Annotated in this window: 39 protein-coding genes (1 of these 39 running past the window's edge); 21 read left to right on the forward strand and 18 right to left on the reverse strand. The window is 72.6% G+C overall.

From position 1 onward, the window contains the following. The first annotated feature begins 227 nt into the window (after positions 1-227). The 3 genes from EV190_RS05780 (at position 228) to EV190_RS05790 (ending at position 3,652) form a co-directional block, all read left to right on the forward strand. Entirely contained in the window at positions 228-1,550 is a 1,323-nt protein-coding gene (locus EV190_RS05780) for an aminotransferase-like domain-containing protein (protein WP_133740390.1), read from the forward strand. Positions 1,551-1,607: 57 nt separating this feature from the next. Next, a complete protein-coding gene (locus EV190_RS05785) occupies positions 1,608-2,558 on the forward strand; it encodes a D-alanine--D-alanine ligase family protein (RefSeq protein ID WP_133740391.1) in 951 nt (316 codons plus the stop codon). Positions 2,559-3,049: 491 nt separating this feature from the next. Beyond that, the gene (locus EV190_RS05790) at positions 3,050-3,652 is read left to right on the forward strand and encodes a sugar O-acetyltransferase (RefSeq protein WP_133740392.1); all 603 of its coding nucleotides are present in this window, start codon (positions 3,050-3,052) and stop codon (positions 3,650-3,652) included. A gap of 316 nt (positions 3,653-3,968) precedes the next feature. Here the strand turns inward: EV190_RS05790 and EV190_RS05795 are convergent, their stop codons facing one another. The 5 genes from EV190_RS05795 to EV190_RS05815 form a co-directional block, all read right to left on the reverse strand. Continuing rightward, positions 3,969-4,451: a GNAT family N-acetyltransferase gene (locus tag EV190_RS05795; RefSeq protein WP_133740393.1), complete on the reverse strand. Its 483-nt coding sequence runs from the start codon at positions 4,449-4,451 to the stop codon at positions 3,969-3,971. Positions 4,452-4,678: 227 nt separating this feature from the next. Beyond that, positions 4,679-6,361, reverse strand: a complete 1,683-nt coding sequence (locus tag EV190_RS23945; RefSeq protein WP_243742378.1) for a sigma-70 family RNA polymerase sigma factor — start codon at positions 6,359-6,361, stop codon at positions 4,679-4,681. Positions 6,362-6,834: 473 nt separating this feature from the next. Then, positions 6,835-8,493, reverse strand: coding sequence for an N-6 DNA methylase (locus EV190_RS05805; protein WP_133740394.1), 1,659 nt, complete (start codon positions 8,491-8,493; stop codon positions 6,835-6,837). 158 nt (positions 8,494-8,651) lie between these two features. Continuing rightward, entirely contained in the window at positions 8,652-8,852 is a 201-nt protein-coding gene (locus tag EV190_RS05810) for a DUF397 domain-containing protein (RefSeq protein ID WP_133740395.1), read from the reverse strand. Positions 8,853-8,863: 11 nt separating this feature from the next. Further along, positions 8,864-9,709 (reverse strand): helix-turn-helix domain-containing protein, encoded by an 846-nt coding sequence (locus tag EV190_RS05815; protein WP_133740396.1) that lies wholly within the window; start codon positions 9,707-9,709, stop codon positions 8,864-8,866. 285 nt (positions 9,710-9,994) lie between these two features. Between EV190_RS05815 and EV190_RS05820 the strand changes: the two genes are divergently transcribed. The 3 genes from EV190_RS05820 (at position 9,995) to EV190_RS05830 (ending at position 11,465) form a co-directional block, all read left to right on the forward strand. After that, a complete protein-coding gene (locus tag EV190_RS05820; RefSeq protein WP_133740397.1) occupies positions 9,995-10,456 on the forward strand; it encodes an ATP-binding protein in 462 nt (153 codons plus the stop codon). A 47-nt stretch (positions 10,457-10,503) separates the two neighbouring features. Beyond that, positions 10,504-10,839 carry a hypothetical protein gene (locus EV190_RS05825; protein ID WP_133740398.1) on the forward strand — a complete coding sequence of 112 codons (336 nt, stop codon included), beginning with the start codon at positions 10,504-10,506 and terminating at the stop codon, positions 10,837-10,839. 128 nt (positions 10,840-10,967) lie between these two features. Beyond that, positions 10,968-11,465 (forward strand): DUF2975 domain-containing protein, encoded by a 498-nt coding sequence (locus EV190_RS05830; protein WP_133740399.1) that lies wholly within the window; start codon positions 10,968-10,970, stop codon positions 11,463-11,465. Positions 11,466-11,523: 58 nt separating this feature from the next. Here the strand turns inward: EV190_RS05830 and EV190_RS05835 are convergent, their stop codons facing one another. After that, positions 11,524-12,447, reverse strand: coding sequence for a CPBP family intramembrane glutamic endopeptidase (locus tag EV190_RS05835; RefSeq protein WP_133740400.1), 924 nt, complete (start codon positions 12,445-12,447; stop codon positions 11,524-11,526). 472 nt (positions 12,448-12,919) lie between these two features. Between EV190_RS05835 and EV190_RS05840 the strand changes: the two genes are divergently transcribed. Beyond that, the gene (locus tag EV190_RS05840) at positions 12,920-13,909 is read left to right on the forward strand and encodes a glycoside hydrolase family 11 protein (protein ID WP_133740401.1); all 990 of its coding nucleotides are present in this window, start codon (positions 12,920-12,922) and stop codon (positions 13,907-13,909) included. 151 nt (positions 13,910-14,060) lie between these two features. After that, positions 14,061-15,476: a glutamate--tRNA ligase gene (gene gltX / locus EV190_RS05845; RefSeq protein WP_133740402.1), complete on the forward strand. Its 1,416-nt coding sequence runs from the start codon at positions 14,061-14,063 to the stop codon at positions 15,474-15,476. Between the two features lie 1,258 nt (positions 15,477-16,734). Here the strand turns inward: gltX and EV190_RS05850 are convergent. Both EV190_RS05850 and EV190_RS05855 read right to left on the reverse strand, forming a co-directional pair. Next, a complete protein-coding gene (locus EV190_RS05850; protein WP_133740403.1) occupies positions 16,735-17,652 on the reverse strand; it encodes a sulfatase-like hydrolase/transferase in 918 nt (305 codons plus the stop codon). A 4-nt stretch (positions 17,653-17,656) separates the two neighbouring features. After that, a complete protein-coding gene (locus tag EV190_RS05855) occupies positions 17,657-18,907 on the reverse strand; it encodes a methionine adenosyltransferase (protein WP_133740404.1) in 1,251 nt (416 codons plus the stop codon). Between the two features lie 330 nt (positions 18,908-19,237). Between EV190_RS05855 and EV190_RS05860 the strand changes: the two genes are divergently transcribed. Both EV190_RS05860 and EV190_RS05865 read left to right on the forward strand, forming a co-directional pair. After that, positions 19,238-20,146 carry an AAA family ATPase gene (locus EV190_RS05860; RefSeq protein ID WP_243742379.1) on the forward strand — a complete coding sequence of 303 codons (909 nt, stop codon included), beginning with the start codon at positions 19,238-19,240 and terminating at the stop codon, positions 20,144-20,146. A 14-nt stretch (positions 20,147-20,160) separates the two neighbouring features. After that, entirely contained in the window at positions 20,161-20,700 is a 540-nt protein-coding gene (locus EV190_RS05865) for a phosphotransferase-like protein (protein WP_208113061.1), read from the forward strand. A gap of 63 nt (positions 20,701-20,763) precedes the next feature. Here EV190_RS05865 and EV190_RS05870 read toward each other — a convergent pair whose 3' ends face one another. Together EV190_RS05870 and EV190_RS05875 are read right to left on the reverse strand one after the other, a co-directional pair. After that, positions 20,764-21,723 carry an NAD(P)-dependent oxidoreductase gene (locus tag EV190_RS05870; RefSeq protein WP_341770521.1) on the reverse strand — a complete coding sequence of 320 codons (960 nt, stop codon included), beginning with the start codon at positions 21,721-21,723 and terminating at the stop codon, positions 20,764-20,766. Further along, positions 21,629-22,279 (reverse strand): HAD family hydrolase, encoded by a 651-nt coding sequence (locus EV190_RS05875; RefSeq protein ID WP_133740408.1) that lies wholly within the window; start codon positions 22,277-22,279, stop codon positions 21,629-21,631. Before EV190_RS05875 ends, EV190_RS05870 begins: the two co-directional genes overlap by 95 nt. A 337-nt stretch (positions 22,280-22,616) precedes the next feature. Here EV190_RS05875 and EV190_RS05880 point away from each other — a divergent pair, with 337 nt between their 5' ends. From EV190_RS05880 to EV190_RS05890, 3 genes are all read left to right on the forward strand, one after another. Then, the gene (locus EV190_RS05880; RefSeq protein ID WP_166655389.1) at positions 22,617-24,437 is read left to right on the forward strand and encodes an ATP-dependent nuclease; all 1,821 of its coding nucleotides are present in this window, start codon (positions 22,617-22,619) and stop codon (positions 24,435-24,437) included. A 54-nt stretch (positions 24,438-24,491) separates the two neighbouring features. Continuing rightward, positions 24,492-26,189 carry a UvrD-helicase domain-containing protein gene (locus EV190_RS05885; protein WP_133740410.1) on the forward strand — a complete coding sequence of 566 codons (1,698 nt, stop codon included), beginning with the start codon at positions 24,492-24,494 and terminating at the stop codon, positions 26,187-26,189. A 213-nt stretch (positions 26,190-26,402) separates the two neighbouring features. Next, complete coding sequence (locus EV190_RS05890; RefSeq protein WP_166655390.1) at positions 26,403-27,467, forward strand: DUF2330 domain-containing protein; 1,065 nt, start codon at positions 26,403-26,405, stop codon at positions 27,465-27,467. A gap of 142 nt (positions 27,468-27,609) precedes the next feature. Here EV190_RS05890 and EV190_RS05895 read toward each other — a convergent pair whose 3' ends face one another. The 4 genes from EV190_RS05895 to EV190_RS05910 are packed head-to-tail and all read right to left on the reverse strand — an operon-like array spanning position 27,610 to position 32,736. Further along, complete coding sequence (locus tag EV190_RS05895; RefSeq protein ID WP_133740412.1) at positions 27,610-30,012, reverse strand: molybdopterin cofactor-binding domain-containing protein; 2,403 nt, start codon at positions 30,010-30,012, stop codon at positions 27,610-27,612. Continuing rightward, entirely contained in the window at positions 30,009-31,367 is a 1,359-nt protein-coding gene (locus tag EV190_RS05900; RefSeq protein ID WP_133740413.1) for an 8-oxoguanine deaminase, read from the reverse strand. Before EV190_RS05900 ends, EV190_RS05895 begins: the two co-directional genes overlap by 4 nt. After that, the gene (locus EV190_RS05905; RefSeq protein WP_133740414.1) at positions 31,364-31,876 is read right to left on the reverse strand and encodes a (2Fe-2S)-binding protein; all 513 of its coding nucleotides are present in this window, start codon (positions 31,874-31,876) and stop codon (positions 31,364-31,366) included. Before EV190_RS05905 ends, EV190_RS05900 begins: the two co-directional genes overlap by 4 nt. Continuing rightward, positions 31,867-32,736, reverse strand: coding sequence for an FAD binding domain-containing protein (locus tag EV190_RS05910; protein WP_133740415.1), 870 nt, complete (start codon positions 32,734-32,736; stop codon positions 31,867-31,869). Before EV190_RS05910 ends, EV190_RS05905 begins: the two co-directional genes overlap by 10 nt. A 369-nt stretch (positions 32,737-33,105) precedes the next feature. On the opposite strand from EV190_RS05910, the gene EV190_RS05915 reads away from it, so the two are divergent. The 3 genes from EV190_RS05915 (at position 33,106) to EV190_RS05925 (ending at position 45,113) form a co-directional block, all read left to right on the forward strand. Next, a complete protein-coding gene (locus tag EV190_RS05915) occupies positions 33,106-37,536 on the forward strand; it encodes a DUF6493 family protein (RefSeq protein ID WP_133740416.1) in 4,431 nt (1,476 codons plus the stop codon). Positions 37,537-37,660: 124 nt separating this feature from the next. Continuing rightward, on the forward strand, positions 37,661-40,510 hold the full coding sequence (locus EV190_RS05920) for a DUF6493 family protein (protein ID WP_133740417.1): 2,850 nt from the start codon (positions 37,661-37,663) through the stop codon (positions 40,508-40,510). A gap of 136 nt (positions 40,511-40,646) precedes the next feature. Continuing rightward, entirely contained in the window at positions 40,647-45,113 is a 4,467-nt protein-coding gene (locus EV190_RS05925) for a DUF6493 family protein (protein ID WP_133740418.1), read from the forward strand. Between the two features lie 48 nt (positions 45,114-45,161). Here EV190_RS05925 and EV190_RS05930 read toward each other — a convergent pair whose 3' ends face one another. The 3 genes from EV190_RS05930 to aroQ all read right to left on the reverse strand — a co-directional run bounded on the left by EV190_RS05930 (position 45,162) and on the right by aroQ (position 47,787). Beyond that, positions 45,162-46,013, reverse strand: coding sequence for an SDR family oxidoreductase (locus tag EV190_RS05930; RefSeq protein ID WP_133740419.1), 852 nt, complete (start codon positions 46,011-46,013; stop codon positions 45,162-45,164). A gap of 94 nt (positions 46,014-46,107) precedes the next feature. After that, positions 46,108-47,217, reverse strand: a complete 1,110-nt coding sequence (gene pstS / locus EV190_RS05935; protein ID WP_394345494.1) for a phosphate ABC transporter substrate-binding protein PstS — start codon at positions 47,215-47,217, stop codon at positions 46,108-46,110. A 105-nt stretch (positions 47,218-47,322) separates the two neighbouring features. Next, entirely contained in the window at positions 47,323-47,787 is a 465-nt protein-coding gene (gene aroQ, locus EV190_RS05940) for a type II 3-dehydroquinate dehydratase (RefSeq protein ID WP_133740420.1), read from the reverse strand. A gap of 258 nt (positions 47,788-48,045) precedes the next feature. Here aroQ and glgX point away from each other — a divergent pair, with 258 nt between their 5' ends. The 4 genes from glgX (at position 48,046) to treZ (ending at position 55,619) form a co-directional block, all read left to right on the forward strand. Beyond that, positions 48,046-50,214, forward strand: a complete 2,169-nt coding sequence (glgX, locus tag EV190_RS05945) for a glycogen debranching protein GlgX (protein ID WP_133740421.1) — start codon at positions 48,046-48,048, stop codon at positions 50,212-50,214. Between the two features lie 57 nt (positions 50,215-50,271). Beyond that, entirely contained in the window at positions 50,272-52,605 is a 2,334-nt protein-coding gene (treY, locus tag EV190_RS05950) for a malto-oligosyltrehalose synthase (RefSeq protein ID WP_133740422.1), read from the forward strand. 316 nt (positions 52,606-52,921) lie between these two features. Continuing rightward, positions 52,922-53,815, forward strand: coding sequence for a putative RNA methyltransferase (locus EV190_RS05955; RefSeq protein WP_133740423.1), 894 nt, complete (start codon positions 52,922-52,924; stop codon positions 53,813-53,815). 55 nt (positions 53,816-53,870) lie between these two features. Then, positions 53,871-55,619 (forward strand): malto-oligosyltrehalose trehalohydrolase, encoded by a 1,749-nt coding sequence (treZ, locus tag EV190_RS05960; protein WP_243742380.1) that lies wholly within the window; start codon positions 53,871-53,873, stop codon positions 55,617-55,619. 33 nt (positions 55,620-55,652) lie between these two features. Here the strand turns inward: treZ and EV190_RS05965 are convergent, their stop codons facing one another. Beyond that, positions 55,653-57,044 carry a GH1 family beta-glucosidase gene (locus tag EV190_RS05965; protein ID WP_133740424.1) on the reverse strand — a complete coding sequence of 464 codons (1,392 nt, stop codon included), beginning with the start codon at positions 57,042-57,044 and terminating at the stop codon, positions 55,653-55,655. Positions 57,045-57,293: 249 nt separating this feature from the next. On the opposite strand from EV190_RS05965, the gene EV190_RS05970 reads away from it, so the two are divergent. Next, positions 57,294-57,671, forward strand: the 5' portion of a protein-coding gene (locus tag EV190_RS05970; RefSeq protein ID WP_243742381.1) for a glycoside hydrolase family 9 protein. It continues 2,535 nt past the right edge of the window; 378 of the gene's 2,913 nt are visible here — the first part of the coding sequence; the start codon lies at positions 57,294-57,296; its stop codon lies off the right edge, out of view.

Here is a 57,671-nt window from a genome sequence, read left to right on the forward strand (position 1 = left end):
GGGCGGGTTTGAGAAGGGCCGGATCCGGCCACTGTGAACGTAACACCAGGTGAGTGCGTACACTTGCCGATAATCACCGGGTCGTCGGACACGACGGGGACAGGCGCAGCGCCGCGCCGCCGGTCAGCCGAGGAGCACCCGCTCTCCGGATCTCCGCGCTGCTGGGCCCTCCTCTCCGTCGCCGACTCGCCCGGGTCATATGCGTCCTTCACAAGCGGAGGTGGATCGTGTCCGTTGATCCCCGAGAGTCCCAGCCCAACCCGCAGGGTTCGCGCATCGACCCCTACGTCGGCTCCTACGCCGCACGAGCCCAGGGGATGGTGGCCTCGGAGGTCCGCGCACTGTTCGCCGTCGCCTCCCGCCCGGAGGTCGTCTCCCTCGCCGGGGGGATGCCCAACATCAGCGCGCTGCCGCTGGAGGCCCTGGGCGAGATCACCAGGCGGGTCGTCGTCGAGCAGGGCCGCGCGGCGCTGCAGTACGGCTCCGCCCAGGGCGACCCCGTGCTGCGCCAGCAGATCTGCGAGGTCATGGGCCTGGAGGGCATCGACGCCAACCCCGACGACGTGATCGTCACCGTCGGCTCCCAGCAGGCCCTGGACCTGGTCACCCGCATCTTCGTCGACCCCGGCGACGTCGTCCTGACCGAGGGCCCCACCTACGTCACCGCCATCAACACCTTCGCCGCCCACCAGGCCCGGATCGAGCACGTCCTGATGGACGACGACGGCGTGGTCCCCGAGGCGCTCGAGGAGCGGCTCGTCCGGCTGGAGAAGGAGGGCGCGCGGGTCAAGTTCTTCTACACCGTGCCGACCTTCAACAACCCGGCCGGGGTGACCCTGACCGCCGGGCGCCGCGAACGCGTCCTGGAGATCTGCGACCGGTTCAACCTGCTGGTCCTGGAGGACAACCCGTACGGCCTGCTGCGCTACGAGGGCGAACCGGTCCGGGCGCTGCGCGCGGACTCGCCCCGCAACGTCATCTACCTCGGCTCCTTCTCCAAGATCCTGTCTCCGGGTTTCCGGATCGGCTACGCGCTGGCGCCCCCGGCGGTGCGCGACAAGCTGGTGCTGGCCGCGGAGTCGGCGATGCTCAGCCACTCCAGCTTCAACCAGGCGGTGGTCGGCCGGTACCTGGCCGACCAGCCCTGGAAGGAGCAGGTCAAGGACTTCAACGAGATGTACCGGGCGCGCCGCGACGCCCTGCTGTCCAGCCTGGAGTCGCTGATGCCCGAGGGCAGTTCGTGGACGCGCCCCCAGGGCGGCTTCTTCGTCTGGGCCACGCTGCCCGAGGGCCTGGACTCCAAGGCCATGCTGCCCCGGGCGGTCAACGAGCGCGTGGCGTACGTGCCCGGCACCGGCTTCTACTCCGGCGGCGACGGGCGGCGCAACATGCGGCTCTCGTTCTGTTATCCCACCCCCGAGCAGATCCGCGAGGGGGTGCGTCGTCTGGTCGGTGTCCTGGAGAGCGAGATCGCGCTGCGTGATACGTTCGGCAGCGCGTCCGCCCCGCCGCGCCCGGGCGACGCCGCCCCAGCCCCGGATCTGCCGTGACGAGAAAGACCGTAGGGTGTCGTGACCGCAGCAGCAGGACAGAAAGAGGGCAGGACCGTGGCCGACCTTAACCGGGTGCTCGTGCTGGCCGGAGGGTTGACGCCCGAGCACGAGGTGTCGGTGCGCTCGGGTCGGCGCGTCGCCGACGCGCTGCGCCGCCTCGGGGTGGAGGTGCAGATCGGCGACGCCGGGTCGGGGCTCGTCAACACCCTGACCACGGACCCGCCGCAGGTGGTGTTCCCGGTCCTGCACGGCACCTCGGGCGAGGACGGCGCGATTCGCGAGGTCCTGGAGCTGTCCGGAATCCCGTACGTGGGCGCCCGCCCCGAGGCGTGCCGGATCGCCTACGCCAAGCCCATCGCCAAGACCCTGCTCGCGCGGGAGGGCGTCGCGGTCCCGCGCGGACTGGCCCTGCCCAAGGCGCTCTTCCACGACCTGGGGGCGCCGGCGGTGCTGGAGCGGATCGTGGCGGCCCTGGGCCTGCCGCTGTTCGTCAAGCCCGACCAGGGCGGGTCCGCGTTCGGCGCGAGCGCCGTGGCCACCGCGTCCGAGCTCCCCGCGGCACTGGTCAGCTGCTTCGCCTACAGCGACACCGCGCTGATCGAGGAGCAGGTCTCGGGCACCGAGATCGCGGTGGGCGTGCTCGACATGGGCGACGGCCCGGTGGCGCTGCCCGCCGTGGAGATCGTCCCGGACGGCGGCGTCTACGACTACACCGCCCGGTACACCGCGGGCCGCACCGAGTTCTTCAGTCCGGCCCGCCTGACCCCCGAGGCGGCGAAGGCCGCCGCGGAGGCGGCCGTCACCGCGCACCGGGCCCTGGGTCTGCGGGACGTCTCGCGCACCGACCTCATCGTGGACGACTCCGGCCGCGTGCACTTCCTGGAGGTCAACGTCTCCCCGGGCATGACCGAGACCTCCACCCTGCCCCTGGCCGTGGAGGCCGCCGGCATGGACTTCGCGATCGTCTGCCGCGAACTGGCCCACCGGGCACTGCTGCGCGGTTAGGGAACCTCCGGCGCGGGGGTGTTTCGCGCACCGGTGCTTCGGGTGGGTCGTTCGGCTCCACGCCACGCGGAACGCGAGGTGACGGCGGGCGGCGATGGCGGGTGAGGGGCGAGGTCGCGCCCACGATGTCCGTTTCGCGTGGTTTCTGTCCGGTGGTCTTGCTGTTCCCCCCGGAATCCTTGATTTCGGGGGGAAACAGCAAGATCATCAACAGGGGCCCCGGGGAGGACCGCGAACCGGGGCTCTCAACGCGGCCCCAGCCTCCGCTCGTCGTCCTCTGCCGGGGAACCGGCCAGCTGGGGGTGATCGCCGGGGGTACGCGCAGCGGGCCGCCGAACCGGAGTCGGCCGGTTGACCCGGTGCGGTGACGTTGACGTTTCCTCCTTCAGGTCCCGCATCGGCGGCGATGCGTACATATAGGCTTCCGAGTGCCCTGGCGGCCAGGAGCGTCGAGCCTGTGCCCGAGGAATTGAATGAAGGGACCGCCTCCTGTGGCTGATGCGCATGACGAGGAAGTGCGCGCCCGGATCGCCCGCGGGCTCGTCTACACCGAGTCGGAAACGGCTTTTCTTGCCTTCGGGCGCCGGACGGAGCAGATCTTCGAGTACAACCACACACCCCCGCGCGAGGCGGAGAGGCGTCGGTCGCTGCTCGCCGAGATCCTCGGCTCGGTCGGTGAACGCGTGGTGCTGCTGCCGCCGTTCCACGCGGCGTTCGGCAGCAACACCCACATCGGCGACGACTTCTTCGGGAACGTGAACCTGACGTGCGTCGACGACGTGGCCATCCGGATAGGCGACGGCGTCATGATCGCCCCCAGTGTGACGCTGACGACGACGGGGCACCCGGTGCATCCCTCGCGGCGAGCCGACTTCGGGCGGTTCTCCGAACCGATCGTGATCGAGGACAAAGTGTGGATCGGCAGCAATGTGGTGGTCCTGCCCGGTGTCCGTATCGGATACGGATCGGTCATCGGTGCCGGCAGCGTCGTCAGCCGTAGCATCCCCCCGATGACCATCGCACTCGGAACCCCCTGCCGCGTGGTCCGCGACATCACGGATGAGGACCTCACCACCCGCCTCGCCGGACAGTAGGGAGGCTCCGGCGCGGGGGTGATTCGCGCACCGGTGGTTTTGTTGACGGTCGTGGGCTTTCTGCCCGTTTCGGGGCCGGGAAGGGCAGAAAGCCCAAGACCGTCAACGAACCCCTCACGCAACGGACATCATGGGCGCGGCCCCGACCGGCACCCGCCGTCGCCGGCCGCCGTAACCCCGTGCTCCGCGTGGCGTGAGGCCGAAAAGCCTCCGAAGCACCGGCACGCCGAACCACCCCCGCGCCGGAACCCCCATAGACGGCCTCATCCGGTTCAGCGGGCGGGACGGCCCGCACCGGCTCCGGCGAGGCCCCGGCTCAGAGCCGCCGGTAGTAGACGGCGACCGGGAGCGGGGTGCACCCGAGGCTCTCGTACAGGGCCCTGGCGGGCGCGTGGAAGGGGTCTCCTCCGGTGCCGATCTCGACCGCCTCGGCCCCGAGGGCACGCATCTCCTCGAAGGCGTGCTCGCACAGGGCGGAGCCCACGTGGTGCCGGCGGTGCCCGGCCGAGACGGCGAGGATCGTGATGACGCCGTTGCGGCGGGCCGGGTCGACGCTCCACGCCACGTAGCCCGCGATGCGGCCTTCCGCCTCGGCGACGGCGACGTACGCGTGCCGCTCGGGCGCGTGGAGCCCGGCGACCTGCCTGCGGTAGTCGCCGCGCCAGTCGCCGTGCTGGTTGGCGAAGACGACCTCGCCGACCAGGGGCCGGAAGACGTCCTCGTAGAACGGGCGGAAGGTCTCGATGGTCAGTTCGGTGAGCGGCGCCAGGTCGTGCCGGACGAACGCGCGGATGAGCATGGGAGTGCGCCTTTCGGGCTGAGGGCCTGGTCCCCCGGGCAGGGGGAAGGGCGTGGGCCGGCCCGCTCCCGGCCGACGGGATCGGCGGTGAGCAGGGCCCTCAGCGGCGGGTGCGCCAGGCGGCGAAGCACTCCATAGTCCGCATCATAGCCTCCGGGGCGCGTCCCGGAGGCGCCGGTCGCGGCCGCTCGCCGACGGAGGCCGCGCCCCGGACGCGGGCCCTGTTCTCACCGGGGCCTCCGCCCGTTCCCGCCGGACGGGTCCCCCCGCCGGTTCCCGGAGTTCCCCGCGCTCCCGGAGTTCCCCGCGCTCCCGGGGGGCCCCGCGTTCCCGGGGGACCCCGGATCCCCGGCGTTTCCGGAGTTCCCGGCCGCCGGGCCGCGCGAAGGGTTCCGGGCCGGACCGGGGGCGGCTCCCCCGGAGGAGGCGTTCGACGAGGCGGGGGGCGCGGCGTTCCCCCCGTTGCCCGCGGACGCTCCGGCGGGGCGGGCGGCCGGGCCGCCGGAGCCGCCGCCGGAGGCGGCCCCGGAGGCGGCCCCGGAGGCGGCCCCGGAGGCGCCCGGGGAGTCCGCCCCGGAGCCCTCCGCCCCCTCCGGGTCGGTCCACTCGCACTCGGTGTCGCGGAGGCCCCCCGGGCCCCGGCCCTCCGGGAAGACCGGGACCACGGGCAGCCGCCACCACGTCGAGGCCGGCGTCCCCCTGGTCTCGGAGGGGCCGTCCTCGGGGGGAGCCCCGACGGCCAGGCACCGCCTCCGCGCGGCCTGGGCGGGCACCTGGGCCTCCGGCGGCCCGAAGGCCGGGTCGGGCGTGAGCGGGGAAGAACCCTGCCGCTCCCCGAACCGGACGGAGGACGACACCGGGGTGAGCGGGGCCGAAGCAGGGGAGGCGCCCGGAGTGGACCGGGGGTCTCCGGGGCCGCCCTGGCCCTGGACGGCGGCCGAATCCGCCGCGGCCGGCGGAATGCGCGGGTCGAGCGAGGGGACCATCGGGACGCCGACCAGCGCCAGCGCCACGGAGGCGGCGGCCATGGCGACGGTGCCGCCCCCCTCCGTCGCGGCCTGCTGCGGGCGCTCGGCCAGGGACCCCCAGAGGCCCCGGAGCGGCCCGCCGCCGGAGAGCGCGGCGAGGTAGTCCGCCGCGGCCGGGCCGATGAGGAGCGGGGCGACGACCCCGCGCAGGCCGACGTTGACCTCCGCGAGCTCGGCCCGGACGGCGCGGCAGTCCGCGCAGTCGCCCAGGTGCCGCTCCACTCTCGTCCTGTCGCGTTTGGCCAGCCCGCCGCGCACGTACGCGCCGAGGCCCTCCAGCGTCGGCCGGCAGGACTCGGTGAACGAGCCCTCGGCGAGGTGCGTCTGGAGATACGCCTGGCGCAGCCCCTCCCTGGCCCGGTAGGCGAGGGCCGCGACGCTGTTGGGGCTCATCCCCAGCACCTCCGCGACCGCCGCGGGCTTCTCCCCCTCGATCTCGGTGTGCCAGAGGACCGCCTGCCAGCGCTGGGGCAGGGAGAGGAACGCGCGGGCGACGAAGGAGCGCTCCAGGCCTTCCACGGCGGGATCGACGAAGGGCGTGTCCCGGTCGAGGCTCTCCATGTCGTCGGTGGTGACCTGCCGCCGCTCGGCGCGGCACCGGTCGTGGCAGGCGTTGCGCACCGACGCCAGCAGGTAGGCGCGGAAGCCGTGCCGGGGACCGCCGCCCTTCCGCACGGCCTCAAGGATCCCGGCGAACGCCTCGGAGACGACGTCGTCCACCTCGGCCTCGCCCCGGACCAGTTGGCGGGCCAGTCCCCGGGCCGCGGCGGCGTGCCGTTCGTAGAGGAGGGCGTAGGCGTCGCCGTCGCCTCTGCGGACAGCCGAGACCAACCGGTCGTCACCGGGCGGGGCCTCAGCGTCATCGCGCCGCGCGTCAGTCATTGCCAGTGCCTTCCGACGAGGGGTCACCGCTGTCGGCCGGTGCCGTGAGCGGGGGAGGGTGACCGGGCCCGCCGCCCCCTCGGAGAGGTCGCCCGAGGGGGCGGCGGACACCTTCCAGAAAAATACTCGTATTCGGCGTCATGAACACCGCTTATCCCAGTGTTCAGGGGTGAGGGCGGTGACGCGGACCCGTTTCCGTGGGAGGAGGGGCCGCGTCGCCGACGTCCGGGCCGACCGGGGACTCCGTTGAGGGGCGGGGGAACCGGTCCGGCCCGGAACACCGACCGCGCCGCTCACCGGCTTCCCGGCCAGGAGAGAGGGAGGCAGAGGGCCGGTCGGCGCGCGGGGAACGCGGGGGTGTTCCCCGCGCGGCCGGGGGCGCGTCCACGGAGAGGGGGGTGGACGCGCCCCCGGCACACGCCTTTCCTCCCTCAACGCTCCCTGGGTGGCGTATCCGCAGGTCGAGGGGTCTCTCAGCGCTCCCCGGGTGGTTCCGACGGGTCGGCCGGGGCCAGGGCGCCGGTGGTGAGGCCGTCCCTGGCCAGGCCGGCCGCGCGGGCGGCCAGTTCGGACAGCCGCCTGGCCTGCTGCTCGAAGTCGTCCAGGGCGCGGAACGCGGCCCCGTAGCGGCGCTGCGCGTCGATGTCCATCTGCGGGACGCGCGCGGACCGGGCGTCGGCCTGGAAGGTGCCGCTGGCGCTGGTGGAGCGGCGGGTGTTGGCCGCGCCGCGCAGGAAGCCGTTGAGGTAGTCGGTGTCCAGGAGGTCGCTCGCCGACCGCAGCGCGGCCCCGTCCACCTCGACCAGTCCGCCGTCGATCAGGTCGGCGACCCGGGCCTGGGCGCCGCCGAGGTCCCGGGGGGCGCCGTCGAGCGGGGGCAGGCCCCGGGCCAGCGCGTCGAGAACGTCGCGCAGGTCGGCGCGCGCGGCCGCGTAGTCGGCCGGGTGGTCCGGGGGCGCCGGGGCGACGTGGTGGGGCGGGGCGAGGTCCACCTGGTCGTCGAGGAGGTCGATCAGCGGAACGTCGGCCCGCTGGTGCTCCCCCGGTTCCAGGGGGCCGTCGGGGTCGGCCGAGGACAGGTCCGTCATCCGCACGGAGGAGACCGCCTCCGACGGCGCGGCGGGCCGCCGCAGCAGCCACAGGTGCACCGGCTGGGTGTGGGTGGACGCCATCCCGGCGGGCAGGGCGACGACCTCGGTCAGGAGGCCGCGCCGCACCAGGTCGGCGCGGATCCGGCGGCCGGTGCGGCGGTAGGCGGCCGACGTGGACATGACGACGGCGGCGCGGCCGCCGGGCGCGGTGTGGGCGTAGGCGTGCTGGAGCCAGGCGAGTTCGCTCTCGGCCCTGGGCGGCAGCGCCAGCTCCCAGCGGGGGTCCAGCAGGAGCTCCTCGCGGCCCCAGTCGGTGGTGGGGGTGGGAGGGTCGCACACCACCAGTTCGGCCTGGTGGCCCGGCCACCGGTCGGCGCGCAGCGAGTCGCCGGCGCGGACCTCCACCTCGGCGGAGCACTCCATCGCGGCCCTGAGCCGGGTGAGCCTGGCCGCGTCCGGGTCGATCTCCTGGCCGGTCCGCCGCGCGTCGGGGCTCCCCGCCGCGAGCAGGAGGGAGCCGACGCCGCAGGCGGGGTCGAACACCGTGGCGGCGTCCGCCCCGGTGAAGCGGGCGACGGCCCGGGCCAGGCGGGGCGTCGACGAGGTCTCGGCGTCGGCGCGCTGGGGGGAGGCCAGCAGGCGGGCGAGGAGGGCGGCCACGACCCGCGCGGGCGAGGTCTCCTCGGCGAGCCGCAGGGCGGCCCGGACCGACGGGGCGGCGGGTTCCGCCGGGCCTTCGCCGCGCAGCGCCTCGGCCACGTCGGCGACGCCCCGGACCATGGTCTCGGGGTGCTCGCCGCGCAGCGCCTGCCACAGCCGGACCTCGCCGGACTCCTCCACGCCCTTGTGCTGGGAGTCGAGCCAGGCACGGACCTCCGACAGCGCGAAGAGGGGGCTGGCCTTCGTCCCGGCGGCGGGGGAGGGGAAGTCGTCGTGGCGCCTGCGCCAGTTGGACACGGCGGCCCGGGTGACTCCCGCGAGCCGGGCGATGTCGGCGGCGGTGACGTGCTGCTCGTCGCTGTTCCGAGCGGTGTTCTGCATGCATGCACAGTACACGGTCGGCTGTAAACCCAAGGGGTGGAGTCTGTGCGCGTTGTCAACGGCGTCAGGTCCCAATCGGACCGGACCGGCGATGACCGTGACGCCAGCGTTCCAAGATCGCGGTTCTCAGGACGCTGGTGTCACGATCATCGTCGTTGCTACAGACGTCCCGACTTCACCTCGGTGAGGAAAGACACCCACGCCTGGGTGGGGAATCCGAGCTGTCCCAGCTCCCGGTTCTGGGTGTCGCGTATCGTCGCGCCCATCTCCCAGTCCGCCACCTCCACACACGCGGTCTGATCGGCGCTGTAGCTGGACTTTCTCCAGTTCGCCGCGTTCGTTGTGGTCTGTGGCGTCATCGCTTGTCCTTCTAGAACTCTTTGCGGATACCGGACAGCAGGTTCCGCAGCATGTCACCGCCGATCCCCACAAGCCGGAGCTGGTTGAAGATCGCTTCGTGGTTGGCCAGATCCTGAGGGCTGTCCAGGAAGAGGTTACTCCGGTATCCCTCCATGTATACGGTCGAAAGTCCGGATTTGGGCAGTTTCAAGATCATGAAGGTCGGTATCAGCATCCCGATATGAGCCCCTGCGATATACGGAATCACCTGGAGCGTGACCTTTGGGTGTGTGGACAGCTCTTGAAGGTGAGTGATCTGGTCACGCATCACCTCAGCGCCGCCGACCTGCTGGCGGGTTGCTGTCTCGCCCATGATCACCCACAGATCCGGGCCGTCTTCCGAAAACGCCTGATTGATGCGTTCGCGCCGGACTTCCATCTGGCGCTCAAGGTCATCGGAAGCAATAGTGCTGTTGACCCCTGTGATGATGGCGCGGGCGTAGCGTTCCGTCTGGAGTAAGCCCGTCACCATGGTGCTGGCGTACGCCTCGATCTCTGTCGCGCTCGCTTCGAGGCCGATGAAGGTGCCGTAGCGCTGTTCTAAGTCGTAGGACTGCCACCAGCCACGTTTGCCCGCTTGGCGGCGAAGTTGGAGCAGCGCTTCGGCCTCCTGTGCGGGGAGTCCGTAGTGTTTGGCCAGCTGTCGCAGTTCCTTCTCTCGGGGAACGCGCTGTGCGGCCTCCCAGCGGCTCACTGTCGAGACGGTCACTTCAAGGATCTTGGCTACATCGGTGACGGTGAGGGGGGCTCGTTGTTCCCGTAGCTTCTGGAGCTCGCGTGCAAGCTGCCATTGGGCAACGGTAGGGGAGGTTGACATGGGCTTATCCCAACAAATTAGAGTTGCCAGTTAGGCTTGCCAAGTAGATGACGCATAGTCATACTCTAACTATGGCTGGAGTGTGTCGCCGCCATATCCCAACGAAAACGGCCCTGACCAGTGAGGACACACCGATCAGGGCCTTAGTCCCCGACCTGAGAGACCAGGTGGAGACTCGATGAGTAAGGCTACCCCCCGCCGTGCCCCGGGCACGGAACCCCGTCCGCGTAGGGCTTCCCGCGTCCGGCTGTACGTTCTGGCGCTCGTCCGCGCGGCGGTGACCTCGTGACCACGTTCGCCACCGCGTTCGTGGGGGCCCCCGAGCAGGTCGGTGCCGCCCGGCGCTGGCTGTCCGGGGTCCTGGGCCACACCCCCGAGACGCACGTTCCCGACGACGTGCGGGACGCCGCCGCGCTGCTGGTGTCCGAATGCGCCGCCAACGCCATCCAGCACACCCACAGCGGCCGGCCCGGCCGGTCGTTCTCCCTCTCCGTGCGCGTGGACCCCGGCAGGGTCCGGGTCGAGGCGCGGAACCGCCGCCCCTACGACGCCCTCTCCGCGCCCCGGGCCCGCCGGGCCGCCCCCGACGAGGAGAACGGGCGGGGCCTGGCCCTGGTGCGCGCGTTCGCCGCCGAGTGGGGGCCGCTGGCGCTGGAGCACGGCGTCTTCTTCACCCTCACCTGGCAGCCCGACCCCGGCCCGGACCCCGGCGGCACGCCCCCGGCAGCCCCGGCCCAGGCCGCCTGACCTCCGCCGGTCCCGCTCCGCTCCCCGTTCCGTGAAGGAGTTCCGCCATGACCGTGTCCGAGCCCGAATCCGCTGCGATCCCCGAGGGGGTCACCGTGTCCGTCTCCCTGGTGCAGGTGCTCAAAGGCGGTGAGCCCGACGACCACGGGCTGAGCCTCGCGGGGCGCCGCTCGCCGCTGCGGCCCGCGATCACGGGGGCCTGCGCCTGCGCCACCGCCGTCCTCCCGTACGACCTGTGGGAGGCCCTGGAGCGCCACGACCTGTACTCGCCCGACACCGACGTCTGGGTCCGCGTCATCGACCCCGACGCCCCCGACCCGCTCCCCGAGGGCGCGGTCCTGCTGGAGACCCGCACCGTCGTCTACGGCACCGACGGCCCCTGACCCCGCCCCGGCGGTGGCCGTGGCGTCGGTGTTCCAGAGCCGTGGTTCTTGGAGCGTCGGCATCACGGTCACGGCGAGAACCGCGCACACCTATTGATTATCGATCGAAAACCATTGATAATCGATAGATGGATCGATACTTCATCTTCTCCCTCCGCGTCGCCGCCGTCATGGTGATCCTCGTGGGCTTCTTCGGCCAGTTCGTGGTCATCCCCGTGACGGCGGCCGACGAGGTCGTCCGGTTCCCGCCGTACGAGCCGTACGCCGCCCCCTACGTGGCGGTGGCGATCGCCGGCGTCGCCTGCGTCCAGGTCGCCCTCGTCGCGGTGTGGATGCTGCTCCCCATGTTCCGCCGCGACGCGGCCTTCAGCTCCCGGGCCTTCCTCTGGGTGGACGTCATCATCGGCTCCACGGTCGTGGCGACGCTGCTCGCGGCCGGGGCCACGGCACACCTCGCCGTGGCCGACATCCCCTTCCGCAACGGCGCCATGGAGGCGGTCGGCACGCTGGGCACCGCGTTCGTGACCACCTGCGTGGGGGTGTCGTTCGCGATGCTGCTCGTGCTCATGCGCGGCCTCCTGCGCAAGGCGACGGACCTGCAGACAGAGATGTCCGAGGTGGTCTGACGGCGATCGTCGTCCTCCTGCGCCGGGCGCCCGACGACGACCGTTGACGATCTCGACGTCAGTGCCCCGTGACGTCCGTTTCGGGGGCGTCGGCGTCGAGATCATCGCAGGGGCCCGCGCGGCCGGTGGGCGTCCGTGGTGGCCGCTGGCGCCGTCGGGCGAACAGCTGCGGGTACGCGGGGGCGAGCATCGAGACGAGGACCGCGCCGACGGCGAACGGCGCGGTGCCGAGGGCGAGCAGCGCGAGCGGCGGGGGACCGGCGAAGTCCAGCACCCCGTGGGTGAGGACGAGTTGGGAGCCGGTCTGGAAGGCGGTGTGGAACCCGACGGTCGTCCAGACCGATCCGGTGGCCAGGCGCAGGTAGCCGAGCCCGATGCCCATCGCGGCGAACATCGTGAGGTCGGCGAGGCCGCTGTATCCGCGCAGCAGCAGGGCGAACCCGGTGAAGAGGGCGGACTGCGCGAGGATCGTCCACCAGTCGGGCAGCCGCTCGCCGAGCGCGCCGGTGACGTAGCCGCGGAAGACGATCTCCTCGGGGACGGCCTCGCTGAGCAGCACGGCGAGTAGCAGGAGGAACGCGGTGCCGGCGAACTCCGGCCCCGGGGCGGTCGCGGTGAGCGGCGCGCCGAAGAGCGCGAGGACCGCGAACGCGGTGGAGGCGGGGACGAGCCAGGCCAGCGCGCCGCTCAGGAGCGCGCGCCAGGCGTCGCGGGGCGGGGTGAGCCCGAAGTGCCGCAGCGGCCGCCGGTGGGCGAAGCGCGCCAGGACGACGATCACCGCGACGGCGGCGACGGAGACGGCGGCGCCGCCGACGGCGCGCAGGACGAGTGTCCGGACCTCGGTCACCGGGGCGTCGCCGCCGAGCGCGGTCGCGGTGAGCAGTCCGGCGCCGAGGACGCCGACGGGAAGGGCGACGCGCAGGAGGAGGGACACGATCCCCGGATCCCGGTGCGGGGCCGCCCGCTCGTCGGCGTGGGTCATCCGCTTCCTCCGTCGTGTCGCCGCGCTGTCGGACACATGACGATGCCACGGTCCGCGGCCGCCCGTCACCGCGGCCGGTACGAGAACGGTCACGCCGCCACCTGCCGACGGCGGCCGCCGGTGGCGACCCGGCTGCGCGGAATTCCCGAAACGTTTCGGAAGTAGTGGTCCGCTTCTGGTTCCGAAGTCGAGGTTCTCGTTGGCCGAACTCGGGGCTGTCTAAATAAATACGCCATTCACCAGGGGAGATGCCTCATTGGGAAAACCCTGGTTGGCATAAAGTTTTCGTATTTTTTCCGAAAACTATTGACAGCCCTATGGAGTCGGACGAACACTGTCGGCACCGACAGGGCTCACCCTCCGTCAAACCGGGTCGCTCACCGCGGCTCGCCCCTCCTGCCGTCGGCAGCCCCGCCGGGTCGTGTCACGCTGCCTGGCCCCCACCAGCCTTCACGGAGAAGGAAGCACGCACATGAACGACGCCCCCGCCCCTCCGAAGGGCCGCAGACGCGGCCGCGCCCTCCTCACCCGCTGCGCCGCCGCCGTCCTGGCGCTGGTCGCGGCCACGCTGATGCTGCCCGGCACCGCCCACGCGGCCATCACCTCCAACCAGACCGGAACCAGCAACGGCTACTTCTACTCGTTCTGGACCGACGCCCCCGGAACGGTCTCCATGGAACTGGGGTCCGGCGGCGGCTACAGCACCTCGTGGCGCGACACCGGGAACTTCGTCGCCGGTACGGGATGGAGGACCGGCGGGCCCCGGACCGTGGACTACTCGGGCAGCTTCAACCCGTCCGGCAACGCGTACCTGACCCTCTACGGGTGGACCAGGAACCCGCTCGTGGAGTACTACATCGTCGACAACTGGGGCACCTACCGGCCCACGGGCGAGTACAGGGGCACGGTCACCACCGACGGCGGCACGTACGACATCTACAAGACGACGCGGGTCAACGCGCCCTCGATCGAGGGCATCCGGACCTTCGACCAGTACTGGAGCGTCCGCCAGTCGAGGAGGACCGGCGGGACCATCACCTCGGGCAACCACTTCGACGCGTGGGCCCGCCACGGGATGAACCTGGGCGGCCACGACTACATGATCATGGCGACGGAGGGCTACCAGAGCAGCGGGAACTCCGCCATCACGGTGGGCGGCTCCGGCGGCGGCAACCCCGGAAACCCGGGCAACCCCGGCGGCTGCACCGCGACGCTGTCCGCGGGGCAGCAGTGGGGCGACCGCTACAACCTCGACGTCTCGGTCAGCGGTTCGAGCGACTGGATCGTGACGATGAACGTGCCGTCCCCGGCCCGGATCCTGTCCACCTGGAACGTCAGCGCTAGTTACCCGAGCTCCCAGGTGCTGACCGCCCGCCCCAACGGCAACGGCAACAACTGGGGCGCCACCATCGAGCACAACGGCAACTGGACCTGGCCCACGGTCTCCTGCAGCGCCAACTGACCCCGACCGTGCCCTCTCCCCGCTGATCTTGACCTTTCCGGGGTCTCAACCGCTTCCGAGACCCCGAAAAGGTCAAGATCACCGCGATCTGTCGGCCGGCCCCCGGCCCGATACGACCGCTGACGTAAAGGCCGCCGCTAGGATCTGTGGGGTGACTGACTCCTCGACGCGTACCAGGTTCGCTCCGTCGCCGACCGGCATGTTCCACGTGGGGAACGCCCGGTCGCTGCTGCTGAACTGGGTGGTCGCGCGACAATCGGGCGGAGCCCTGGTGCTGCGGATCGAGGACACCGACGCCGCCCGGTCCCGCCCCGAGTGGACCGAGGGCATCCTCTCGGCCATGGCCTGGCTCGGTGTGGACGCCGAGAAGTACGAGGGCCCGTACTCGCAGAGCGACTACCTCGACAAGCACACCGAGGCCGCGCGACGCCTGTTTGAGAAGGGCCTGGCCTACTACTGCGACTGCACCCGCGAGCAGGTCCAGGAGCGCCGGGACAACCCGAACCTGGGCTATGACGGGTTCTGCCGCGATCGCGACCTGGCCCCCGCTTCCGGCCGCGCGCTGCGTTTCCGGATTCCCGAGGGCGGCCCGACCGTGATCGAGGACCGGATCCGCGGCCGGGTGGAGTTCCCGCACGAGGCGCTCGAGGACTTCGTGATCGCCCGTGGCGACGGCTCACCGCTGTTCGTGCTCGCCAACGTGGTCGACGACGTGGAGATGGGCATCACCCACGTCATCCGCGGCGAGGAGCACCTGTCCAACACCCCCAAGCAGCAGCTGCTGTGGGAGGCGCTCGGTCACACCCCGCCGGTGTGGGCGCACGCCCCGGTGCTGGTCAACGAGAAGCGGCAGAAGCTGTCCAAGCGCCGCGACAAGGTCGCGATGGAGTCCTACCGGGCCGAGGGCTTCCTGCCCGAGGCCATGGTCAACTACCTGATGCTGCTGGGCTGGTCCCCCGGCGACGACCGGGAGATCATGCCGTTCGACGCGATGGTCCCGTTGTTCGACCTGGCCGACGTCAACTCCTCACCGGCCTTCTTCGACGAGAAGAAGCTGCGCGCGTTCAACGGCGAGTACATCCGCGCCCTCGACCCAGAGGATTTCGCCCGGAGGTGCGCCCCCTACCTGCGCGCCGAGAACGTTCCCTGGAAGGCGGACGACTACGACGAGGCCGTGTTCAGCGCGATCGCGCCGTTGGCCCAGAGCCGTATCGCGGTGCTCGGCGAGATCGTGCCCAACGTCGACTTCCTTTTCCTGGACGAACCGGTCCTCGACGACAGGAGCTGGACCAAGGCCATGAAGCCGGACGTGGCCGTACCGATGCTCACCGCCGCGCTGGAGCGTTTTACTGACCAGGCCCTGGCCTGGGAAACTGACCCCCTCAAGAACGCGTTGGAGGAGGCCGGCGCCGCCCAGGGGCTCAAACTGGGCAAGGCTCAGGCCCCGGTGCGGGTCGCCGTCACCGGCCGCACCGTCGGACTCCCGCTGTTCGAGTCGCTGGAGCTGCTGGGCCGCGACCGCACCGTGCGGCGGCTGCGCTCGGCGTTGGCCAGGCTGACCGCCTGACGCGCCGCCGCGATCCTGCCCGGGACGAGCGCCCCGGGCAGGACCGCCAGTAGTTCGTCGATACCAGGACCATCGGTTCGGCCGGTGAGAACCCATCGGACCGCTTGCGGCGGTGTGTCCTGGGTGGTTCCCCCGGTCCAGGCGTCAAGCCAGCGCAGTGCTTCCTCCGCCTGTTCGGGGGGCGGTTCGTGATCGATCTGAGGTCGAGTGAGTGCTTGGCAGAGCCGGAGTTGCTGCGGGAGTGGTCTGCGGTAGTGGGTGGCGACCCATTCGATGGTGTGTGCGGGGCCCGAGGCCCCGTTATCACGTAGCTCGCAGGCGCACACCGCTGGAGACAGTACAGCCGAGATCTTACGGTCCAGGGATGCCAGACGTCGCTCGTCGAAGCGACTGTCGCCGTGCTTCGGTAGCACATGACAGGCCTGGGAAACCAAGTCGGCAAAGGTTTCCGGAAGCGTCGCCGGAACTGTTCCCAGATAGGGCTCGGCCAGGAACCAGCGGATTGCAGCCGGCCGAATTCCCGAATCGAGGAGATGGACGATACGGGACGCGCTGCCGTGCTCGTCGAGCAACCGTGGGAGGAACACATGAGCCGGTGGTGCTCCCCCGGAGGTCAGAGCCCAGTGGAGGCGTACCTGCACAGTGGTGGCGTTTATTTTGTCTCTGCCGCGGACGATCAGCGTTGTCCGCTGGTCGATGTCGTCGACGACAGTCGCCAGGTGCCACAGCGCGCGCCCGTCAGCGCGAGTCAAGGGAACGAAGTCCTGTGTCGGTGCGTGGGCCTTCCGAGCGTTCACCATTACCGAGGCTGCCAGTTCCTCGGGGGTGCGTCCGTGTTCGGCCATGAGGCGGTCCACGGCTGCGATATCGAGGCATGGGACACCCCGGCGGGAGGCCAGAACCCCTTGCTTCGCGAGTGTTCGCAGTGCCTCGTTGTAGCGGGAGCCGCGCAGGCTTTGCCTGAGATCCTGCTCCCCTGAGTGGACAGGGATCTGCGCGACCCGTTGGACCTCGCCGAGCAATCGGGCCCGGTGAGCGTCGTCGCTTCGGGCTGCGTCGGTGTCGTCCCACCGGATCCGGACCAGAGCCGATGTACCGAGGAATTCTGCGGCGGTGTACGCCAGTAGCGAGGTGAGCAGATGAGTGCGGAGCACACCGACGCGGAACGAGGCGTGGTTGGGGGCGATCCCCAGCCGGGTGCGGATCTCGCCCGAAGCCGTTGCGGCAACCGTGGGATGGGTGTACCAAGCCCTGTTCGTCATCCCGAGTACTCCTCGGGATCCAGGAGCCCGCACCAGAGTGGGACGGTGGAGACCGATGAGTGGGGATGGCCGTGCCCGTACCGGCCGCTCTCACCGAACTCCTCACCGTGGTCGGCGCACACCACCACGAGCGGCCTCCGCGTCGCCAACCGGGCGAAGAGACGACCGAGTTGGTGGTCGGCCCACTCCAAGGCCCGACGCTGCATGTCCAGAAGATGACGGACATCGTCGCGCGAAAGTGGGGGAGGTCCGGCTGGCCATGGGACTTTGGTGTCGTGCAGGCGGTACAAGCGGCGGAGGGCGTCCGAGGTCTGCTCGGTAAGAGGGCTGTTGGGCGTGGTGTAGGGGATGTGTGTGCTTGAGCAGTTGACGAACAGGAAGAAGTGGTCGGCGTCCGCGCACCTGTCCGCCAGTGTTTCGACGTGGGTGAGAGGCAGCGTGTCGGCGCGGTCGGCAACACGGCTGTCGAGGTTGGAAAGGGCACGGGAAGAACGTCCGAAGTAGTGAAACTCGGGGAACGGTTTCGGCAAGCTGTTGGCGGTGTCGGCAGGATCGAAGAAGGTGACGCCGCCGGCTCCGATGACGCGATGGCCGCGTTCGACGTAGTGCTCCATCAGAGTGGGACCGGTGAACGTCACCGCGACGGAGCCCCCGGTCGGGCGGGCCGCAGCGGATCGCCAGATCATCTCCACCGGCTTGCCGGACAGGAGGAAGCGCCCGGAGGCAGGGCGGGGGAGAAAGCCATTGAACAGGGCGGCATGGGCGGGAAGTGTGTAGGTTCCCGGACTCTCGGCTCGGAGCAGGGGGCCGAGCCTGGACAGATGAGGGGTGTTCGCGTCCGCCGCGACGTCGTAGCGGCACGAGTCCAGGGTGATGAGTAGGACATCGCGATCGACGAGATCGACGCCTTGCATCTCCTCACACCTCCAGGACCAGGGAAGGGGTACGGAAGCGGTCGATGGGACGCACGGTCAGCAGCTTCTGGGAGAGAAGGTGAAGCTCGCTCAGGCACGCCCCGGTGATCTCCTCGATGCTCTGCCGCTCTCTGAGGGCCACCGACTGAGCCAGGCGGACACCGACGAAGGAAGGCTCGGTGAGACGATCACCGTTGCGGGAGACCAGGACCGTCTCGTTGGGAAGCCCGAGACGGGTGAAGACCTGATCGGCGATACGGGCGGCGACCAGGGTGTAGAGCTTGCCGGTGTGGTGGATCGGATTCTTTCCCGCGAGCGCCTCCACTCCGGATCCGTAGTTGGCGGAGATGACTCCGTTGGCCTTGTTCCCACGTCCTACGAGCCCGCAGTCGCCCTTGCCGAGAGAGGTGCCGAACGGCGCAAGGTAGGCGCTCCGGCCGCGGTCCTTGCTGTTGAGCGTCAAGCTCGTCTTCCAGTGATGCCGACGGACGGTGGAGTGGCCGCTGATGAATGCGTCGATCCGCTGCTTGGCCTGGGTTACCACGTCCGCGTATTGGCTGTGGGAGCTGATCGCCTTCGGATGCACCGGAAGGCACACGGTCGCGTCGAGGACTGTCTCGGCGCGGGTGAGCATGACTTTCACGTCGGAGCCGACCGCCGGGAACAGTGTGGAGAAGGCTGGACCGTTGATGTGGTTCTCGAGGTCGATCGCCAGCAGGTCGAGGGGGTCCGCAGGGGCGTAGGCGCTGCAGAACGCGGTGTCATTGGCGTGCGCGCTGGCCTGTGGAATCACGCAGTCCGCCGCAGTGTCCGGACGATAGAAGGAGACCGGATGATCCGCGCCGACGCCTGCGGTGTTCTCCACCCGTGTCCGTAAGTGCCGCAGGAGGGGGCTACTGCCGGTGGCACTGTGCAGTACGTCTTCGACGACGGTGCGGAACAACTCCTCGACCGGTATCACCTCACCGCCGACCGAAGGCGTCACCTTGCCGAACAGGTAGACGCTGACAGGCTTGTGAATCGTATAGCGCCCGAAACCGACCACGGCTTCGGCGCCGACCAGGGCGACCTTGTCGACCCAGTGGTTGGGGACGGCTCCGAACCGATCGACTCCAAGAAGCGAGTAACGCCGGGAGAACTCCTCGGCGATGAGGTCGGCGAGAGAGTCGGGGTGGCCGATCCCTTTGCGCTCGACCACGTTGAAACCGAGGTCTGGCCGGGAGAGATTGAGGCCGCTGCTGAGAGTTGTACGCATGCACAGGCTCCTGGGGGTGGGAGAGTCCCGAGGCCTCGAAGAGGCGGAGGGAATGCGCTGGTCGTGTGTGATCCATGACACCTTCGATGGGGTGGAAGCGGTATCACGTGGGCTTTCCGCTCTTGTTCAGTGAGGGGCCTCGTGATTTTTCAACATCCGTTTACACATGGTCCCGCGACGTGCAGACTTAGGGTCGCGTTCATGGCGGAGCGGGGACGGGCGGACGGCGACGTGGCGAGAGCTCGCACGGGATGGCGGCCGGAGAAGCTCAGGGAGCAGCGTGAAGCACACGGCCTGACTCTCGAGTCGGCTGGGGAGACTCTGCGCGCGGTGGCCGAGGCAGCAGGAGTCACGGTCCCGGCGGCGAACTTCCAGACGCTGTGGCAGCACGAGCAGGGAGAGGTCTACCCGGGGCCGCACTATCGTCGGGCCTACTGCCTTCTCTACGCGATGAGCGAGCCAGAGCTCGGCTTTCGCAACGCGCTGCCCGGTGAGCAGACACCCATGGATTTCCTGCCAATCCGGTCGGGGAACGGAGACCGCTCCAAGGCGGTGGAGGATGTGCTGTCTCGGATCGCGTTCAATGACGTGGACGCGAACGGACGGGAACTGCGTGAACGGATCCTGCGCGCCTGGAGTCATCGCCAGGCCGGAGGTGATCTGACCGGCAGCCCGCTACTGGTGATCATCGGAGGTTACGCGGGCAGTGGTAAGTCGGAGTTCGGCCGGTTTCTGTCCCAGCTCACCGGATGGCCCGTCCTGGACAAGGACCCCGTCACCCGCCCGCTGGTCGAGCAGTTGCTCATCGCCTTGGGAAGCGATGCGCATGACCGGCACACGGACCTCTACTGGACGAAAGTCCGCCCACTGGAGTACCGGTGTCTGCTGGAAGCGGCCTATGCCAACCTGGACTGCGGCATCAGCACGGTACTGACGGCTCCGTTCATCGCCGAGCTGACGGACCCCGGCTGGATGCGCCGGATGGCCAACCGGTTCGAGGCTCGCGGGGTGAAGGTGTCCGTGGTCTGGATCGACTGCGACCTGGAGACGATGCGTGAGTACATCGGGTTCCGGTCCGCCGCGCGTGACTCCTGGAAACTGCAGAACTGGGAGGACTACGCCGCCACCGTTGACATCGGCCTACGTCCGGCGGTCCCGCACCTGGTCGTCGACAACCGGATGGGATCGGCCGTCTCCCTCACCGATCAGGTTCAGCGGATGCTCGGAGCGGTCTCCTGATGCGAAGGGGTGTCGTGCTGTACGGGCCGCCAGCCGCGGGCAAGGACACGATTACCGCCGCGCTGTCCGCTCTGGATACCCGGTACGCGCTCTTCCGCCGTTTGAAGATCGGTTCGGGAAGGACAACGGGATACCGTATCGGCTCCGCGAGAGTTCACGCGGAGTTGGTGGAATCCGACGCGGTGATCTACTCCAATGAGCGCTACGGCAACGTCTATGTCATTGACCGGCCAGAGCTCGACGCGGTGTTCCGCACGGGAGGCATCCCGGTTCTACACCTTGGCCAGCTTCGCGGGGTTCAAGCCGTGGTCGAGGGCTACCCGGTTCGATGGTGCACAGTGCTTCTGCGGTGCCCGCGTGAGGTCACCCGGATACGCTCCATCGAGCGCGGGGACACGGATACCCCGGCAAGACTGGCAGCCTGGGAAGCCACGGAGGAAGACCTCGCCGCTCATCCTGACACCGTATGGGACCTGAGACTGCATACAAACGCTCTTTCCCCCGATGAGGCGGCCAAAGCGATCGACAGCCACCTCGGCCACCTCCGGTTCTAGCGTTCCGCGTCTGTTGTCCGTTCGCAGAGGGCCCGGTATCGGTATCTGGCCGAACTTCGCCGGTCAAATACCTGTTCGCAACGCGGCGATCGCCTGTGTGAGCGACAGATCCGCCTGGTCCTTGCACTCCTCCCAGTTCGAGAGCGCGGAGGCTGCCGCACGCATCACCTCGTCGGGTAGAGAGGCCTCAGCCAGCAGGTCCGCTGCTTCCAAGAGCTCTGGCCCCCATCTCCAGGCGCGTGCCGCGGTTATGGGGATGTAATCGGTTTCGGCCAGGTAGCTGCCGGAGCGTTTCCGGGCGACATCGAGAAGTTCGGCCTCCACCCCGTGCTCGGCAGCCAGCGCGTAGGCGAGAGCGGCGAGAACACGTGAGGCCTTCTGGAAACTGGAGTAGGACAGTTTGAGGGCCGATGCCTGCCCTGGCAGGTCTCCGACCACCAGTGGTTTCACGTCCGTTCCTGAGAAAAGTGCCTTCACTGAGGCCGTCTTCACCGGATCACCGGACAGATAGAGCGAGGGTCGTTTGCCGTTGGCCGGAGGAGAGCCGATCACAGCCCCGTCAACCACCGTCGTGGTTGGCAGAAGGCGACTGACGGAGCGGACCTTCTCCGGTGTGACCGCGTTCGCCTCCAGGTAGACATCGCCGCTGAAACCGTGTGCGGCCACTTTCCGGGCGACGTCTTCGGCTGCGGCGGGTGGACACAGCGAGATGACCACATCGGCCTGGCCGAGCAGTGAGGAGAAGTCCGTGCCGGGGAGTAGGCCGGCCTCACGGGCGCGGAGCCGTGTCCTTTCGCTGCGGCCCTCGACGCACCACAGCACAGTGTGGCCCCGTCTCCGTAGCTGTGCTCCGACTGCGGCTCCCATGCTTCCGGGGTGCAGCAGTCCGATGGTCGGTTCAGGGGGACTCATTCGACCTTCCAACGGGCTATGCGCTTGCGGAGAGAAGAGTGCTGATGGCGGACCGGGTATCGGCTGCGATTCGGTCCGGAACGGTGTGTTTCCCGGGCCAGGAGCGGCCATGACTGACCCAGACGGTCCGCAGGCCCGAAGCGCATCCACCCCGGATGTCATTCACCGGTCCGTCTCCGACCATCCAGCCGGGGCTTCTTCCCCTGGCTTCAAGACTGCGCATGGCCGTATGGAAGGCTTCGACGGCGGGCTTGCGGATTCCCGTCTCCCCGGAGACGGCCACCGCGTCCACGAGGTGGGAGAGCCCCGCCGAACGCAGTTTCGCGCGCTGGATGTCCGAGGCTCCGTTGGTGAGCACACCTACGGCCCACCCCGCGCTCCGTAGTTCTCCCAGCCCATCGAGAACGCCCGGGAAACAGGCGACCGACCGTGCCATTATCCGGCGATAGTCCGTCCACAGGTCCTGCTGGGCCATCGCGAGTCCGTACCGCTGGGACAGGGGCGCGAAGTGTTCAGGGGTGGCCCGGTCTTCAAGAGCGGCGAGTAGCCACGTCCGGGCGCCGGTGTTCAGACCATGTAGGTCACAGAAGGCCGCGACGCTTGTATCAAGGGCGGTTCTTCGGTCGATAAGGGTGTCGTCCAGGTCGAACAGTGCTGCGGGTCGCATCCGAGGTCTCCTGAAATGTGTTCGCTTCCTGATGGTAGGGGCTCGGTATCCCGGGGCTGTGAGAGCCCGCCATCAGCCGCTGTCGCGCCCTTGCTTCTCAAACCACCGAGGATGAACTTCGCGTTCTTCTCAAACGTGTCAAAAATACTCTTTCGAAGTGTTTCCTTCATCTTCAATATGCAAACGGTATGAAGGTCAACTTGTATGTTGACTCAGTTTTCGATTAATGGTCAACTGTGAGTGCTGTACGTGATTGTCGCGAGACAGCGCCGGTGTGCGCTCCCGTTCGGGAGCAGGCGGCCGATGCCGCCCCTCCGGCCGACGTGAGAAGGCGAACGTGTATCTCCAGCAGCTTCGTATCAACGGCTTCCGGTCACTGGCCGACGCCGTCATCGACCTCCAACCGGGCGTGACGGTCCTGGTGGGGGAGAACAACGCAGGCAAGTCCAACGTCATGGACGCGGTCCGGCTCCTCACCGCCCCTCTGGACGGCAAGCGCGATCTCTACTTCAGGGCAGAGGACCTCCATCGAGACGGATGCCCGGAAGAGGCGCACCATGACGGGTGTTCCCGGGACATCCGGATCTCGGGGCGCTATACGTCCGCTGACGAAGGCGACCTCGCTGTCTACAGCCAGGCGTTGAACGCGGACCTGAAGTCCCTCGGATACCACCTCACCTACACACCGCCGTCCTTCGGCTCGCAACGAGGAGAGAGCACCTGGCGGGCCGGTGACACGGACACCACGGACCGCGATCCCGAACCGGCCGCCCGCGGGCGCATCCGCCACCTGTACCTGCCGCCTCTTCGTGACGCCCAGCGCGAACTCGCCTCCCATACGGGAAGCCGCATTCGATACGTCGTGGAGAGCCTGCTGAAGGAGCAGTCGGACCGGGACGAGTTCGTGGCCCAGGTGAGAACCGGTTTCAGTGAGGTTGAGAAGACTCCCCGACTGGCCGCCGCGGTGCAGGCCGTCCAAGGGCAACTCGACCTGCTCACCGCTGGAGCCCACGCGCAGAAGGCGGGGATCGGGTTCGCGGACGCCACCGTCCACTCGGTGACCCGGGCACTGCGCCTGCGTTTGGACGAGGCCGGACTGAAACCGCAGGACCTCGCCCAGAGCGGCCTGGGCTACGCCAACCTGCTGTTCATGGCGACCGTCTTCATCCAGCTCCAGAAGGCCGCCGAAGCCGACCTCACCCTGCTGCTGGTGGAGGAGCCCGAAGCCCACCTGCACCCGCAGCTCCAGACGATCCTCATGGGATACCTGGAGGAGGAGGCCGCCCGGAGCCGCGAGCGCCGGGTGGAGGGAGAGGCGTGGCTCGGCCGGATCCAGATCGTGGTCACCACCCACTCGCCGCACATCGCCACCGCTGTCGCCCCGGAGAACCTGGTGGTACTCCAACGGCACAAGCACGCGGGCACGGTCGCTCCCAGGGAGAACCGGACACGGGCCATCGCCGTCCGGAACCTCGGCCTGGACGCGAAGACCCTCAACAAGGTCCGGCGCTACCTCAACGCCACCCGCAGCACCATGCTCTTCGGTCCCCGGGTCCTCCTCGTCGAGGGCATCGGCGAGGCGATCCTCGCCCCCGCCTTCGCCCAGCGGCTCTTCACGGGAGAGCGCCTGCAGCGTTTCCGGGGCACCGCCGTGATCCCCATCGACGGCGTCGATTTCAAGCCGTACCTCCACGTGCTGTTGGCCGCTGACAGCAACGGCAACCGGATCGCGCAGCGGGTGGCGGTCATCACCGACGGGGACTTCCACGGCCTGGACGAGAAAAGGAAGACCGACCGCCCCGGAGACCTCCGTAAGCAGATCAGCGACCTGGGCGCCGCTGACGCGGCCGAGGTCTTCTCCAACGAGACCACGCTGGAGCCCGAACTGCTGAACGCCGACGAACGCAATGTCCCGCTGTTGGAGGAGGCGTGGAAGAACCAGCGGTCAGGAAAAAAGGGGGACCGGGATTGGAGGTTCCTTCGCTCCGACTCCTGGGAGGGGGAGACGGAGAGCCTTCCGAAGGGCTGGGCGGAGAAGATCACCGAGTCGCGGGAGCGGAAGCTCCGTTCCTGTTCGGCGCGTGCGAAATCCGCAAGGGCGACTTCGTCCAGGAGCTTCTGGCGGCCTCGGCGGCGCGGGGCGAGGACGAGCAGCTGATCGCCCCGGCCTACTTCCGGAACGCCCTCGAATGGATCACGGAAGGCCCCGCCGATGAGCGTTGAGACACGGACCCAAGGCGGCCAAAACCCCCGTCAGGACGAGGCGTATCGCGCGCAGCGCGAGGTGGTCGACACGGATGTGCGGCCCGGTGTCCCGCTCCTGGTGCGGGCGTGCCCCGGAGCGGGCAAGACCCGCGTCATCGTGGAGCGGCACCTGACCCGCCCCCTCCCTCCGCGCAAGGGACGCGCGATCGTGTCCTTCACCAAGGTGGCCGGACGGGAGCTGCGCAGGCGCTGCCAAGAGCAGGGCCTCCCCGAGTCCGCCGGATTCCCCAACTTCATCGGCACCCTTGACACGTTCTTCTGGCTCCACCTGGTCCGTCCGTATCTGGGCACGCTGCCGGAGGAGGGAAGGACATGGCGTCGCCTGGAGTCCTGGTGGGACCACCCGAAAGGCCGAGAAAAAGAATACGGGGACCATCCCGACCTCGCTGGGAAGGGCTACCTCACCGGCGACCAGGTCAGAAAGCTCGCGCGGCGGCTGCTGGCCGAAGAGGGGACGGGCTCCCGCATCACGGGGTTCCTCACCGCCCGGTTCGACGAACTGATAGTCGACGAGGCGCAGGACTGCTCCAACGAGGACCTGGGCATCCTCGCGACGCTGGGCGAACGCGGTCTTCCCCTGGTGCTCGTCGAAGACCCCGACCAACGCATCTACGGGTTCCGCGAGAAGGGCGCGCTGCGGGAGGTCCCTCCTCTTCTCCGGTCCGCGCCGGTCATGCGCCTGCGGCACAACTGGCGGAGCAGCCAGACCATCTGCGACCTCGCGGCGACCCTGCGTACGAGCGGTGGGAGCCGCCCCGACACCGCCACCGGACAGCACCAGGACGACGGCACGCCGATCACCCTCATCCCCCTCCCGGAGCAGGGCGTGGACCACGTTCGGGCCTTCTGCGCCGAAGCGGGGAAGCTCGGTATCCGGCAGTCGGAACGGCTCGTCGTCGCGTACGCCGGCGCCTCGCTGCCGGTGGAGTTGGCGGGCGCGAGCTGCTTGCCCGAGTCCCCGTTCGGCCGCATGGCCTGGGCGGTCGGGGTCCTCCGTGCCCCGGTTGCGCCGAGGAGGCAGCGGGAGAAGGCCCGCCGGATCATACGGGAGAACATCCTGGACGTCTGGTACGGGGCGGACGAACGTCTTGAGGAGGAAAGGCGCGAGAAGCACGGCGTCACCGGGGAAGGGCTGACACGGGCGACGGCCCTGGTGCTGCGGGATCTGCCGTCCCTGGACGAGCCGGCGGAGAAGTGGCGGATCGGTGCGCGGGAGGCGTTCGAACGGTACCGACCCGGTCCCGGTCTCTCCTCCCCGGTTGGCGTTCCCGACTGGTCGGGCGCCTGGTGGGAGAGGGATGCCAGGCCCGCCCGCGAAGTCGGAGGACACGGTGTCGCCGCGCTCGCCAGCCAGGTCGAAGTAGGGCGGGTCACCACGATCCACCAGGCCAAAGGAGGGGAAGCGGACGCGGTGCTGATCGTCGTCCCGAAACGGGGGAAACAGGGTGATTCCTCCGCGAAGACCATCCGCCAGTGGCTCGCCCGGACACCGGTCAAAGGAAAGGACGAGGAGGCGCGCAACGTCCTCTACGTCGCGGCCACCCGCGCCCGCCGCCTCCTGGCCTTCGCGATGGGTGAGGAGCAGGTCCGGCTGGTGGAGGCCTTCCTGGAGGAACGCGGTATCCCGTGCCGTGTGCTCCCCTGACCCCGACCGTGCCCTCTCCCCGGTGATCTTGACCTTTCCGGGGTCTCGGAAGCGGTTGAGACCCCGGAAAGGTCAAGATCACCGCGAGGACCCGACGGTCGCCGTATGGTCACGATCGGCGGGAAACCGCATCCTTTCGGGGCGGTCCGGCGTCGGACGGTGCGGATGTCGGTTCGGTTCGGTTCGGTTCGGTTCGGGAAGCGGGGTGCGCCCATGCGGGTGGTCGGTGCGGTGCGGCGGGCGGCGGCGGTGGCGGCGGCCTCGGTGCTCGTGGTGGCGGGCGGGTGGGCCGCCCCCTCGTGGGCGTGCGCGTGCGGGGCGATGGTCGGCGCGGGCGACGTCGACGTCTACGGCGAGAGCACGATCGTGCGGTTCGGGGAGGGGACCCAGACCGTGGTGCTGCGCCTGGACGTGGACTCGGCCGAGAGCGACGCGGCGCTGCTGCTGCCCACGCCCGCGCCCGCCGAGGTGGATCTGGGCGACGCCGCGATGTTCGACGAGCTCAAGGAGGTCTCCGAACCGCGGATCGAGTACGTCGACCAGTGGTGGCCGCCGATGTCCGCCTCCGACGGCGCGGGCTCGGTCGGAGACGCGCCCGGCAGCGGGGTGGAGGTCCTGGACAGCACCCGGCTCGGCCCCTTCGAGGTGGCCACGCTCGCCGCCGACGACGCCGCCGCGCTGCGGGACTGGCTCGACGGGCACGGCTTCGCGCTGGAGGGCGACCTGGAGGCCGCGCTGGAGCCGTACGTCACCGAGGGCTGGTACTACGTCGCGGTCAGGCTCGCCGCCGGGGACGAGGAGGCGCTGTCGGGGACGCTGGACCCGGTCCGGGTGAGCTTCGCCGCCGAGGAGATGGTCTACCCGATGCGGTTGACCGCGCTGTCCGAGCACGGCCAGTACGCGCGCCTTTACCTGCTCGCCGAGCACCGCGTGGACCGGGCGGACGACGTCGACGTCCCCGGCGAGGTGCGGTACGCGGGCCGCCTGGAGGCCGCCGACGTGGAGTCCGGGGGGCTGCGCGCGCTCGTGGGCGAGGACGGCGCGTACCTGACCACCATGGACCACGACATCTGGGACCCGTCCCGGGTCACCGGGGACTTCGCCTTCGCGCCCGCGGCCTCGGACGAGCCCCACCAGGAGGTCGTGCGCGTCGAGCGGACCGTGCGGATCATGGGGTTCGCGGCGGGGCCGTTCCTCGTGCTGGTCGGCGCGGTCGTCCTGCTCGCCGGGGCGGGCGCGGCCGTCGTCCTCGTGCTGCGCGCGCGGCGGTCCGGCTGACGGACTGTGGCAGAATCCCGGGAGGGGCCGGACAGCCGGGTAAGGACATGCGCGACCCCGCAGGGCTGGTCGGGCGGGTGACATACCAGTCGCGCGTGTCGCCCTCTCCACGATTCGCGGGGCCGCGCGCCCGGCCGCGCGCTCAACGGCGCCTCCTCGGGGCGGGAAGCCCCACGATGTCCTCCGGGCGGATCGGGACGCGGGTGAGCGCCCTGCCGGTGGCCGCGCGCACGGCGGCGGCCACGGCCGGGGTGGAGGACAGGGTGCCGGGCTCCCCGGCGCCGCGCAGCCCGTAGGGCGCGGCCGGGTCGGGGCACTCCAGCACGTCGATCCGCATCGGCGGGGTGTCCAGGACGGTCGGGATCAGGTAGTCGGTGAACGACGGGTTGCGGATCACGCCGTCGGCGACCTGGACCTCCTCCATCAGCGCCAGCCCGACGCCCTGGGCGGTGGCGCCCTGGATCTGGCCGACGAGCTGCTGAGGGTGGACCGCCCGGCCCACGTCCTGGACCGCGGTCATCTCGACCACCTTGACCAGGCCCAGCTCCACGTCCACGTCCACCACGGCGCGGTGCACGCACATCCCGAACTGGACGTGCGAGTCGCCCTGGCCGTTGACCGGGTCGACCATCCGGGTCGCGCGGTGGTGGTACTCGCGGGTCTCCTCCACGGGGGAGCCGTCCAGCAGCTCCGCCAGGGGGACCAGCACGTCCCCGGACGCCGAGACCACCGCGCCGCCGCTCAGGGAGAGCCGGGCGCCGGGCGGGACCGGGCCGCGCTCGCGCGCCAGGGCGAGCACGCGCTCGCGCACGGCCTCGCAGGCGGCCTTGACCGCGCCGCCGGTCATGTAGGTCTGGCGCGACGCCGAGGAGGAGCCCGCCGACCCCACCCGGGTGTCGGCCGGGAGCACGGTGACCCGCTCGACGCCCAGCTCGGTGCGCGCGATCTGGCCCTGCACGGTGACCAGGCCCTGGCCGACCTCCGCCGCCGCGGTGTGCACCGTGACCGCGGGCCCGCCCCCGACGGACTCCAGGCGCACCCGCGCCGTGGAGTAGTCGTCGAAGCCCTCGGAGAAGCACAGGTTCTTCATCCCCACGGCGTACCCCACGCCGCGCACGACGCCCTCGCCCAGGACCGTGGCGGAGACCCCGCCGGGCAGGGTGCGCGGGTCGGCGGGGTCGGGCAGGGCCGAGCGCCCGGGCGGCATCGGCGCGTCCCGGGCGCGCAGCAGCATCTCGGCCATCGGCAGCGGCGCGTCGATCCGCTGCCCGGTGATGACGCGCGACCCCTGCGCCAGCGCGTTCGCGACCCGCAGGTCCACCGGGTGCGCGCCCAGCCGCGCGGCGAGCGCGTCCATCTGCGACTCGTACCCGAAGCACGCCTGCACCGCGCCGAATCCGCGCATGGCCCCGCACGGCGGGTTCGTGGTGTACACGCCGTAGGCGTCCACCCGGACGTTGGGGATCGCGTAGGGCCCCACGCCCATGGAGGCGGCCACGCCCACGACGGCCGGGGTCGTCGAGGTGTACGCCCCGCCGTCCAGCACGATCCGCGCGACCGCGTAGAGCAGGGCGCCGTCGCCCGTCGCGCCGTGCTCGTACTCCATCCGGGCCGGGTGCCGGTGCACGTGCCCGAGGAAGGACTCCTCCCGGTTGTACACGATCTTGACCGGCCTGCGGGCGCGCAGGGCCAGCAGGCACGCGTGGACCTGCATCGACAGGTCCTCGCGGGCGCCGAACGCGCCGCCCACGCCCGCCAGGGCCAGCCGCACCTTGTCGGGGGCCAGGCCCAGGCACGGGGCGATCTGGCCCTGGTCCACGTGCAGCCACTGGGTGGCGACGTACAGGTCCACGCCGCCGTCCTCGGCGGGAACCGCCAGGCCCGACTCGGGTCCCAGGAACGCCTGGTCCTGCATGCCGACCTCGTAGGACCCGGTCACGACCACGTCGGCCCGGGCGCGCAGCTCCTCGACCGTGGCGCCCTCGGCGAACGCGCCGGTGCGGACGGGCTGGTGGCGCGCCAGGTTGCCGCCGCGGCGGTGCCGCCCGTCGTCGGGGACCGACCCCTCCTCGTGCACCAGCGGGCAGTCGGGGTCGAAGGCGGCCCGGAGCGGGTCCGACACCGGCTCCAGCACCTCGTAGTCCACCCTGATCCGGTCCAGCGCGCGGCGCGCGGTCTCGGGGTGGTCGGCGGCCACGATCGCCACCGGCTCGCCCTTGTAGCGGACCTTGCCGAAGGCCAGCACCGGCTGGTCGGCGTACTCCAGGCCGTACCGCTTCTCGCCCGGCACGTCCTCGTGCGTGAGGACCGCGTGGACGCCGGGGAGCGCCAGCGCGGCGGCGGTGTCCACGCCCAGGAGGCGGGCGTGCGGGTGGGGGCTGCGCAGGGTCGCCCCCCACAGCATGTCCTCCGTCCACATGTCGGAGGAGTACGCGAACTCCCCGGTCGCCTTCAGGGCGCCGTCGGGGCGGAGCGGGCTCGCCCCGACGCCGTCCCGGGTGGCGGTGGGAAGGCCGGTGGACGCGGGCGCGGTCGTCTCGCTCATCGGCCGTCCGCCTCCCCGGCGAGGGCGCGGTGGGCGCGGCGGCCCGCCAGGGCGGCCGCGTCGGCGGTGACGGTGCGCGGCTCGCCGGACTCCACGACCGTCTCGCCGCCGACGAGCAGGAGCTCCAGCGGGGGAGCGGGGCCGAAGACCAGGGCGACCACCGGGTCGTCGACGACGTCGCGGCCGAACCCGTCGACCCGCCACAGGGCGACGTCGGCGAGCCTGCCCGGCTCCAGCGTCCCGATCTCGCCGTCCCGGCCCAGGCAGCGGGCCCCGCCGACGGTGGCGATCCGGAGGGCCTCGCGGGCGCTCAGCGCCCGGGGGCCCTTGCGGGCGCGGGCCATCAGCAGCGCCTGGCGCATCTCGCCCGACAGCGGGGTCAGCTCGCTGGAGGCGGGGCCGTCCACGCCCAGGCCCACGGTCGCCCCGGCGGCCAGCAGCTCGGTCACCCGGCAGATCCCCGCGCCCAGGCGGGCGTTGGAGGTGGGGCAGTGCGCGACGCCGGTCCCGGTGGCCGCGACGCGGTCGACCGCCGCGTCGGACAGGTGCACGGCGTGCGCGAGCCACACGTCCGGGCCCAGCCAGCCGAGCTCCTCGGCGTACTCCACCGGGGTGCGGCCGGACTCGGCCAGGCACCGGCGCTCCTCGTCGGCGGTCTCGGCGAGGTGGGTGTGCAGGCGCACCCCCTTGTCGCGGGCCAGCCGCGCGGTCTCGACCATCAGGTCGCGGCTGACCGTGAACGGCGAACAGGGGGCGACCGCGACGCGGGTCATGGAGCCGAAGGACGCGTCGTGGTGGGCGTCGACCGCGTCGGCCGTGGCCTCCAGCGCCTCGTCGAGGCCCTCGACGACGCTGTCGGGCGGCAGCCCGCCCCGGGACGCGCCCCGGTCCATGGAGCCGCGGGCCAGGTCCAGCCGGATCCCGACGGCGCGGGCGGCCGCCACCTCGGCGTCGACGATGTCGCCGCGCCCCTCGGGGAAGACGTAGTGGTGGTCCGAGGCGGTCGTGCAGCCCGACAGCGCCAGCCAGGTCAGTCCAGCGGTCGTGGTGTCCGCGACGACGCCCGCGTCCAGGCGGCGCCAGAGCTCGTAGGAGCCCGCCAGCCACTCGAACAGGGCGCTGTCCGCGAACAGGCCCTGCGTGGCCCACTGGTACAGGTGGTGGTGCGTGTTGACCAGGCCGGGCGTGGCGAGGCAGCCGGTGCCGTCCACGTACCGGGCGCCGGGGAGGCGCGGCGCGGGGCCCGCCCCGACCCGGTCGATCCGCCCGTCGACGGCGACGACGTGGCCCGAGGGGTACTCGGCGCCCGCGACGGTCGCGACGTGGGCGTTGTCGATGACCACGGTCCGGCTCACCGGGCGCCTCCCCGGACGGCGGCGTCGGCGCGCTCGGCCGCCAGGCGCACGGCCTCGACGATCGCCTCGTACCCCGTGCAGCGGCACAGGTTCCCGGCCAGGTGCTCGCGGATCTCGGCGTCGCCGGGCACGCCCAGGCCCCGGCGCGCGGTCCGCCCGACCAGGTCGTCGGCCTGCACCAGCAGGCCCGGGGTGCAGAAGCCGCACTGCACGGCCCCGGCCTCCAGGAACGCCTCCTGGACGGCGTCCAGCCGCTGCCCGCCGCCGGGGGACGACAGGCCCTCCACGGTGCGCACCCGCCGGCCGTGCGCCTGCCCGGCGGCGACCATGCAGGCGCACACCGTCACCCCGTCCAGGTACACCGTGCAGGAGCCGCACTCGCCCTGCTCGCAGGCGTTCTTGCTGCCGGGCAGGCCGAGCCGCTCGCGCAGCACGTACAGCAGGCTCTCCCCGGCCCACACGTCGTCGGCCGTGACCGGACGGCCGTTGACCTCGAATGTCACGCGCACCGGGCGCCTCCTTCGCGGTAGTCGGCGGCGGCGCGCGCCAGCGCACGCCGGGCCAGGACGGCGAGGGCGTGCCTGCGGTAGCCGGCGCTGCCCCGCACGTCGTCGATGGGCCGGGCCGCCGCGGCGACCAGCTCCCCGAACCGGTGGACGGCCGACTCGGGAAGCGGCGCGCCGCCCTCCCAGTCGAACTCCGCGGCGGCGAACTCCTCGGCCCCGGGCGCGCGCAGCGGCGTCGGCCCGGCCGAGCCGATCCCGGTGCCGACGGTGCGGGAGCGGGCGTCGAGGGCCAGCGCGAAGGACACCACCGCGATGACCATCGCGTTGCGGGTGCCGACCTTGGCGAACCGCTGCGGACCGGCGGGCGCGGGCAGCAGCACCGCGGCGATCAGCTCGTCGTCGCGGCGGGCGGTGCGCCGAGGCCCCAGGTAGAACTCGCGGGCGGGCACGCGCCGGACGCCGCCGACCGAGGCGAGCTCGACGACGGCGTCGGTGGCCAGCAGCGGCGGGTGCGCGTCCCCGGCCGGGGACGCGCCGCCGAGGTTGCCGCCGACCGAGCCCCGGTTGCGGATCTGCGGGGAGGCGACCGAGCGCGCGGCCGCGGCCAGCGCCGGGGCGGCCCCGCCCAGCGCGTCGACGATCCCGGTGTAGGGGACGCCCGCGCCCAGCCGCACGCCGTCCCCGTCGGCCCGCCACTCCCGCAGCCCGGGCACGCGCGTGAGGTCGATCAGCGCGGGGGGACGGCGCCGGTCGAAGTTGATCTCCACCATCACGTCCGTGCCGCCCATGATCGGCACCGCGTCGGGGCGCTCGCTCTTCGCGGCGAGCGCCTCCTCCCACGTGGCGGGGCTCAGGAACTCCATGTGCCTCCTTGCCGGCCGCCGTACCGCCGACGGCGCCCATGCGGATACCCGCACCCGGACAGATACCCGGTGCGCCCGGACAGACACCCGGTGTTCCGGGACACGGCACGGGAAGGGGCGGAAACCGTCGGTACCACCGGGTAGCGTCGGGCGCGCCGCGGCGTTGGCCGTGACGATCGCGGGCGCGCCGCCGTGGAGGACGGACCCGGCGGCGCGCCCGGCCCGCTGCCGGACCGGGCGCGCCCCGCCCCGGGGCGCCGTACCCCCTCCGCGCCGCGCGGCCGCGCCCCCTCACCGTCCGGGGCCCTCCGCTCCCGGGAACGCCCCAGGTCCCGGGGGCCTGTCGGCGGATGCCCCTAGGGTCGCCCCATGGAGAACACCCCCGCCATCCCCGAGAACCCGCCCGCGTGGTGGGCCGCGCTGCCCGAGCGGGAGCGCAAAGCGCTGGAGAAAGCCGAGAGGACACCCGCCCCCGGGGTGCGCGCGGTGCTGGCCGCCGTCGCCGAGAACGCGGCCGACCGGGTGGCCGGCCTGGCCGCCGCGCTGTCGCAGAAGGAACGGCGCTCCTGCGCGCGCCTGCTCACGGCGTGGAGCCGCATCCTGCACGAGACGTACGACCGGCGCCTGAACACGCTGGTGATCGCGGCCGTGCTCTGCCAGGACTCCCCCGCCTCCGTCGCGGACCGGATCATCACCCTGGGGCCCGGCGCCACCGGCCCCGAGACCGGCGGCAGGATACTGGAGGTCCTGGCCGACCGGCCCGGGGAGTGGCTGGCCGCCGTCGCGCACCACATCGTCACCAGGGACGGCGGGATGCATCTGAGGCGCCACTTCCCCCTGGTCGAGCACCTGATCCTGCTCTCCGACACCCCCGTGTCCGCGGACAGGCGGTTCGTCCTGGGCTGGATGAACGACCGCACCCCCGGCTTCTCCTACGAGGACTCGGCCTGGCCCGACGTCGTCGAGGAGGGCTCGGAGCCCCGTGCGGAGTACCGGGACTGGGACCTGTTCGTCGAGCGGCTGCGCGCCGACCCCCTCCTGGACAGGGTCCTGCCGCACGTGTTCGAGGCGGAGGGAGCCGGCCACCTGATGCGGTGGAACAGGCACTGGGCGATCGTGCTGTCCGCGTTCGCCGGGAGCGGGCGGGTGGACCGGGCCGCCCTCGTGGACGGCGCGCTGGGGCGGCTGCTGCGTCCGGGGCGCCCCGACGAGCTGCGCGGTTTCCGGGAGCTGCTCGACGCGCTGGCGCCCACCGGGGACGAGTACGCGGCCCGCGTCCCCGCGCTGCTGGCGCTGCTGTCCGACACCCCCTCCAGTGTCGCGGGATACGCGCAGAAGATCCTGGTCGGGTTGGACGAGGCGGGGCGTCTGTCCGACGAGCACCTGGCGGAGGCGTCGGCGTCGGTGCTGTTCCGCACCGAGAAGACGCTGGTACGCGCCCAGTTGTCGTGGCTGGACAGGGCCGCGCGCCGGGACCGGTCGCGGGCGGGGGTCGCGGTGCTGGCCGCCGCCGACGCGTTCGGCCATCCCGACCCGGCGCTCCAGGAGCGCGCGCTGGCTCTGGTGGAGCGCCATCTGAAGCACGCCGGGGACGCGGTCCGCGCCGATCTGGCGGCGGCGGCCGAGGCGCTGAGCCCGGCGCTGCGCCCCCGCGCCGCCGAGCTCCCGGGCGTGCCCGGCGGCGTTCCCGGATCGGAGGCGGCCGTCGTGCTGCCCGCCGTGCCCGAGGCCCGGCCGGTCGCGCCGCCGGTGACGGACCCGGCCGAGGCCGCCATCGAGATCAACGCGATCCTGGTGTCCATGCGGAGCGGAAGAGGGACCGGCCGGTACGAGGCATCGGGCCTCTCCGTCGACGTCCCCACGTTCGAGCGGGTCCTGGACGGGCTGGTGCGGTGCGCCCACACCGACCGCGACGCCCTCCTCGCGGAGCTGCGCGCCGTCGCCGGGGCCCACCCGTCGGAGAACTGCGCACCCAACGACGACTGGAACATGGGCGACGTCCGCTGGGTGGTCGCCGAGGTGCTGGGAGAGGAGCGGAGCCCGAACCGCTGGGACCCGGGGTACCCCCACTCCGTCACGACCGTATACAGACGCTCCTACCACGGTTCGGCTCCGTTGAACGCGGTGCTGCGGGAGCGGTTGCGTGAGGTGGCGGGGATGGTGGCCGGCGGGGACGGGCCGCCGTTCCTGTTGGCGGTGCCGACCCTGTCGGACGGGCGGATCGATCCGGCGGTGCTGGTGGACCGGATCGCGGGGTACGAGCGGCTGGGCGTGGTCCCGGGCGGGGTGGACCTGTCGCAGGCGCTGCTGCGGGTGGACACCACGGCGGCCACTGAGGGGGTCCTGGCGGACGCGCGGCGGTTGTCGTCGGAGGCGGGGGCCGGGCTCGCCGCCTGGCTCGAAGCGGGCGGACTCCCCGAACCCGAACCCCTCCGCTCCGACGTCGACGACTGCCCGTGCGGCGAAAGGTCCCCGAGTCACCTGCTGTTCGGCGCGGAGCGGCTGACCGCGCCGTGCGCGCTGCACGAGGTCTTCGGGCCCGTGCTGGGGCCCGCGCGCGGCCTTCTGCACGAGGTCTTCGGGCCCGTGCGCGGACTCCACCGCGCCGAAGTCCCCAGAGCGGGGATCGACCACTGGCCGGCGGTGGTCCCGACGCGGCGGGAACTGGTCGCCCTCCGCCTGCAGGAAGCGTTCGCCGGCCGGAAGGCGCTGCTGCTTCCGGAGCTGGCCGCGGCGCACGGCCAGGCCGGCCCCGTCCTGCACATGGGGGTGGCCTGCGGTCTGGGTTCGGACGAGGACGAGCACCGGACGGCGGCGGTGGACGCGCTGCTGGTCCTGGCCGCGCGCGGCGACCTCGACACGGGACTGCTGGCCCGCGAGGTCGCCGAGGCGGCGCGCTGGGGGACCGTCAGGCCCGAGAGCCTGGCCGGGTCGATGCGCTCGCTCATCGACGCGGGCCTCCACCACGCCGCGTGGGAGGCGCTGGAGGGGGCGCTGCCGTTCCTGATCGACGACCTCCCGGTGGAGCCGGGCTACACCCCGGGCATGAGCCGGTCCGAGAAGGCGCGGGTGGAGAAGACGCGGAAGCTGGCCGACGTCTTCGAAGTGGCCGTCGACTGCGCCCACCTGTGCGGCGCGCGGGGCGGAATCCCCCAGGTGGACATGGTGGCCGGGCAGAAGGGCTCCTCCCGCCTCCTCAAGGAGGCCCGCAGGCTGCGCGCGGTGCTCGGCGGCACGCCGCGCGCCGACGAGCGGGCCGGGGCGCGGCCGGCGCCGTCCGGACCCCGGCCGGTGGCGCCGCCGGTCACCGGCGCCGCCGAGGCCGCCGCAGGGGTCGCGGCGGTCCTGGAGTCCGTCCGGACCGACTGGTCCCACCACGCCTACGTCGTCGGCGCCGACGTCCCCGTGTTCGAGCGGGTCCTGGACGGGCTGGTGCGCTGCGCCCACACCGACCGCGACGCCCTCCTCGCGGAGCTGCGCGCCGTCGCCGAGGCCTACCCGTGGCGGGACTTCCGGCGCGAGCTGGACTGGAACATGGGCGACGTCCGCTGTGTGGTGGCCGAGGCGCTGGGCGAGGCCAGGGGCGCGGAGGTGTGGGACGCCCCGCGCGTGATCCCGGCGCCGCAGGTGGACGACCCCTACCACGGTTCGGCTCCGTTGAACGCGGTGCTGCGGGAGCGGTTGCGGGAGGTGGCGGGGATGGTGGCCGGCGGGGACGGGCCGCCGTTCCTGTTGGCGGTGCCGACCCTGTCGGACGGGCGGATCGATCCGGCGGTGCTGGTGGACCGGATCGCGGGGTACGAGCGGCTGGGCGTGGTCCCGGGCGGGGTGGACCTGTCGCAGGCGCTGCTGCGGGTGGACACCGGCGCGGCCACTGAGGGGGTCCTGGCGGACGCGCGGCGGTTGTCGTCGGAGGCGGGGGCCGGGCTCGCCGCCTGGCTGGAGGCCGGCGGACTCCCCGAACCGGTGACGACACAGGGAAAGGTGGTCGAGTGCGCGACCCCCAGGGAGGACCCGGCGTACTGGTGCGGGTGCCGGCTCCGCCTGGGGGCCCTGCCGGTGCTGTTCACCTCCGAGCGGTCGGCCGCCCCGTGCGCCCTGCACGAGGTGTTCGCCCCCGTGCTGGCGGAGAGGAGCGATCCCCAGCACCACTACGTCCCGGTCGGCAACATCGGCCACTGGCCCGCCGTCCTCCCGCTCGGGCGGGAACTGGTCGCCGTCAACCTGCAGAGCGCCTTCGTCGAGAGGAAGGCGCCGCTGCTTCCGGAACTGGCCGCAGCGCACGGCCAGGCCGGTCCCGTCCTGCACATGGGGGTGGCCTGCGCGCTGCTCTCGGACGCGGCCCGGGTCCGGATGACGGCGGTGGACGCGCTGCTGGCCATGGCCGGGCGTGGGGACCTCGACGCGGAGCTGCTGGCCCGTCTCCTGGTCGGGATGTTCCAGGAGAGCGGATGGATGTCCCCGTTCCCGAAAGCGTGGAACCTGGCCCGGACCGTGCGCGAGGCCACTCGCGGCGGCGCCCACGCCGTGGTGTGGCGGGTCCTGGTGCGGGCGCTGCCCGGCCTGCTCGCCGACGCGGAGAAGGCGCTGCCGGCGAACGAGAGCCGGTTCGAGGGCCGGCGCAGCGGCATCGAACGGGCGCGGTCCACGAGCGTTGTGCTGGCGGAGGCCGTCGAGTGCGCCCGGCGCAGCGGAGCCAGGGGCGAGATCCCCGAGTTGAGCGCGGCGGCCGCGCTGGAGGGCCCCGCCCATCTGGTCAAGGAGGCCCGCCGCCTGCGCGACGCGCTCGCGGGAGCCTGACCGGCCGGGCCTCCGCCGAAGAGGCGGAGGCCCGGCCGGTCCCCGCTCCGGGACAACACGGAAGGGCTTCCCCGACGATCCAGGTCCCGGGGGTCTGTCGGCGGACGGCCCTAGGGTCTCCTCCATGGAAACCACTGCCCCCACCGTTCCCGGGAACCCGCCCGCGTGGTCGGCCGCGCTGCCCGAGCGGGAGCGGACCGTGCTGGAGAAGGCCGGGAAGACGCTCACCGCCCAGACGCGCGCCGTGCTGTCGGCCGTGGCCGAGGAGAAGAACGACCGCCTGCCCGGTCTGGTCGCCGCGCTGTCGGAGCAGGAGCGGCGCGCCTGCGGGCGTGTGCTCAAGGCGTGGCTGGCGCCGATGCACGAGACCTCCGAGGACTACAGGGTGCGGACCTCCGAGGTGTGGCAGGCCGCCGAGCGGCGCAAGGAAGCGCTGAAGGTGGCGGGCGCGGGCTGCGCCACGGGCGCGGCCGACGCCGCCCGGTGGATCACCCACCGGAGCCTGTCGGAGCAGTGCGACACCTCCACCCTCCTGGAGGTCCTGCTCGACCGGCCCGCGGAGTGGCTGGCCGACGTCGCGCACCGCGTCGTGGCCCGGTCCGGCCGGGAGGACTGGCCGTGGGGCCGCTTCCCCCTGGTCGAGCACCTGATCCTGCGCTCCGGCGCCGCCGTGCCCACCGACGGGCGGTTCGTGATGGCGTGGATGAGAAACAGCATGTGGTACGACAGCGGATTCGCCTGGACCGACGTCCTCGACGGGAAGGCGGTGCTGCGCCGCGAGGGCCGGAAGTGGGACTCGTTCGACGAGCGGCTGCGCGACGACCCCTTCCTGGACGACCTGGTGCCGCTGCTGTTCGAGGCGGACGGTGCCGGCCACCTGATGCAGCGGAGCGACCGGTGGATTCCCGCGCTGGTCGGGTTGGCCGGGGACGGGCGTCTCGACCGGGGGATGCTGGTCGACGGCGCGCTGGGGCGGCTGCTGCGTCCGGGCCGCCCCAACGAGCTGCGGGGCTTCCGGGAGCTGCTCGACGCGCTGGCGCCCACCGAGGACGAGTACGCGGCCCACACCGTCACGCTGCTGCGGATCCTGCCCGACGCGCCCTCGCCGGAGGCGGGCTACGCCCAGAAGATCCTGGTCGGGTTGGACGAGGCGGGGCGTCTGTCCGACGAGCACCTGGCGGACGCGTCGGCGTCGGTGCTGTTCCGGCCGGAGAAGGTTCTGGTACGCGCCCAGTTGTCGTGGCTGGACAGGGCCGCGCGCCGGGACCGGTCGCGGGCGGGGGTGGTGGTGCCGGCCGCGGCCGTGGCGTTCGGCCATCCCGACCCGGCGCTCCAGGAGCGCGCGCTGGCTCTGGTGGAGCGCCATCTGAAGCACGCCGGGGACGCGGTCCGCGCCGATCTGGCGGCGGCCGTCGAGGCGCTGAGCCCGGCACTGCGCCCCCGCGCCGCCGAACTCCTGGGCGTTCCCGACAGCGTTCCCGGACCGGAGGCGGCCGCCGTGCTGCCCGCCGTGCCCGAGGCCCGGCCGGTCGCGCCGCCGGTGACGGACCCGGCCGAGGCCGCCATCGAGCTCAACGCGGCCCTGGCGGCCGTCCGGGACCGGTGGGTCGGCTACTCCCGCGACTACCGCGTCCTCATCGACGTCCCCGTGTTCGAGCGGGTCCTGGACGGGCTGGTGCGCTGCGCCCGCGCCGACCGCGACGCCCTCCTCGCGGAGCTGCGCGCCGTCGCCCGCGACCACCCGTGGCGGGAGGTCGGGGACGGCGACGACGACTGGGACATGGCGGGAATCCGCTGCGTGGTCGCCGAGGCGCTGGGCGAGTCCGAGGGCCCGAAGACGTGGGAGACCCGGCGGGCGGCCGGCGGCTACTACGGCACGGCTCCGTTGAACGCGGTGCTGCGGGAGCGGTTGCGTGAGGTGGCGGGGATGGTGGTCGGCGGGGACGGGCCGCCGTTCCTGTTGGCGGTGCCGACCCTGTCGGACGGGCGGATCGATCCGGCGGTGCTGGTGGACCGGATCGTGGGGTACGAGCGGCTGGGCGTGGTCCCGGGCGGGGTGGACCTGTCGCAGGCGCTGCTGCGGGTGGACACCGGCGCGGCCACTGAGGGGGTCCTGGCGGACGCGCGGCGGTTGTCGTCGGAGGCGGGGGCCGGGCTTGCCGCCTGGCTGGAGGCCGGCGGACTCCCCGAACCGAAGGCGGACCGCGCGAACACCGCCGACTGCTCCTGCGGGGACCGCCACGCCTCGCATCTGCTGTTCGCCTGGGAACAGGTGGCCGCGCCGTGCGCGCTGCACCCGGTCTTCGACGACGTGCTGGACGGGAACCGCTACCCCCAGCACAGCCTCGTCCCGTACCGCAACAACGACCACTGGCCCGCGGCGCTCCCGCTCGACCGCGAACTGGTCGCCCTGCACCTGCAGAAGCCGTTCCCCGAGGGCAGGGCGCCGCTGCTGCCCGCCCTGGCCGCCGCGCACGGCGCGGCCGGTCCCGTCCTGCACATGGGCGCGGCGAACGGGCTCGGGACGGACCACGCCGACGTCCGGGCGCAGGCGGTGGACGCGGTGCTGGTCCTGGCCGCGCGCGGCGACCTCGACACGGAGCTGCTGGCGGGGGAGCTGGCCGGGGCCGCGCGGCGCGGCCTCGACACCGAGGGGCTGGCCGAGTCGCTGCGCGCGCTGGTCCACAGCGGCCTGCACGCCGTGGTGTGGGCGCTGCTGTCGGCGGCGCTGCCCGTCCTGGCCGACGACGTCCCCGCGGAGCTGCGGATCGTCAGGGACATGGACTGGACGCTGGAGAAGAGGGTCACGAGGGCGCGAGGGCTGACCGGAGTACTGGAGGTCGCCGCCGAGTGCGCCCGGCTGTGCGGAGCGGGGGGAGAGATGCCCCAGGTCAGCGCTCTGGCCGCCCGCAAGGGCGCCAACCGCCTGGTCAAGGCGGCCCGTACCCTGCGCACGGTCCTCGCGGGAAGCTGACGGCCCGTCGCGCGACTGCCGGTGATCCCGACGCCCCCGGGAACGGTCATAGCGGGGCGCTAGCGTCAAGATCACCGGCAGGCCCCAGTGGGGCGCACTCCGGACACCGAACAGCCGAGCAGAATGGAAACCCCCCATGGAAACCGTCTTCCCCGCAGACTCCGGGAACCCGCCCGCGTGGTCGGCCGCGCTGCCCGAGCGGGAACGGGCCGTGCTGGAGAAGGCGGTGCCGGAGAAGGCCGGGAAGACGCTCACCCCCCAGGCGTCGGCGGTGCTGGCGGCGGTGGCCGACGGCGCGGCCGAGCGCCTGCCGGAGTTGGTCGCCGTGTTGTCGGAGCAGGAGCGGCGTTCCTGCCTGCGCCTCCTCAGGGCGTGGCTGGCGCCGATGCACGAGACCTCCGAGGACTACGGGACACGGACCCCGGAGGTGTGGCAGGCCGCCGAGCGGCGCAAGGAGGCGCTGAGGGTGGCGTGCGCGGGCTGCGCCGCGGGCGCGGCCGACGCCGCCAAGTGGATCACCCACCGGAGCATCGAATGGTCGAGGGGCAACGACCTCCTGGTCCTGCGGACCCTGGCCGAACGGCCGAAGGAGTGGCTGGCCGACGTCGCCCAGCGCGTCCTCGCCCGCACCAGCCGCGACGACCTGGCCTGGGGCCGCTTCCCCCTGGTCGAGGGGCTGGTCGCGCTCTCCGACGCCCCCGTCTTCGCGAACGAGCGGTTCGTCCTGGGCTGGTTGAACGACCGCACCCCCAACTGGTCCTTCACGGGGTCCGCCTGGCCCGACGTCGTCGATGAGGGCTCGGAGCCCCGTGCGGAGTACGGGGACTGGGACCTGTTCGTCGACCGGCTGCGCGCCGACCCCTTTCTCGACAGGGTCCTGCCGCACGTGTTCGACGCCGACGGCAGCGGCCACCTGATGCAGCGGAGAAAGCACTGGGCGATCGTGCTGTCCGCGTTCGCCGGGAGCGGGCGTCTCGACCGGGGGATGCTGGTCGACGGCGCGCTGGGGCGGCTGCTGCGTCCGGGGCGCCCCAACGAGCTGCGGGGCTTCCGGGAGCTGCTCGACGCGCTGGCGCCCACCGGGGACGAGTACGCGGCCCACACCGTCACGCTGCTGCGGATCCTGCCCGACGCGCCCTCGCCGGAGGCGGGCTACGCGCAGAAGATCCTGGTCGGGTTGGACGAGGCGGGGCGTCTGTCCGACGAGCACCTGGCGGAGGCGTCGGCGTCGGTGCTGTTCCGCACCGAGAAGACGCTGGTACGCGCCCAGTTGTCGTGGCTGGACAGGGCCGCGCGCCGGGACCGGTCGCGGGCGGGGGTCGCGGTGCTGGCCGCCGCCGACGCGTTCGGCCATCCCGACCCGGCGCTCCAGGAGCGCGCGCTGGCTCTGGTGGAGCGCCATCTGAAGCACGCCGGGGACGCGGTCCGCGCCGATCTGACGGCGGCGGCCGAGGCGCTGAGCCCGGCACTGCGCCCCCGCGCCGCCGAACTCCTGGGCGCGTCGGAAACCGGGGAGCAGGCCGGTCCGGCCGTCGTGCTGCCCGCCGTGCCCGAGGCCAGGCCGGTCGCGCCGCCGATCACCGGCGCGGCCGAGGTCGCCATCGAGATCAACGCGATCCTGGTGTCCATGCGGAGCGGAGGAGGGGAGGCATCGGGCCTCTCCGTCGACGTTCCCGCGTTCGAGCGGGTCCTGGACGGGCTGGTGCGGTGCGCCCGCGCCGACCGCGACGCCCTCCTCGCGGAGCTGCGCGCCGTCGCCGAGGCCCACCCGTGGGGGATGCACCGGTGCGGTGACGACTGGCACCCGGGCGACGTGCGCCACGTGGTCGCCGAGGCGCTGGGAGAGGAGCCGAGGAAGGCCGATTGCGGGTACCAGGGGTTCTGGCACCCCCACGGTTCGGCTCCGTTGAGCGCGGTGCTGCGGGAGCGGTTGCGTGAGGTGGCGGGGATGGTGGCCGGCGGGGACGGGCCGCCGTTCCTGTTGGCGGTGCCGACCCTGTCGGACGGGCGGATCGATCCGGCGGTGCTGGTGGACCGGATCGCCGGGTACGAGCGGCTGGGCGTGGTCCCGGGCGGGGTGGACCTGTCGCAGGCGCTGCTGCGGGTGGACACCGGCGCGGCCGACGAGGGGGTCCTGGACGATGCGCGGCGGTTGTCGTCGGAGGCGGGGGCCGGGCTCTCCGCCTGGCTCGAAGCGGGCGGACTCCCCGAACCCGAACCCGTCCGCGAGGACGTCGGCGCCTGCCGGTGCGGTTACTTCCAGAAGAACCACCTGATGTTCGTCCACGAGGGGCTGACCGCGCCGTGCGCGCTGCACGAGGTCTTCGCGCCCCTCCTGGGAACCGGATCCGCGCCCCGGAGCAGGACCGTCCCCGATTCGGGGGTCGACGGCTGGTCGGCGGCGCTCCCTCTCCGGCGCGAACTGGTCGCCCTGCACCTGCAGCAGGCGTTCCTCAACGGCAAGGCGCCGCTGCTGCCCGTCCTGGCCGAGGCGCGCGGAGCGGCCGGTCCCGCCCTGCACCTGGGCGTGGCCTGCGCTCTGGGCTCGAAACGGGAGGAGCACCGGACGGCGGCGGTGGACGCGCTGCTGGCCATGGCCGCGCGCGGCGACCTCGACACAGGACTACTGGTCAGCGAAATGGTCGAAGCGGTCCGCTACGGGGTCGTCGAACCCGGGGGCCTGGCCGCGTCGACGCGCGCGCTCGTCGGTCTCGGATTCCACCGCACGGCGTGGGCGGCACTGGAGGCGGTGCTGCCGATCCTGATCGAGGCGTCCCCGCTGGAGCCCAACTACACCAAGTACATGAACTGGCAGGAGAAGGACCGGGTAGCGAAGACGCGGGAACTGGGCGAGGTCGTGGAGGCGGCCGCCGAGTGCGCCCATCTGTGCGGCGCCAAGGGCGAGATCCCCCAGGTGAGCGCCCTGGCCGCGCGCAAGGGATCGGGACGGCTGCTCAAGGCGGCCCGCACGCTGCGCGGCGCTCTCGGTGGTGGGGCCGCCTCCGCCGACGGCTCCGGAGCGGTCCCCGACGCCGCGCCGCCCGCCGTCTTCGAGGCCCGGCCGGTCGCGGCGCCGATGGGCGGCGCCGCCGAGGTCGCCGACGGGATCGACGCGATCCTGGCGTCGGCGTGGTTCGACCGGATCCACCGGGCCCGCGTCGTCCCCGTCGACGTCCCCGCGTTCGAGCGGGTCCTGGACGGGCTGGTGCGGTGCGCCCGCGCCGACCGCGACGCCCTCCTCGCGGAGCTGCGCACGACCGCCGAGCGCCACCCGTGGCGGGACTTCCCCCGGGAGACGGACTGGAACACGGGAGACGTGCGCCGCGTGGTCGCCGAGGCGCTGGGCGAGGCCACGGGCGCGGAGCTGTGGGAGGAACCGGGCGAGGAGCCGGAGGAAGCCTACTGCGACTTCCACGAGGCGCGGCACCACCACGGCACGGCTCCGTTGAACGCGGTGCTGCGGGAGCGGTTGCGGGAGGTGGCGGGGATGGTGGCCGGCGGGGACGGGCCGCCGTTCCTGTTGGCGGTGCCGACCCTGTCGGACGGGCGGATCGATCCGGCGGTGCTGGTGGACCGGATCGCGGGGTACGAGCGGCTGGGCGTGGTCCCGGGCGGGGTGGACCTGTCGCAGGCGCTGCTGCGGGTGGACACCGGCGCGGCCACTGAGGGGGTCCTGGCGGACGCGCGGCGGTTGTCGTCGGAGGCGGGGGCCGGGCTCGCCGCCTGGCTGGAGGCCGGCGGACTCCCCGAACCCGAACCCGTCCTGGGCGGTGTGCTGCCCTGCGACCTCTCCTCGCGGGAGGAGAGGAAGGAGGACAAGTGCTACTGCAGGGTCCACCACGGCGACGGCTTCTGGAACCTGCTGTTCGGCTACGAGGGGCTGACCGCCCCCGGTGAGCTGCACGAGGTGTTCGCCCCCGTGCTGGCGGGCGGCCGCGACAAGCCCCAGCACGGCTACGTCCCGTCCGAGAACGCCGGGCACTGGCCGGCCGCGGTCCCGCTCCGGCGCGAACTGGTCGCCCTGCACCTGCAGAGGACGTTCCTCGACGAGGAGGCGCTGCTGCTTCCGGCGCTGGCCGCCGCGCACGGCGCGGCGGGCCCGGTCCTGCACGTGGGCGTGGCGCGCGGGATGAACTCGCGGGCGGCCTGCCACCGGACCGCGGCGGTGGACGCGCTGTCGGTCCTGGCCGCGCGCGGCGACCTCGACGCGGCGCTGCTGGGCCGCTTCCTGGCCGAGGCGGTCCAGGTCAGGGGCAGTGGCTACCACACGAAGGAGACCCTGGTCACGACGGTGCGAGAGGCGGTCCGCCGCGGCGCGCACGCCGTGGTGTGGGCGGTCCTCGCGGAGGCGCTGCCGGTCATGCTCGCGGATGTCGACGAAGCGAAGGCGCTGCGACCGAACGAAGACCTGAACTGGTCGGAGCAGTACACGGCCTCGGACGCGCGGTCCGCGTCCGTGGTGCTGGCGGAGGCCGTCGAGTGCGCCCGGCGCAGCGGAGCCAGGGGCGAGATCCCCGAGGTGAGCGCGCTGGCCGCGCGGGAGGAGCCCGTCCGCCTGGTCGAGGAGGCCCGCCGCCTGCGCGACGTCCTCGCGGGGGTCTGACCCGCCGGTCGGGGCCGCCTCCCGGCGGCCCCGACCGGCCCGGCGTGCTCAGCCCGCCTGGATCTCCCCGCCCACGGGGGTCAGCACCTGCCCCGAGTAGTACGAGGACGACTTCCCGCTGGCGAAGAACACGTACGACGGCGCGATCTCGTCGGGCTGGGCGGCGCGCCCCATCGGCGCCTGCTGCCCGAACCCCTCCACCTTCTCCTCCGGCAGGGTCGCGGGGATCAGCGGGGTCCACACCGGGCCCGGCGCCACGCAGTTCACCCGGATGCCCCGCTTCATGTAGTGCTGGGCCAGCGACGACACCAGGTTCATCACCGCGGCCTTGCTGGCGGCGTAGTCGATGAGCGAGGCGTTGCCGCGCAGCCCGTTGACGGACCCGGTCACGATCACCGAGCCGCCGTCGGGCATCCTCGGGACGGCCGCGCGCAGCAGCCAGAACACGCCGAACACGTTCACCTCGAAGGTCCGGCGCAGCTGCTCGGTGCTCAGGTCGGCGAAGTCCTCCACCGGCGCCTGGGTGCCGTGGTGGGCCACCAGCACGTCCAGCCCGCCGAACTCGGAGACGGTGCGCTCCACCACCTCGGCGCACCGCGCCTCGTCGCCGAGGTCGCCCGGCAGCAGCAGGCTCCGCCGCCCGGCGTCCTCCACCAGGGACGCGGTGTGCCGGGCGTCCTCGTGCTCCTCCAGGTAGGCGATCGCGACGTCGGCGCCCTCCTTGGCGAAGGCCGCGGCCACCGCCCGCCCGATCCCGGAGTCACCGCCCGCGACCAGCGTCCGCTTCCCCTTCAGCAGGCCGCTCCCCGCGTACTCGCGCATCTCGTCGCGGGGGCGGGGGACCATGCCCTCGGTCCGCCCCGGGTAGGGCTGCTGCTGCGCCGGAGGCCGCTGGGCCATGGTCGCTCACGCTCCTCGGTCGAAGTGCCTGTCACCGGGAGCGGCTAACCGGCCGGGGGCGGGGCAAACACCACCGCGCCCGACCGCGCCGGGATCACTCCGCGCTGATGGCGTCGACCGTGTCCAGCAGCTCCGCGCGCAGGTCCGCCGAGAGCGGCGCGGACCCGGCCTCCCGCGAGGCGGCCTGCTGCCCCTCGTCGCTGAGCAGGTACGAAAGGAACGCCTTGGCCCCCGCCGCGTCGGTCTCGTCCGGGTAGGTCAGGCAGACCACCTCGTAGCTGACCAGCACGATCGGGTAGGCGCCGGTCCCGCTGGCGGTGTAGTCCAGCTCCAGGGCGTGGTCGTGCTCGCCGCCGCCCTCGCGCCGGGGCGAGACCGCCAGGATCTCCGCCGCCGCCTCGGGGGACAGCTCCACGAAGTCCCCGTCCGAGCCGATCCGGGCCGTGGACATCCCGTGCGCGTGCGAGGCCTCCAGGTACCCGATGGTGCCGGTGCCGCCCTCGATCGCCTCGGCCACGCCGCTGTTGCCCTGCCCGGCCTCCACCGGCGGGAACGGCCACTGGCCGTCGGGCTCGTGCGGCCACTCCCCGCCCGCCGCGGCCGCCAGGTAGGACGTGAAGTTCTCGGTGGTGCCGGACTCGTCCGAGCGGCTGACCGGCACCACGGGGATGTCGGGCAGCTCCACGTCCGGGTTGTCCGCGGCGAGGGCCGGGTCGTTCCACCGGGTGATCTCACCGCTGAACAGGCGGGCGAGGGTGGACGCGGTCAGGTTGAGTGAGTCGACGCCCTCCAGCCGGAACGCCACCGCGATCGGCACCACGTAGGCGGGGACGTTCACCGCGTCGCCGCCCGCGCAGCGCGCCCGCGCGTCGGCGGCCTCGTCGGCGTCGAGGGCGGCGTCGGTGCCCGCGAACGCCACCGCGCCGTCGATGAACTGGCTGCGGCCGCCGCCGGAGCCGATCGCGTCGTAGTAGACCCGGGAGTCGCCGCACGCGGTCTGGTACCCGGCGATCCACACCTGCATCGCCAGCTCCTGGGCGCTGGAGCCCGCACCCGAGATGGTGCCGCCGAAGCACTCCAGGTCGGCGGGGACCGGGACGGGATCGCCGCCGCGCACAGCGTTGTCGCTGCCGCAGCCGCTCGCCAACGCCAGCGCGCCGAGCAGCGCGATCGCGGACATCCTGCGGTAGGTCGACGGTGACACGGTTCTCCCACTTCCCCGATGGAACACTCGGTTATCGAATGCCGTCGAAGAATTTAACAAGAGATGAACACCCGTTCGGACACGGCCCCCTGCCCCGGACGGCCTCTACCGGCTTTCCCCGCTGATCAGCGACACCACGTGGCGCAGCGCCAGCTCGTACCCGTGCACACCGCAGCCGCTGATGGAGCCCCGCATCACCGGCGCGGTCACCGACGTGTGCCGGAACGGCTCGCGGGCGTACACGTTGGAGACGTGGACCTCCACGCACGGGGCGGCGACCGCGTCCACGGCGTCGCGCAGGGCGATGCTGTAGTGCGCGTAGGCCCCGGGGTTGAACACGATGCCGTCCATGGCGCGCGCGGAGTGGACGTGGTCGACGAGCGCGCCCTCGTGGTTGCTCTGCGCGCAGACCACGTCCACGCCCAGTTCGGCGCCCAGGGCCGAGACCCGCTTCTCGACGTCGGCCAGCGTGGTGCTGCCGTACTGGGCCGGGTCCCGCTCGCCCAGCAGGTTCAGGTTCGGGCCGTTCAGCAGCAGCACGGTCGGGCGCGCGGCGCGGGGAGCGTCCATGGGAAGGGGCCTCTCGTCGGTCGTGCGGCGCGGGTCCCGGCCGGGACCCGCGCCGGGGTCCAGGTGGACACAGCCTATTGACCAGCGGCGCGGCAACACGCCGATGAGCCGAACGCCCCCTTCGGCGCGGCGCGGCGTTCTAGAGTCGTCACGCGCGGCCAACGCGCGAACCCGTCGCGGCGGCCGGACCGTCCTCCTGAGAGACCGACAACGCTCCGCCGGACCCGCACCCCGGCGGACCCCGATAAGGAGCCCGTTTTGCGACCCTGGCTGGGTGCGCCCTATCCGCTGGGCACCACCTTCGACGGCGCCGGCACCAACTTCGCCCTCTACTCCCAGGTGGCGGAGTACGTCGAGCTGTGCCTGTTCGACGACGAGGGCACCGAGACCCGCGTCCGGCTCCCGGAGGCGCGCGGTTTCGTGCACCACGGCTACCTGCCGGGCGTGGGGCCGGGGCAGCGGTACGGGTTCCGGGTGCACGGACCGCACGACCCCGCGCGCGGCCTGCGCTGCAACCCCGCCAAGCTGCTGGTGGACCCCTACGCCAAGGCCGTCGACGGGCAGGTGGAGTGGAACGAGGCGCTGTTCGGCTACACCTTCGGCGCCACCCACCGGCGCAACGACGCCGACTCGGCCCGGTACGTCCCCAAGTCCGTGGTGGTCAGCCCGTACTTCGACTGGGGCAACGAGAACCGGCTGCGCGTCCCCTACCACGAGACGGTCATCTACGAGGCGCACGTGCGCGGCCTCACCATGCGCCACCCCGACGTGCCCGAGCGGCTGCGCGGCACCTACGCGGGGCTGGCCCACCCGGCCGTCATCGACCACCTGACCCGGCTGGGGGTGACCGCGGTCGAGCTGATGCCGGTGCACGAGTTCCTGCACGACCACGCGCTGCAGGCGCGCGGCCTGCGCAACTACTGGGGCTACAACACCATCGGGTTCTTCGCCCCGCACAGCGGGTACGCCGCCCACGGCTCCGACGGCGCCCAGGTGCAGGAGTTCAAGGCGATGGTCCGGACGCTGCACGAGGCGGGCATCGAGGTCATCCTGGACGTGGTCTACAACCACACCGCCGAGGGCAACCACCTGGGCCCGACCCTGTCCATGCGCGGCATCGACAACGAGGCGTACTACCGGCTGGTGGACGACGACCCGGCCTACTACATGGACTACACCGGCACGGGGAACTCGCTGAACGCCCGCGACCCGCACTCGCTGCAGCTGATCATGGACTCGCTGCGGTACTGGGTGCTGGACATGCACGTGGACGGCTTCCGCTTCGACCTCGCGTCGGCGCTGGCCCGGGAGTTCTACGACGTGGACCGCCTCAGCGCGTTCTTCGACATCGTGCAGCAGGACCCGGTGATCTCGCAGGTCAAGCTGATCGCCGAGCCGTGGGACGTGGGCCCGGGCGGCTACCAGGTGGGCAACTTCCCGCCGCTGTGGACCGAGTGGAACGGCAAGTACCGCGACACCGTCCGCGACTTCTGGCGCGGCGAGCCGGCCACGCTGGGCGAGTTCGCCTCGCGCATCACCGGGTCCTCGGACCTGTACCAGGGGGACGGGCGCCGGCCGGTCGCCTCCATCAACTTCGTCACCTGCCACGACGGCTTCACCCTCGCGGACCTGGTGTCCTACGACGACAAGCACAACGAGGACAACGGCGAGGACAACAACGACGGCCACAACGACAACCGGTCGTGGAACTGCGGGGTGGAGGGACCCACGGACGACCGGGCCGTCAACGAGCTGCGCCGCAGGCAGAGCCGCAACATCATCGCCACGATGATGCTCAGCCAGGGCGTGCCGATGCTGCTGCACGGCGACGAGATGGGCCGCACCCAGGGCGGCAACAACAACGCCTACTGCCAGGACAACGAGATCGCCTGGATGGACTGGTCCCTGGCCGGGGACAACGCCGACCTGACCGACTTCACCGCCGCCATCACCGCGCTGCGCCACCGGCACCCGATCTTCCGCCGCACCCGGTTCTTCGCCGGAAGCCCCATCCGCAGCGGCGACGAGCTGCGCGACATCGCCTGGTTCACCCCCAAGGGCCGGGAGATGACCCAGGTGGACTGGGGAGCGCGCTTCGGCCGGTGCGTGGTCGCCTTCCTCAACGGCGACGGCATCACCGATCTGGACGTCCGCGGCCAGCGGATCACCGACGACTCGTTCCTGCTGTGCTTCAACGCCCACGCCCGCGACGTCGAGGTGACCGCGCCCGGCGAGGCGTACGGCGCGGAGTGGACGGTGGTGGTGGACACCGCCACCGGCGAGGTCTTCGCCGACCCCGGGGGCGCGCTCGCCGCGGGGAGGGGGGAGGGCGGCCCCGACCGGGCGCGCGTGGTCAAGGCCGGGGGGAGCGTCGTACTGCCCGCCCGCTCGCTCCTGCTGCTGCGGCGCACGGCGGTCGCCCGCTGACAGGGGTTGACCACGGACAGGGGTTGACCACGGGCCGGTACGGGCAGAAGGGAGCCGATGAGCGCACACACCCGTCCCGCGTCCACCTACCGCCTGCAACTGCGGCCCGAGTTCACCCTCAACGACGCCGCGGGCGTCGCGGACTACCTCGCGCGCCTCGGCGTCGACGCGGTGTACACCTCCCCGATACTGGCCGCCGCCCCGGGCTCCACGCACGGCTACGACGTCGTGGACCCCACCCGGGTCTCCCCGGCCCTGGGCGGCGAGCGGGCCCGGCGCACCCTGGCGTCCCGGCTGCGGGAGGAGGGCCTGGGCCTCGTCGTGGACATCGTGCCCAACCACATGTCCATCGCCGACCCGGCGGCGAACCCGTGGTGGTGGGACGTGCTGCGCTGCGGCCGGGAGTCGCGCTACGCCCGCTGCTTCGACATCGACTGGGCCTCGGGGCCGCTGCTGATCCCCGTCCTCGCCGACGAGGGCGACGACGGCGCGGCCGCGCTGGGCGAGCTCACGATCGCCGACGGCTGCGTCACCTACTACGAGCACCGCTACCCCATCGCCGAGGGCACCTACGAGCCCGGTGACAACCCGCTGGACGTGCTGGAGCGCCAGCACTACCGGCTGGCGTCGTGGCGCCGCCAGGACTCCGAGCTGAACTACCGGCGCTTCTTCGACGTGGCCACGCTGGCGGCGGTGCGGGTGGAGGACCCGGGGGTCCTGGAGGCCACCCACGGCGAGGTGCTGCGCTGGGCCGCCGACGGCGACGTGCGGGGACTGCGGGTGGACCACCCCGACGGGCTCAGCGACCCGGGGGAGTACGCGCGGCGGCTGCGCGACCGCTTCGACGGGTGGCTGGTGCTGGAGAAGGTCCTGGCGCCCGGCGAGCAGCTGCCCGCCTCCTGGCCGGTGGACGGCACCACCGGCTACGACGCCCTGCGCGAGGTGTGCGGGGTGTTCGTCGACCCGGCGGGGGAGGAGCCGGTCACCGCGCTGGCCGCCGAACTGGGCGTGCCCACCGACTTCGGTGAGGTCGAGGCCGAGTGCCGCCGCGCGGTGGCCGGGACCGTGCTGGCCGCCGAGGTGCGCCGCATCGCCGCCCTGGTCCCGGGCCCCGACCCCGGGCGCGTCCGCGAGGCCGTGGCCGAGCTGCTGGCGGCGTTCGGGGTGTACCGCTCCTACCTGCCCGAGGGGGAGCGGGACTGGGCGCGCGCCCTGGAGCGCGCCGCGCGGCGTCGCCCGGACCTGGCCGACGTGCTGGAGCGCGTCGACGCGGACGCGCGCTCGGACCCGCGCGGCGAACTCGCCCGGCGCGTCCAGCAGACCAGCGGGATGGTGGTCGCCAAGGGGACCGAGGACACCGCCTTCTACCGGTACTCCCGGTTCGCGGCGCTGAACGAGGTGGGCGGGGCCCCCCAGGAGTTCGGGGTGTCCCCGGCCGGCTTCCACGCCGCCGCGGCCCGGCGCGAGGCGTCCTGGCCGCACGCCATGACCACCCTGTCCACGCACGACACCAAGCGCTCCGAGGACGTGCGGGCCCGCCTGGCGGTGCTCGCGGAGGTTCCCGGGGAGTTCGCCGACGCGGTGCGCGCCTGGACCGCCCGCGCGGGCCTGGGCGAGCCCGCCCTGAACCTGCTGGCGTGGCAGACCCTCGTCGGGGCGTGGCCCATCGAGGAGCACCGGCTGCGCGACTACCTGGCCAAGGCCGCCAAGGAGGCCAAGCTCCGCACCTCGTGGGTGGCGCCCGACCCGGACTTCGAGGAGGAGGTCGGCTCCTGGCCCGGCCGGGTGCTCGGCGACGCCGGCCTCGCGGCCGGGGTGGCGGCGTTCGCCGACCGGGTCCGCGGGCCCGGCTGGTCCAACGCGCTGGGCCAGAAGCTGGTCCAGCTGCTCGCCCCGGGCGTGCCCGACGTGTACCAGGGAACGGAGCTGTGGGACTTCTCCCTGGTCGACCCGGACAACCGCCGCCCCGTGGACTACGCCGAGCGGCGCCGCCTGCTGGAGCGGCTCGAACAGGGGTGGCGCCCGCCGGTGGACGGCGGCGGCGCCGCCAAGATGCACGTGGTCCGCCAGGCGCTGCGGCTGCGCCGGGAGCGCGACCTGACGGGGCACCTCCCCCTGCGCGCGGAGGGCCCGGCCGCCGACCACTGCCTGGCCTTCGCCCGGGGCCGCGCCCGCGACGTGGTGGCCGTGGCCACCCGCCTGCCGGTGGGGCTGGACCGGTCGGGCGGCTGGCGCGACACGGTGCTGCCCCTGCCCTGGGGGCGCGGCGACTGGACCGACCTGCTCACCGGCCGCCCCGTGTCCCCGACGAGCGCGACCGGCTCCGCCGCCGCCCCGCTGTCGGGACTGCTCGACCACTACCCGGTCGCCCTCCTGCTCCGGAAGGACTGACCGATCCGTGTTCTCCTGTGCGGCGCGGTGACGGGGCGGCGACGGCGGGCGGGACCGGGGCCGCCCTCACCCGGAATGGTCTTGGGCTTTCCGCCCTTCCGGGCCCCGAAACGGGCAGAAAGCCCAAGACCGTCAACGAACCCCTCACACAGCGGACATCATGGGCGCGGCCCCGACCCTCACCCGCCGTCGCCGCCCGCCCTGACCCCGTGCTCCGCACGGCACGAGGCCGAACGACCCGCCCGAAGCACCGGCACGCGGAATCACCCCCGCGCCGGAGACTCCCTACGGGCGGCGCGGTAGCCTGGACGGGATCATGGACCACAGCGGCGAAGACGAACGGCCGCCGGTGCTCGCGCGGCTGCGCATGCCCCCTTCCGTGCTCGCGGCGCTGGCCTGCCCGCACTGCGGCGGCGGCCTGGGACCCGCGGGCAACGCGCTGGGCTGCGCCGGGGGGCACTCCTTCGACGTGGCCCGGGAGGGGTACGCCAACCTGCTGTCGGGGCGGCCCGTCGCGGGCGGCGGCGACGACCGGGAGATGGTGCGGGCGCGCCGGGAGTTCCAGGAGGCGGGGCACTACGCGCCGCTGGCCGCGCGCCTCGCCGAGGTCGCGGCGCGCCACTGGCCGGGTGGTCCCGTGGCCGACATCGGCGCGGGGACCGGCTACTACCTGCGCGCGGTGCTGGACGCGCTGCCCGGGGCCGAGGGCCTGGCCGCGGACGCCTCCAAGTTCGCGCTGCGCCGCGCCGCGCGCGGCCATCCGCGCGCGGGCGCGGTCGGCTGCGACGCCTGGCGCGGCCTCCCCCTGCGCCGGGCCGCCTTCGGGCTGCTGCTGAACGTGTTCGCGCCCCGCAACGGACCGGAGTTCCGCCGGGTCCTGCGCGCCGACGGCGCGCTGCTGGTGGTGACCCCGGCCCCCGGCCACCTGGCCGAGCTGCGCGGCCCCCTGGGCCTGATCGCGGTGGACCCGCGCAAGGACGAGCGCCTGGCGGCGGGCCTGGAACCGCACCTGGAGCCGGAGCACCGCGAGGACGTCGCGTTCGGCCTGCGCCTGACGCGCCCCGAGGCGGCCGCCCTCGCGGGGATGACCCCCAGCGCCCGCCACGTCGCCCCCGGTGAGCTGCGCGACCGCGTCGCCGCGCTCCCCGCCGGGGTCGAGGCGTCCGCGGCCTTCAGGCTGTCGGTGTACCGCCCGGGAGGGGACGCCTGACGCGGGGAAGGGGCGCCCCGGCGTGGCGGGCGCGGGGGAGGGGTACGAACCCGCCGTGGACGCTACTGGGGTGTGGGAGTTCTCGGTGTGGGCGCCCGCCGCCGAACGGGCGCGGGTGCTGGTCGACGGGGCGGAGCACCCCATGGCAGGCGACGGCCGGGGGTGGTGGCGGGCCCGGGTCCCGGGGGCCGGGACGGGAACGGACTACGCGTTCCTGCTCGGCGACGACGACACGCCGCTGCCCGACCCCCGCGCCGTGTGGCAGCCCGGCGGCGTGCACGGGCCCACCCGGGTCTACGACCACGGCGCCTTCGCGTGGACCGACACCGCCTGGACCGGGCGGGCGCTGCCCGGGGGGGTGGTCTACGAGCTGCACGTCGGCACCTTCACCCCCGAGGGGACCTTCGACGCCGCGGTCGGGCGGCTGGACCACCTCACCGCCCTCGGGGTGGACTTCGTCGAGGTCATGCCGGTCAACGCCTTCGACGGCCGGCACGGCTGGGGCTACGACGGCGTGCTGTGGGGCGCGGTGCACGAGCCCTACGGCGGCCCCGACGGCCTCAAGAGGTTCGTCGACGCCTGCCACGCGCGCGGGATCGCCGTCCTGCTCGACGTCGTCTACAACCACCTCGGCCCCTCGGGCGCCTACCTGCCCCGGTTCGGCCCGTACTTCAGCGGCGAGAACGCCTGGGGGCCCTCGCTCAACCTGGACGGCCCCGGCTCCGACGAGGTGCGCGCCTACGTCGTGGCCAACGCGCTGGGCTGGCTGCGCGACTTCCACCTGGACGGCCTGCGCCTGGACGCCGTGCACGCGCTGCGCGACACCCGGGCCACGCACATCCTCACCGAGCTGTCCGCCGAGGTGGACGCGCTCGCCGCCGGGCTGCGCCGCCCCCTCACCCTGATCGCCGAGTCCGACCGCAACGACCCGGCCACGGTCACCGCCCGGGAGGCGGGCGGCAACGGGATGGACGCCCAGTGGTGCGACGACCTGCACCACGCGCTGCACGCCGCCCTCACCGGCGAGGAACAGGGCTACTACCGGGACTTCGCCGTGCCCGGGGCGCTGGCGGGCACGCTCGGCCGGGCGTTCTGGCACGCGGGGACCTGGTCGTCGTTCCGGGGCCGCTCGCACGGCGCGCCGGTGGACACCGCGCGGCTGCCCGGCCACCGGTTCCTGGCCTGCCTGCAGAACCACGACCAGGTCGGCAACCGGGCGGCCGGCGACCGGATGGCCGCCACGGTCTCGCCGGGACTGCTGGGGTGCGGGGCGGCGCTGGTGCTGTGCTCGCCGTACACCCCGATGCTGTTCATGGGGGAGGAGTGGGCCGCGGGCACGCCGTGGCGGTTCTTCGCGTCCTTCCCCGACCCCGACCTCGCCGACGGGGTGCGCCGGGGGCGGCGCCGCGAGTTCGCCGCGCACGGGTGGGTCGGGGCCGAGGTCCCCGACCCGATGGACCCGGCCACCCGCGATGCCTCGGTGCTGCGCTGGGACGAGCCGGAGCGCGGCGAGCACGCGCGGATGCTGGAGCTGTACCGCGCCCTGATCGCGCTGCGCCGCGCCCACCCCGCCATCGCGGACCCCCGGCTGGACCGCTTCACCGTGCGCTCGGATCCCGACGGACGGCTGCTCGTGCTGCACCGGGGGCCGGTGCGGCTGGTGTGCAACCTCAGGACGGGACCGGTCGTCGCCGAGCTCGACCGCCCCGTCGCCGAGACCCTGCTGACGTGGGGAGGGGCCGAGGCCGACGGGGCGGTGGTGAAGCTGGCGGCCGAGTCGTTCGCGCTGGTGCGCACGGGGTGACGCCCCGACGCCGGTGTCGGGGGCGCCCGCGGGTCAGGAGGCGTGCCGGGCCCGGTGCTCCTCGATGAGCCGCTGGTACCAGGAGTAGCTGTCCTTGGGCAGGCGCTCCAGGGTGTCGTAGTCCACCCGGATGATGCCGAACCGGCGCTCGTACCCGAACGCCCACTCGAAGTTGTCCAGCAGCGACCACACGAAGTAGGCGCGCACGTCCACGCCCGCGTCGATCGCCGCGGCCAGGGCGTGCAGGTGGCCGTTCAGGTAGTCGACCCGGTCGGTGTCGTGCACCCGGCCGTCCTCGGACACGGTGTCGGCCTCGGCGGAGCCGTTCTCGGTGATCTCGATCGGCGGCAGTTGCGGGTAGCGCTTCTTGAGGTCCACCAGCAGGTCGGTGAAGGTCCCGGGCACCACGGGCCAGCCCATGGTGGTGTGCCGGACCCCTTCGACGCCGCGCTCGGGGGAGCGGATGTCCACGGCGGTGCGCAGCGCCGGGTCGGGCTCGGTGAACGGGCCGTCGGCGACCACGGTGGGCCGGTAGTAGTTGACGCCGAGGAAGTCCAGCGGCCGGCCGATGGTCTCCAGGTCGCCCTCGCGCCGGTAGGAGCCGTCCGCGAGCGGCCCCCACACCTCGGCCTCGTTGGCCGGGTAGGCGCCCGCGAACAGCGGGTCCAGCCAGACCCGGTTGTGCAGGGTCTCGGCGCGGTCGGCCGCGGCGACGTCGGCCGGGTCGGGGGTGTGCGGGAGCACCCGGTCCAGGTTGAGGGTGATGCCGACCTCGCCGGCGTCGGCCGCGCGCAGCTCGCGCACCGCCAGGCCGTGCGCCAGCAGCAGGTGGTGGGCGGCGGCCAGGGCGGGTGTGCCCTCGCGGGCGCCCGGGGCGTGCCGCCCGATGGCGTAGCCGACGAAGGAGGAGCAGAACGGCTCGTTCAGGGTGATCCAACGGCGGACCCGGTCGCCCAGGGCGTCGGCGACGACGCGGGCGTACTCGGCGAAGCGCTCGGCGGTGTCGCGCGAGCGCCAGCCGCCCAGGTCCTCCAGGGCCTGGGGCAGGTCCCAGTGGTAGAGGGTGGCCACCGGCGTGATCCCCGCCTCCAGCAGCGCGTCCACCAGCCGGCTGTAGAAGTCCAGGCCCTTGGGGTTGACCGGGCCGGAGCCGCTGGGCAGCACGCGCGGCCAGGCGACGGAGAAGCGGTAGGCGTCCACGCCCAGGCGGCGCAGCAGCTCCACGTCCTCGGGGTAGCGGTTGTAGTGGTCGCAGGCCACGTCGCCGGTGTCGCCGTTGAGGACCAGGCCGGGGGTGTGGCTGTAGGTGTCCCAGATGGACGGGCCCCTGCCGTCGGCGGTCACCGCTCCCTCGATCTGGTAGCTGGCGGTCGCCGCGCCGAACTGGAATCCGGCGGGGAACTCGGGCAGGCGGTCGTTGGTCAAAGCGGCTCCTGACGGCTCTCGCGACGCGGTTGGGTTAACCGGTTCAGTAATCAGGGTAGGCGCTACCGGCCCCCAGGTCGAGGGGGCGCGCGGCGTCCGCTTCGGCCGCCCCGGCTCGGTGTCACCCATTGACATCACCCGGTCACCCTGTTTTTATGGCGTAGGTCACAGTATATGGGAGCGCTCCCATATGTGTCCATCCCTCGCACGCGGCTTCCCCCGACGCCGATCCCCCGCGAAAGGACTCCCGTGTCCAGGAGAACCAGAAGAAGACGGCCTCCTCTCCTCGCCGCGGCGGCCGCCGCCTGCGCCGCCGCCCTCGGACTCACCGGGCTCGCCGCCCTCCCCGCCCACGCCGACCCCGTGGAGCAGATCGTGAACGGCGGCTTCGACGACGGGCACGCCCCCTGGTGGGGCAGCCCCACCATCGAACTCCGGACCGAGGACGGGGTCCTGTGCGCCGAGGTGCCCGGAGGGACCTCCGCGGCCTGGGACGTGATCATCGGGCAGGACGACGTGCCGCTGGTCGCGGGGGAGTCCTACTCGTTCTCCTTCACCGCCTCGGGCGCCGAGGGCCTGTCGATCCGCGCGCTGGTGCAGCAGCCCGTCGACCCCTGGCGGACCCAG

It is taken from the genome of Actinorugispora endophytica, assembly GCF_004363075.1.
Classification (GTDB): Bacteria; Actinomycetota; Actinomycetes; order Streptosporangiales; family Streptosporangiaceae; genus Actinorugispora; species Actinorugispora endophytica.

Excerpts from the sequence above, each read along its gene's own strand:
- EV190_RS05795 (WP_133740393.1), bottom strand. The coding sequence starts at position 4,451 with ATGCTCATCCGCGCGTTCGTCCGGCACGACCTGGCGCCGCTCACCGAA.
- EV190_RS23945 (WP_243742378.1), bottom strand. The coding sequence starts at position 6,361 with ATGACTGACGCGCGGCGCGATGACGCTGAGGCCCCGCCCGGTGACGAC.
- EV190_RS05805 (WP_133740394.1), bottom strand. The coding sequence starts at position 8,493 with ATGCAGAACACCGCTCGGAACAGCGACGAGCAGCACGTCACCGCCGCC.
- EV190_RS05810 (WP_133740395.1), bottom strand. The coding sequence starts at position 8,852 with ATGACGCCACAGACCACAACGAACGCGGCGAACTGGAGAAAGTCCAGC.
- EV190_RS05815 (WP_133740396.1), bottom strand. The coding sequence starts at position 9,709 with ATGTCAACCTCCCCTACCGTTGCCCAATGGCAGCTTGCACGCGAGCTC.
- EV190_RS05825 (WP_133740398.1), top strand. The coding sequence starts at position 10,504 with ATGACCGTGTCCGAGCCCGAATCCGCTGCGATCCCCGAGGGGGTCACC.
- EV190_RS05830 (WP_133740399.1), top strand. The coding sequence starts at position 10,968 with ATGGATCGATACTTCATCTTCTCCCTCCGCGTCGCCGCCGTCATGGTG.
- EV190_RS05835 (WP_133740400.1), bottom strand. The coding sequence starts at position 12,447 with ATGACCCACGCCGACGAGCGGGCGGCCCCGCACCGGGATCCGGGGATC.
- EV190_RS05840 (WP_133740401.1), top strand. The coding sequence starts at position 12,920 with ATGAACGACGCCCCCGCCCCTCCGAAGGGCCGCAGACGCGGCCGCGCC.
- EV190_RS05850 (WP_133740403.1), bottom strand. The coding sequence starts at position 17,652 with ATGCAAGGCGTCGATCTCGTCGATCGCGATGTCCTACTCATCACCCTG.
- EV190_RS05855 (WP_133740404.1), bottom strand. The coding sequence starts at position 18,907 with ATGCGTACAACTCTCAGCAGCGGCCTCAATCTCTCCCGGCCAGACCTC.
- EV190_RS05870 (WP_341770521.1), bottom strand. The coding sequence starts at position 21,723 with ATGGCCGCTCCTGGCCCGGGAAACACACCGTTCCGGACCGAATCGCAG.
- EV190_RS05875 (WP_133740408.1), bottom strand. The coding sequence starts at position 22,279 with ATGCGACCCGCAGCACTGTTCGACCTGGACGACACCCTTATCGACCGA.
- EV190_RS05885 (WP_133740410.1), top strand. The coding sequence starts at position 24,492 with ATGAGCGTTGAGACACGGACCCAAGGCGGCCAAAACCCCCGTCAGGAC.
- EV190_RS05890 (WP_166655390.1), top strand. The coding sequence starts at position 26,403 with ATGCGGGTGGTCGGTGCGGTGCGGCGGGCGGCGGCGGTGGCGGCGGCC.
- EV190_RS05895 (WP_133740412.1), bottom strand. The coding sequence starts at position 30,012 with ATGAGCGAGACGACCGCGCCCGCGTCCACCGGCCTTCCCACCGCCACC.
- EV190_RS05910 (WP_133740415.1), bottom strand. The coding sequence starts at position 32,736 with ATGGAGTTCCTGAGCCCCGCCACGTGGGAGGAGGCGCTCGCCGCGAAG.
- EV190_RS05915 (WP_133740416.1), top strand. The coding sequence starts at position 33,106 with ATGGAGAACACCCCCGCCATCCCCGAGAACCCGCCCGCGTGGTGGGCC.
- EV190_RS05920 (WP_133740417.1), top strand. The coding sequence starts at position 37,661 with ATGGAAACCACTGCCCCCACCGTTCCCGGGAACCCGCCCGCGTGGTCG.
- EV190_RS05925 (WP_133740418.1), top strand. The coding sequence starts at position 40,647 with ATGGAAACCGTCTTCCCCGCAGACTCCGGGAACCCGCCCGCGTGGTCG.
- EV190_RS05930 (WP_133740419.1), bottom strand. The coding sequence starts at position 46,013 with ATGGCCCAGCGGCCTCCGGCGCAGCAGCAGCCCTACCCGGGGCGGACC.
- aroQ (WP_133740420.1), bottom strand. The coding sequence starts at position 47,787 with ATGGACGCTCCCCGCGCCGCGCGCCCGACCGTGCTGCTGCTGAACGGC.
- treY (WP_133740422.1), top strand. The coding sequence starts at position 50,272 with ATGAGCGCACACACCCGTCCCGCGTCCACCTACCGCCTGCAACTGCGG.
- EV190_RS05955 (WP_133740423.1), top strand. The coding sequence starts at position 52,922 with ATGGACCACAGCGGCGAAGACGAACGGCCGCCGGTGCTCGCGCGGCTG.